The sequence below is a fragment of the Crystallibacter permensis genome (genome assembly GCF_025960875.1).
GTDB classification, from domain to species: domain Bacteria; phylum Actinomycetota; class Actinomycetes; order Actinomycetales; family Micrococcaceae; genus Crystallibacter; species Crystallibacter permensis.
Genome location: NZ_JAODLR010000012.1, coordinates 1 through 57,057, shown reverse-complemented (window position 1 = coordinate 57,057; position 57,057 = coordinate 1). Strand labels below are relative to the sequence as shown.

Genomic DNA, 57,057 nt, shown 5'->3' with positions numbered 1-57,057 from the left:
CCGCACGGGCCGGGCTGGAACCCCGTGTGATCGCCGGCGCGGTGACCGCGGGCGGCGCGCTGATGAACACTACCGACGTGGAGAACTTCCCGGGTTTTCCCGAGGGTATCCAGGGCCCGGAGCTGATGGAGAACCTGCAGCAGCAGGCGGCAAGGTTCGGTGCCACCATTGAGTACGACGACGTCTCTTCCGTCTCGCTCGAAGGCCACCTTAAAGAAGTGGTCACCACCGGCGAGAACGTCTACCAGGCACCGGCGGTCATCCTGGCTACCGGCTCCGCCTACAAGGAGCTGGGCCTGCCGGAGGAAAAGAAGTTCTCCGGCCACGGGGTTTCCTGGTGCGCCACCTGCGACGGGTTCTTCTTCCGCGAGCAGGACATCATCGTCGTCGGCGGCGGGGATTCGGCCATGGAGGAAGCGCTTTTCCTGACGCGGTTCGGGAAGTCCGTCACCGTCGTCGTTCGCCGGGATGCCTTGCGGGCGTCGAAGATCATGGCGCAGCGGGCGCGGGACAACGAGAAGATCCGCTTCGAGTGGAACAGCACCGTTTCCGCCATCCACGGCGACGGCAAGGTCTCCGGCGTGACGCTGACTGACACCATCACCGGGGCTACGCGCGAACTGTCCGCCACGGGGATTTTCGTGGCCATTGGGCACCTGCCGCGGACCGAACTGGTCAAGGGCCAGATCGATCTGGATGCGGAGGGCTACATTAAGGTGGACTCCCCCACCACCGTGACCAGCCAGCGGGGCGTTTTCGCTTGTGGCGACGCCGTGGACCACCGCTACCGGCAGGCCATCACCGCCGCGGGCACCGGCTGCTCGGCCGCGCTCGACGCCGAACGCTACCTAGCCGCGCTGGAAGATTCGGACAGCATCGCCACCGCCCTGGTGGAAGAGGAAACCCATGCCTGACGCTCACGTGTCGAGCTGACCAGGCCGGAAGGCAAGGCATTCAAGGTCAGCTGCGTTCCACGAGGGCGTCCACCTGCTCCAGCAGCGCTTCCAGCTCTGCTGCGGTAACCTTGGCGGGCTGGCCGGCCCCCGCGAAAAAGGTAGCGCTGTAATAGAGCCCGTCCCCCCATCAGCTTGATGGCCTGTGCGACCGGCCTGCTGCCGAGGGCCTTTTCCAGCGCATCCAGCCAGAGAGCCTCGATATGCGCAAAGGTCTGCGCCGCCGCGGGATGCCCCTGCTGCACCAGGCGCGCCACGGCAACAATGGCCCGGTCCAACGGCGAATCCATATACAAGGACGTGCGGACGTAATAGCGGGCCGCCCCCTCCGGCGCCTTGCCGATCTTCTCAGCATCTTCCGCCGTCAGGACCGCGAGCCGCGCGCAGAGCCCTTCCACCATGGCCTCCTTGGACGGGAAGTGGTAGAGCAGCCCGCCCTTGGACACCCCTGCCGCCGCCGCAACGGCGTCCATGGTGGCGGCCCGTTCGCCCTCCTTGATGAGGATGTCTTCAAAGCTGTCAAGGATCCGGTCTTTTGCACTGGCCATCCATCCATCCTAGCTTTCGATCGGCTTGCCGCTAAACCGTCCAGCCGGTACAGTAGATGCATCCCCGCAATTTTTCAGGAGGTGCACTATGCTCACCATCACCCAACGTGCCGGCCGCAAAGAATGGACCGCCCTGGCAGCGCTCATGCTGCCCGTGCTGCTGGTCGCCGTCGACAATACGGTGCTGAGCTTTGCCCTGCCTGCCATCTCGCTGGAGTTCAACACCAGCGGGACCACCCTGCTCTGGATTATCGACATCTATCCATTGGTGCTCGCGGGCCTGCTGGTTGCCATGGGGAGCCTGGGCGACCGGTTCGGCCGCAGGCGCATGCTGATCACGGGTGCCGTGGGTTTTGCCGTCTTTTCTGTGCTGGCGGCCTTCGCCCCCAGCGCCGAGGTGCTGGTGGCCGCGCGTGCCGGCTTGGGCGTCTTCGGTGCCATGCTGATGCCGGCCACGCTTTCCCTGATCCGCAACATCTTCACCGACCGCGGGCAGCGCCGCCTGGCCATCGCGGTCTGGGCCGCCGGCTTCTCCGCCGGTGCCGCGCTGGGCCCGATCCTGGGCGGACTGCTGCTGGAGCACTTCTGGTGGGGCTCCGTGTTCCTGCTGGCCGTACCGGTGTTGGTGCTGATGCTCGTCATGACCCCGCTCTTCGTGCCGGAGTCCAAGGATCCGGCACCGGGCGCCGTCGATATTTGGAGCATTTTCCTTTCCATCGCCACGATGCTGCCGGTGGTCTACGCCATCAAGAACCTCGCCAACGGCGGCAACCTCATGGCGACGCTGGCCATTGCCGCGCTTGGAGTGACCGCCGGTTGGCTGTTCACCCGGCGCCAGCTTCGCCGGCACCAGCCGATGCTGGACGTGCGGCTTTTCACGGTCCGGCCGTTCACCGGCGCGGTGCTGGTCAACCTGCTGGCGGTGTTCTCGCTGGTCGGCTTCCTGTACTTCGTGTCCCAGCACCTGCAGCTGATCCTTGGGCTGAGCCCTCTGGATGCCGGACTGGTGCTGCTGCCCGGCCTCGCGATCACCATCATTGCCGGCCTGCTGGTGGTGCCGCTGGTGCGCCGGGTCCGCCCGCACCTGGTGGTGTCCGTCGCACTGCTGCTCTCGGCGACGGCCTACTGGATGGTGGCCGCAGCCCCCGGCGCCTCGGCCGGAAACCTTATGCTGGCCTTCGCCGTACTCGGCGCGGGCGTGGGCGCTTCGGAAACACTCTCCAATGACCTGATCCTCTCCAGCGTCCCGGCGGCCAAGGCCGGTGCGGCGTCTGCGGTTTCCGAAACCGCCTACGAGGTGGGCTCGGTCTTCGGCACCGCGGTGCTCGGCAGCATCCTGGTGGCGGCCTACCGGCAGAACATCGACCTGCCCGCAAACCTCACCGCGGCGCAGCAGGCGATAGCCAGCGAGACCTTGGGCGGCGCCATCAACACTGCCGCCGAACTTCCCGGCGGAACCGCGGACTCACTACTGGAGTCGGCATTCCACGCCTTCGACAGCGGCGTCACGGTCACGGCCGGAATCGCGTCCGTGCTGATGGTTGCCGCGGCCTGGCTGGCCTTCCGCACCTTGCGCGACGCCCAGTCCTGATTCCTGGGCGGTGCAGCCCTGAGTTACGGGCCAAGCAGCCCGGGCTGCATTCCGCCCACGAGATCGTCCCTTACCTGCCCGACACCCGGGTGTATGGGACGATCTCGCGTTTAAGGGACGTTCTCGCCGTGACGGGACCGTAGCGAGGTATGCACTGAGGCCGCAGTAAGCGACCGATGGTGAGGCGTTGACCATACGCCCTTGATTCATACCCCCAAGGGGTATACCTTGGATATAGAAGTTCACCGGAAGGAACGCCATGAGCCAGACAGATCTTCCCGCGGCCGAGCCGTCGGTCCTTGAGGATGCCCTCGTAGCCGACGAGCACATCGGACACGCTTACACCACAGACAAAGCGGCCTACCTGCGCCGACTCAAGCGCATCGAAGGCCAGGTCCGGGGCATCGCCCGCATGGTGGACGAGGACAAGTACTGCATCGACATCCTCACCCAGGTATCCGCGGTCAACAAAGCCCTGCACGCCGTCAGCATCGGGCTGCTCGAGGACCACATCGCGCACTGCGTGGTCGGTGCCGCGAAGGATTCCGAAGCCGCCGGGGACCCGACCATCGTGCAGGACAAGGTCAAGGAAGCCTCGGACGCCATCGGCCGGCTGCTTCGCTAGCCCATCCAGATTCAACCCCAGCAGGAGGAACCATGAGCACCATCACCAAAGTCAGCATTGACGGCATGACCTGCGGCCACTGCATCGACGCAGTCACCGAAGAACTCAAGGCCATCAACGGCGTGCAGGGCGTCGCCATCGAGCTGAACAAGGGCGGCATTTCCACCGCCACCGTCAACTCCACCGGCGACCTGGATCCGGAACAGATCGGCGAGGCTGTAGCCGAAGCGGGTTATCTGGTCGTCGCAGCAGACGCGTAAGAGTACGACGGCGGGCGCCGCGTGATGCGAAGGGCCCGCCTCTGAGAATCGAAGGGGAAGAAGGCAATCATGGCCCAGAACACGGGTGCCCGGATTAAAAGCAGCAACCAGGCCGGCCCTGCCGGAATCAGCGGTACGGAAGTGGCTCCGACCCGGCTGGTCGAGCTGGAGATCGAAGGCATGACGTGCGCGTCCTGCGTCAACCGCGTGGAGCGCAAACTGGGCAAGCTCGAAGGTGTCCAAGCCAGCGTCAATCTCCCCCTCGAATCGGCTCAGGTCACTGTGCCCGAAAACGTGTCGGACCAGCAGCTGCTCGACACGGTCAAGGCCACCGGTTACCGCGCCCGCATCAAATCCTCGCCCCACCATGCCCCGCACCGAGAGGCGCCGGAGTCGGTTCCGCCGTCGATCCTGCGCTCAAACAATGACTCCGCTCGTTCCTCGCTGCGCCATAACTCGCGCCAGCCGGATTCGACGGACTCCACCGCTTTACATGACGAGCACGCCGGGCACGAAGACCACATGGCGCACGGCGGTACGGCCGCCCAGCTAAAGCCCCGGCTGTGGACTGCCGCCATTCTGACCGCCCCGATCTTCGCCATCTCGATGATCCCGGGCGCGCAGTTCCCGCACTGGGGGTGGGTTGTCTTCGCGCTGTCCATCCCTGTGGTGTTCTGGTCTGCCTGGCCCTTCCACCGCGCCGCGGCGATCAACGCACGGCATCTTGCCTCAACCATGGACACGCTGGTGTCGATCGGCGTCCTCGCGGCGTTCTTCTTCTCCGCGTGGCAACTGCTGATGGACCCGATGATGACTGAGCATGTCCACGGCAGCATGGCCGACCACGCGCTCTACTTCGAGACCGCCGCCGTCGTCACCACCTTCCTGCTGCTGGGGCGCTATCTCGAAGCCAACGCCAAGCAGAAGGCTGGCAACGCGCTCAAGTCCCTGCTGAATCTCGGGGCCAAGGAAGCCACGGTGCTGCGCGACGGCGCCGAGGTGAAGGTATCCGCGCAACAGCTGGTTCCCGGCGACCTCATCGTGGTCCGCCCCGGCGAGAAGATCGCCACCGACGGCTACGTGGTCGAGGGACATTCCGCCGTCGACACATCGCTGATCACGGGCGAATCTGTCCCGGTGGAAGTGGACGTGGATGACACGGTCACCGGCGCCACCATCAACACTTCCGGCCGCCTGCTGGTCCGGGCGACCCGCGTCGGCTCGGATACGACGCTGGCGCAGATGGGCCGGCTGGTCAGCCAGGCGCAGGCAGGCAAGGCGCCCATCGCCCGGCTGGCGGACCGCATCAGCTCGGTCTTCGTCCCCATCGTGCTGGCCATCGCCGTCGTTACTTTCATCCTGTGGCTGGTCCTCACCGGCGACCTGGAGTCCGCTTTCACCGCCGCGGTGACGGTCCTGGTCATCGCCTGCCCCTGCGCACTGGGGCTGGCCACGCCGACCGCGCTGCTCACCGGCACGGGCAGGGGCGCGCAGCTGGGCATCCTGATCAAGGGGCCGCAGATCCTTGAGGACACCCGGCACGTGGACACCATTCTGCTGGACAAGACGGGCACCGTGACCACCGGCAAGCAGGCTGTTTCCGGCGTCGTCGCCCTTGGCGCTCATTCCGAAGACGAGGTGCTGGCGCTGGCCGGCGCGGTCGAATCCGGCTCCGAACATCCGATCGCCCACGCGATCGTCGACGCTGCCAAGGAACGCCTCGCCTCGGCCGCTACCCGCACCGGCGGGACAGCCACGGGCCTGTCAGCCCAAGCCGGTTTGCCGGCACTGACGGATTTCCACAGTGCGGCCGGCGGCGGTGTACGCGGCCTCGTGACAAATAACGACGGCGGACGTCTTACCGTGGTGGCGGGCCGGACCGGCTGGCTGGAAGAGAACGGCATCAACCTGACGCCGCAGGACCGTGCTCTCCTGCTGGAACAGCAGGAGTCCGGCGCGACCGCCATCTGGGTGGCCGTGGACGGCGAACTTGCCGGCATCGTCAGTCTCAAGGACACCATCAAGGACAGCTCGGCCGCGGCGATTGCCCGCCTCAAGGAACTGGGCCTCCGCCCGATCCTGCTGACCGGAGACAACGGCGCAGTCGCCGCCCAGGTTGCGGCCGCCGTCGGAATTGCCGCCGAAGACGTCTTCGCCGATGTCCTCCCCGAGGGCAAGGTCGAGGCCGTGCAGAAACTGCAGGACGCCGGCAAGACCGTGGCGATGGTCGGCGACGGTGTGAATGATGCTGCCGCTTTGGCGCAGGCCGACCTCGGAATCGCCATGGGCGCCGGAACGGATGTCGCCATCGAGGCCGCGGACATCACGGTGATGGGCAGCGATCTGGGCCAGGTGGTGCAGTCCATCGAGCTGAGCCGCAAGACGCTGAGCACCATCAAGAGCAACCTGTTCTGGGCCTTCGCCTACAACACCCTCGGCATCCCGGTAGCGGCATTCGGATTGCTGAACCCGATGATCGCCGGCGCCGCCATGGCGGCGAGCTCCGTCCTGGTGGTGGCGAACTCCCTGCGGCTGCGGGCCTTCGCCCGGTAGGCCGTGCTACCCGCGGACCAGTTCCCGGCGCACGGTCTCGGGATCCGGGTTGGTGTAAACCCCGTCGCGCAGGATGACCGTGGGGACGGTTTCGTTGCCGTCGTTATGCTCGCGAACAAACGAGGCTGCTTCGGCATCGCGCCAGATATTGACCCACTGTGCCTTGCGCCGGGTCCGACCCAGCGAGGCCATCATCCGCATGCAGTAGACGCAGCCCGGACGCCAGAAGATCACCACTCCGGGCTCGCGCTCCTGGTCCTGCCGCAGCGCTGACCACGGTGATTGCCGGCCGCCGAAGAGCGGGCTGAGCAACCACGCGGCGGCCAGCAGGATAGCGGCAACGACGACCGCCTGCCCCCATTGGCCCCGGTTGCCATAAACGGCCAGCATCATTACGGCCACAGCGATCAGAGCAATAGCGCTGGACCAGTGGAGGAGCGACTTCACCGGCTACCCGGCTGCACCATAGCGGACGGCCGCGCGGGCCTTGGCCTTGGCTGCTTCTTCATCACGGTTCTTCGGCGGGGCGGTGGTCACGAGCGAATCGAGCAGATGCGCCGTGATGTGCGCGATTTCGTGCACCGCCTCGTTGAAGGCCTCTTCATTGGCCTTTGAGGGTTTGTTGGTGCCGCTGACTTTGCGGACGTACTGCAATGCGGCGGCCTCGACCTCGGCGCTCGTGGCTGACGGCTCGAAATTGTAGAGCTGGCGGATGTTGCGGCACATAGGAAGCTCCTTCGGTTCTGGTATGCCTCTTTCCAGTGTGCGCCAGAAGGCCGGTGGGATGTAAGAGGAAGGGCTCCCGCCGCCGTCGTAATCGGCAGCAGGAGCCCATCCCGTATCAAACTCTCCAGGAGAAATTAGCGGCTGTTGGTCAGCTCCCGCTCGGTTGCACCGCTCTGGGTGGCGGCGGGCTCGCCGAGGACCGGCTTGCCGAGCATGGAAATCACCACGGCGCCGAGCAGCATCGGAATGATGAACAGGAAGTACAGGTCGGTCGGCTGCCAACCGCCGTCCATCAGCGCACCGGCGATCATCGGGGAAGCGATGGCGCCGACGCGGCCCATGCCGATGACCAAGCCCAAGGCAGTTCCGCGGACCTCGGAGGTGTAGTAGGTCGGACTGATGGCGAGCATGCCGGCGATCGGGGCGTTGGAGCCGAAACCTACCAACGCGGCCGCCAGCAGCGCGCCGGCGAGCGATCCGGTGGACAGCGAGAAGGCGCCGAAGGTGAGGCCGCCGATGACGAAGAAGACGGCCAGGACCTTGCGCATCGGGAACCGGGACCCGAAGAATCCGAGGACGACGGCGCCAACGATGGCTCCCGTACTGAAGAGGACGCCGGCAGTGATGCCGTCCTGCTCGCTGAAGCCGCTGGCCGTCACCAGTTTGGGGGTCCAGGAGTTGGCGAAGTAGAAGCTGGCCATCAGGATGAAGTACGCCAGCGAGATGAGGATGGTGCGGCGGGCGTTGACGCCGGTGAGCACGTCGGCGAAACGGGACTTCTTTTTAGCTGGCGCCGGGGCCGGTGCGGGCAGTTCCGTGACCGCGGGCTGTTCGATCCGGGTCAGGACCTTATTGACGCGCTCCAGCGCATTGGCCGGCCGGCGGACCAGCAGATAGTCGACGGATTCCGGCACAGAGCGGAGGATCAGCGGAATCATGATGGCGGTAATAATCGCACCGAGCAGAAAGGCCGAGCGCCAGCCGAACTGCAGGATCAGCGCACCGGTGGCCATGCCGCCGAGGACGCCGCCGATCGGCTGGCCTATGCTGACGATCGCCAGCGAGGTGGAGCGCCGCTTGGCGTTGGTGAACTCGGATGCGAGAACGTTGGCGGTGGCCTGCAGCGTACCCACGGCCAGGCCGGTAATGAAGCGCAGCACCACCAGAAGTTCGTAGCTGGGCACGAAGGCCGAGGCGAGCATGCCCAAGGCGACAATCAGGGCGCCGAGGGCCAACGTCTTCTGGCGGCCGATGATGTCGGCGATGGTGGAGACGAAGATCGAGCCGATCGCCATGCCGACCAAGGCCGAGCTGAGAAGGATGCCGAGTTGCGAAGCGCTCAGGCCCCAGTATTCACTGACTGCGTTGGCGCTGAACGCCATGACGAGGACGTCGAAGCCGTCAATCATGTACAGCGCGGTGCAGATGACGATGACGCCGACCTGGGTGCGCTTCATGGGGGCCGCTTCGATGCGCGACTTGATATCCATTACCGGGCCTTACTGTTGCTGACTTGGGTCGTGAGCTCGACGGGAGAACGTTGGGCAAACGGTGTGGCGTTCGCGATGTGAACAGGTGTTCAAAATCACCACAGTCATTAACTATATGAGCTCCGCTACCCCGCTATGTGCCGCAAGCCATAGCTTGAGACACAACTCACAGCGCCTGCGCGCGCACCCTCAGCCGCGGTCCCCGCAGTTCATCCAGCCGGACCAGCACCACACCCAGCACGATCAGCGCACCACCGAGCAGCTGGATGGTCGCGGGCAATTCGCCGAGCAGCAGCCATGCCCACAGCACGGCAAAGAGCACCTCGGTCAGGGAGACGAAAGATGCCACCTTGGTGCCGAGCGCCCGTGCGGCCATGATGCCCGTGATGTAGGAGATCACGGTGGACAGCAGTATCAGTGCCGCCAGCGGCACCCACCAGCTCGTCCGCCAGCCGGCAAGGCTGACATCTGCTGTGCTGACGGCCATGGGCAGAATCCTGGCCGCGCCCAGCACCACCATGGAGGCCCCGCCCACCAGCAGTCCGCCCGCCGCCAGAACCAGCGGCGGCAGGGAGTCGTTATGCCGGGCGGTGATGAAGAAGTAGATGACCAGGCACACGGCGGCCGCCAGGCCCCAGAGGATACCGCCGAGATCCAGGCGCACCTCACCGAAAACATCCAGCACCAGCACCAGTCCTGCCACAGCCAGAACGGTGCCGGCCATCGTGGCGGCGCGGGGCCTGCGGCGGCTGGTCAGCCACAGCCAGAGCACTATCAGCACGGGCGCAAGGAACTCGAGCAGCAGCGCGACGCCAACGGAGAGAGTCGATACCGCGTTGAAATAGGCGAGCTGGCAGCCGGCCACGCCGATGAGCCCGAACAGCACGATGGTCTTCCAGTTCTGCCGGACCTGGCCCCAGCGGCCGTGCAGCACAATCAGCGCCGGGATTGTGAGCACCAGTGCGGCTCCGAGCATCCGGACCGCAACGGCGGCGCCGGGCGTCCAGCCCGCTTCCAGCAGTGATTTCGCAAACGACCCGGACAATCCGAACACCGCCGACGAGAACAACGCGATGCCAACCCCGGAAACGGCTGAGGATCTCATGACGCCGCTTGCAGGCTTGACTGACACAGTACTGCCGCCCATGGTGACCTCGATTGCGCTAATTGTCAGCCCTCCACCCCGGCCGAATGCGCAAAATCGGGGTATGTCAGGACCTAAAGATGGATATAGTAGTGACAGTATCGCCGAGCATATTCAGGAGTCAAGATGGTGTTTGCCCATGACGCGGAAAGATCGCTGATCGACGCGGCCAAGTTAATTAACACCGCCGAGTCCGAGGTGGACCAGCTGAACACCCTGGCGGACCTGGACGAGTTCGTGAAGGCGAACGAGTACTCCGGCTCGCGCAGCCACACGATGGGGGAACTGCGGGCGGTGCGCCACCTGCGCCCCCGGCTGCGCGCAGTCTGGACGGCGGAGGAGGACGAAGCCGTCCGCCTGGTCAACAACATCCTGCGCAACGGCCGCGCACTGCCCCAACTGGTCAAACACGACGGCTGGGATTACCACCTGCACGCCACGACGCCGGACGCGCCGCTGGATATACGGATGGCGGTTGACGCGGCCATGGCCTTGGTGGACGTGATCCGCGAGAAGGAACTGGACCGGCTGCAGGTCTGTGCCGCGGAAGACTGCAACGCCGTCCTGGTGGACCTCTCGCGCAACCGGTCCAAGCGCTTCTGCGATACCGGCAACTGTGCCAACCGCACCCATGTGGCCGCCTACCGCGCCCGCAAGGCAACGGCATAAATCCCGTCCGGATATTGCGGATCGCCAGATCATCAGTACGCTGAGGAATAGTCCGGCAACAGTGTCTGATGAACTGGAGGAACCCTCATGTTGAAGAAGGTCATTTTTGTAGCAGGCATCGGCGCGGGCTTCGTGCTCGGATCCCGGGCAGGCCGCGAAAGCTACGAGAAGATCAAGGTCCAGGCCCAGAAGCTGTGGAACGACCCCAAGGTCCAGCACAAGGTGTCCGAAGGAACCGAGTGGGCCAAGGAGAAGGCGCCGCAGGTGCAGGAAAAGGTAACCGGCAAGGCCAGAGAGGTTCTGCATAAGAACGACGGCGGATCCTCCACCACCTCGTCCGGAACCTCGGCTTCCGGTACCGCGAGCCACGCTCCCAGCGACCCGGACTCCACCGGAACCACCACCGGCATGATCCCGTAGGTTCCGCCTGTCTGGATCCCAGGGCCGGCCCGCTCCCGATTCCGGGGTCGGGCCGGCCCTTGCTTTCTGCGTTACATCCGCCCGTAGCGGGCACGGATGATCGCAAAAACCCCGTAGCACATCAGTCCGACGGCGATGGTGAGCAGGGCGACGATGCCGAAGGGCTGCTCGGGGAGTGCCTTCAGGCTGCCGTCCAGTCCGGTGGACTGCCGGGGCTGGTGCGTGACCGCGGCGATGATGATGAGCAGTCCGACCAGGAACAACGCAACGCCCTTCGCGATGTGCCCCACGACGCCGAGGCCGCGCAGGAGCCTGCCTCGTTTTGAGTCGCCGAAGTCCAGTTCGTCCTTGAACTGCCGGCGCAGCGCCTTGACTACAAAATAGATCCCGATGCCGATGACCGTGCCGCCCACGGCCACCAGGAAAGGCACGCCCAGCGGATGCTGGAGCATCGCGATGGTGAAGTCCTTGGTGGATTCGCCCGAGTCGGATTCGTCGCCGAACGCGAACCGCGCGAACATGAACGCGAACAGGGCATACGTCACGCTCAAGGAACCGGATGAGATGCCCTTGGAGATCTGCTCCTTGCGCGGCAGGTGCCTGGCGCGCAGGGACGCCTCGCTGAGTTGCCACAGTGCGAGCCCCAGGCAGCCGGCAAAGCAGGTCCACATGAGCAGCGGACCCAGCACCGGCCGCGACGCCAGGACCTCCACGGCGCCGGCGGGATCCGCTTCGCCATAACCGCCCAGGGCGATCCGTACGGCGATGGCCCCGATGAGAACGTGGATCAGGCCGAGGACGGCGAAGCCGACGCGCGCAAAAACATCCAGCGTCGTCGCGTTGGAGAGCTCTTCGGCGGCGTCCGCTGCGTTTGCCGCCGAAGAGCCAGAATCATTCCCGGCACCCATACCAGAGTCTTACCAGCAGCCGGTCCGCACCTCAACCACGGTGCCCGGCGGCGAACGGCTCCCCCGGATCCAGATCGATGACCGTGCGCAGCGGCCCGATCAGCGAGTCTTCCCAGGAACAGGTCAGCACCAGGCCGTCCGGCCCGTTCAAGGTTGTGCCGCCGGCTATCACCGGTCCGTTCTCGTAAAGGTAGGCGGCCACGTTGAAGGCCAGCTCCACTAGCATGTTGGGGTCCTTGTCCCGGAAGTGGATCTGCACATCGGGCAGGCCCAGCTGGTACATGCCCAGACTGTCCACCACCATGGCGCCCTCGTCATCGGTCACGAGGAAGAACCGCATGTTCACCGGCCCTGCCAGCGGATGTGCCGCCTCAAGTTCGCCCGGCTGCCGCCAGTGGGAGTTGTGCAGCCAGCGGACGGCCGCCGGGTTGGTCTCGCCAACCAGGAACTGGAGGACGTTGCGGAACGATTCCACCCGCGGCATCGGATCGAACGTGCTGGACAGGACTTCCGTCACCAGGACCCGGTGCGTGCAGCTGGGCACCACTTGGTCGACATCGGGCCAGGTCCAGCTTTGGTCGGTGGGCGTGGCTTCGAGCGCGTCCGCCGCGGGCAGCGGTTCGGAAGGTTCCGCCAGCCCGGTGCTGAGGCTGACCGTCTTGCCTCTGAGCTCAAACGCATGCTCGCGGTGCGGGAGCAGGATGACGCCCTCAGAGAAGGCCGCGCCGGGGAACCGTTCCTCCAGCTGTTCGCGCAACGCAGCCGAGGAGAGGCCGGGATCGCCCCGGTACCAGAGCTCGGCCACCAGCAGGGTCTTGCCCTCGGCGGTCTCGCCGGTCTGGGCAGGACGGGCCTGCGCCTGCTCGGCTTGCTGCGGTTCTACCTGTTCCGGAGTCGCTGGTTCCGCTGCAATCTGCGGTTCGTCCTGCCCAAAAGTCATGGCCCCAGCTTGTCAGCTTGGGGCCATGGAAAGCCAGCGGGTTGATCCGCCGGCGGAAGCGTCAGGCTGTCACACCTGCGGGCGGGGGCTGCCGCCGTCGTCGTTCTGGTCTTCATCACCCACGGTGTCGGGATCCGCCTGCGGCTCGCGGGGAGCACGCTTCTGCCCGCCCACAGTGCCGGCGCCGCCCGGAATCTTGGCCGAGCTGCGGTTGACGCCCGAGCCCTGGCTGAGGTGGTCCGGGTTGTCCTTGCCGGCCATGGTCAGCACGGCCACCACCAGCAGCGCGGCGATGAAAGCGATACCGGCCGCGGTAACGCCAAGGTCCCAGCGCAGCTGGTTTTCCGCGCCGCCGGTAGAGAAGATCATCGTGAAGAAACCGGCGATCACGCCGAGCACGGCGGAGAATATGAGCGGCCCCTTGACCGACATCCGCGGTTCGTTCGGCTCGCCCGAAGCGTTTTTGCCCACGATGAATTCCTCCTGGTTACTGCGAAAAGTCTCACCCCAGTCTACCGGCTGTAGAAGACGCCGGAATTTCGGTGTGGGCGCAGTCACGGTTGCGGGCCGTAGGTCAGCTGGCATCGGTCAACTGGCGGCGGCCTTCCGCGCATCGAAGCGGTAGGTCAGGGCGGCGATCCCCAGCACGACGGCGGTGATGATCGCCGCGCCGCCGAGGACGCCCAACAGCGCGTGCGCGCCGAGGTAGGTGAAGAACGGCAGGGCCGCGCCGAAGCCCACCGAGACGGCGCCGACGATCAGCCAGTCCTTGGACAGGACCGAGCCGTGCGCGCCGCGGTTCTGCCACCACAGCACCAGTTCCGCGCCGCCGCCGATGAGCAGGGCCGCGGTGGCGAGGATGGTGAAGGTGGACGGGGTCTGCAGGGCGAACGCGAGTGCCCCCGCGACCGCGAACGCACCGGCTTCGAGCTGGAGCAGGGTGCGGTACTCGTTGGCCTCGGGCTTCCGCGCGAGCAGCCACACGGCGGCACCGCTGAGCAGCAGGAACGCGCCGCCGGCGAGGGCCATGACCGTGTCCCCCGGCTCGGGCCAGAAGATGGTGAGGATGCCGAACGCGGCCGCGACAAGGGCCCGCATCAAAACGGGCTGCCAGTACGCGGCGGCCTGGACAGTGCTGTTAGTGCTCACCCCTCGAGTTTAGTGCGCTCCGGTGACCATCCATGCATCCGTGCGGACCCGCCAGCCGAGCGTCAGGCCGCGCGCCGCCATGTAGCCCAGCCCGAATGCCGCCCAGAGCCAGGCCAGTCCGGCGACGCCGCTGAGTTCGGACAACTGCACCCAGACCAGCAGCGGCGCATAGACCAAGAGATTTACGACGCCGGCAACAGCCAGATACTTCGCGTCACCGGCGCCGATCAGCACGCCGTCGAGCACAAAGACGAAACCGCAGACCGGCTGGCTGAGCGCCAGCAGCAGCACCCCGATGGCGAACGCATCCTGCACGGCGGCGTCCGAGGAGAAGATCCACCCCAAATGCGGCCCGGCGAGCGCCAGCAGCACCCCGGTGACGACACCGAAGCCCACGCCCCAGACGATCATCCGGCGGGTCAGCGAATGCGCCAGCGCCTTGTTGCCCGCCCCGAGTTCCTTGCCGATCAGCGCCTGTGCCGCGATCGCGATGGCGTCCAGCGCGAAGGCGAGGAAGGTGAAGACCGTCATGACCAACTGGTGCGCGGCCAGGCTCACCGGCCCCTGCGCCGTGGCCACGAAGACAGTGGCCAGAATCGCGATCCGCAGGCTCAAGGTACGCAGCATCAGCCACGAGCCCACGTGGGTGGTGGCCTTGACCCCGGTCCAGGTGGGCGCCAGGGGCACACCGTATTTCACGCTGCCGCGGTAGACGATGGCCAGATAAACGGCGGCCATCCCCCACTGCACAAGGCTGGTGCCCATCGCCGATCCCGCCACGGACAGATCCAGCCCGTAGACCAGCACGAAATTCAGCCCGATGTTTACCAGGAAACCGATGCCGGCCACCAGCAGCGGGGTCTTGGTGTCCTGCAGACCGCGCAGCACGCCGGTTGCCGCCAGCACGATCAGCATCGCGGTCAGCCCCGGCATGGACCAGCGCAGGTAATCCACCGCATAGCCGTGCACCTCGCCTGCCGCCCCCATCGCGGAGGCCAGCGCGGGAGCAGTGGCCCAGCCCGCGACGGAAAGCACCAGCCCGAGGAAGAAGGCGAGCCAGATGCCGTCCCGGCCGACGTCGAGCGCATCCGCATGCCGCCCGGCGCCGAGCAACCGGGCCACCGCGGGCGTGGTCGAGTAGGCCAGGAACACCATCAGGCCCACCACGGTCTGCACCACGGTGGCCGCGAGTCCGACGCCAGCCAGTTGGGCCACGCCGAGGTGGCCGACAATCGCAGAATCGGCCAGCAGGAACAGCGGCTCGGCGATCAGCGCGCCGAAGGCCGGCAGCGCGAGGGCGAGGATGGTACGGTTCAGGCCCTGCCCAGTGACGGGCGCGACGGGTTGTTTAGGACTCACGCCTCCCAGCTTAGGACTCCGCACCGACTATCCAGGCGTGAGGAAGCGGCACACCGGCCCGTTCGCCGTCGTTAGTGGCTGTTGCCGCCGGCTACCGGTATTGGCGGCCGGAATCGCGTGCTGACAGGATGTCGTCTGCCGAGACGTCCGCGGTGTCCAGCTCGACGCGGCTTTCAAGCCTGCGGACAAAATCCACAGGACGGGGACGGTCCGCTAGCTGGCGGAGTTCGGCTGCCAAGTATTCCTGCATGGTCCGGCCGGAGCGGGCAGCCTGCTCAGCCAGCCGCGCCCGGACTTCCTCCGGGACGTCACGGACAGTTATTGTCACAGCCATGCTGTCAGGATACGGCTGCCGGCGTTCCGGGGGAACCGGCGCTTATCGGAACCAGAGGTCGAACCCGGGGAGCTACCGGAACCGGCGGCCCTGGTCCCGCCGGTTCGCCCAGAGCGCCAGCCCGCCCAGCACCAGCGTCCACGCCACCAGGCAGAGAACCGAGCTGGCGTGCATGCCCTGGCCGGAGAGCACCTGGACCGCGATATCGCGCGCCGCCCGGGACGGCAGGAACAGCGAAAACGTGTTCAGCCAGTCGGGGAACATGATCGGCGGGAGCATCATCCCGCCGGCGAACGCCATCGGGAAGAACACCACCTGGGTCACCGCGATCGCCACCTTGGACGTGCAGAGGTAGCCGATGAACAGCCCGAGCGCCAGGAACGGCAGCCCGCAGAACAGCCAGACCACCACGGACAGCGGAATCCGGCTCCAGGACAGCTCGCCGTTGGTGAAGGCCTCCGGCGCCGAGGTCATCAGTCCGCCCAGGATCAGCACCGGAATCAGCGCGAAGAACGCGAACATCATCGCCGTCAACGCCCGCGCGATGGTCGACGGCACCGGACCCGCAGGCAGCGTGCGCAGGTAGCTGTTCCAGGGGTTGGCCCGCTCCTCGGCGATGCCGATGCCGTAGTTGAACAGGAACGAGCTCATCACGCCGAACAGAGCCAGTTGGGCGATCGCAGTCAGCGCGGTGATCGGGTTCGAGGTGACCATCTCCTGCGGAATCACGAAGAACAGCAGGGCCAGGGTCGGGAAGACTGTGGAGGAGATGACGGCCACGGGAATGCGCAGCTGTTCCAGCACCTGCGCCTTGGTGTGGGCCTTGAGCAGCGCCGCCTGCGTGGGCGGCGCTGGATTGCGATGGGCCAGGGTGGTCATGCCGAATCCTTTGCGGTCTCGGTGGCTGCTTCGGAGGAATGGCGGGTCAGCGCCAGGAAGGCTTCTTCCAGGCTGGCGGCGTGGACTTCCAGTCCCGTGAATTCGACGCCCTCGCGGACCAACTGCCGCACGGTCGCGTCTGCGTCCTGCGTCACCACGGTGGTGATGCCCTTGGCGCTGGTGGCGGCGCTGACCGCCTGTGGAAAGGATTCAAAGAACGACGCCGGCAGCTGGCTTTTGAACGAGACCTTGCTGATTGCCACATGGCTGCGGATCTCGTCCACGCTGCCGTCTGCGATCACGGTCCCGCGGTCGATCACTACCACGCGGCTCGCGAGCGCCTGGATCTCTTCGAGGTAGTGGCTGGTGATCAGCAGCGTCCCGCCGCCGCGGCGGTATTCTTCCAGCCGCTGCCACAAGGTTTCGCGGGCGTCCACGTCCAGGCCGGTGGTCGGTTCGTCCAGCACCACCAGGCGCGGCCGGCCCACCAGCGCCAGCGCCACCAGCAGCCGGCGCTGCTGGCCGCCGGAGAGCGCGCCGCACTGCTTCTCGGCCATCTTGCTCAGGCCGAAGTCGGCCAGCAACTCTGCGGTGGGAACCGGGTCCGGGTAGTGCGCCGCCACGAAGTCCACGGTCTCGCGCAGCTTCAGGGTCTGCGGGACGGAGGTGGCCTGCGGCGTGGTGCCCAGCTGCAGCCGCGCCTTCGGGTCCAGCGGGTTGCGGCCGAACAGTTCCACTCTGCCGGAGTCGGCCCGGCGGAGGCCGGCGAGCAGGCTGATCAGCGTCGACTTCCCAGCACCGTTGGGACCGAGCAGGCCCAGCGCTTCGCCGGCGTGAATGTCCAGATTGATGCCGCTCAGCGCCGTGGTGTTGCCGAAGCTCTTGGAGGCATTCGTGACGGAGGCGAGCACCGCCGTCGTACGCTGTTCGGTGGGGTTGGAAGCGGAGTTGGAAGTTGCTTCAGAAGTACGTTCAGCAACTAGTGCAGGGACTTTCATCGGTGCTCCTGGATGAGTGCGGATTTTGCCGTTCTTGCGGTGTTATTCGGGCGGAACTACAGCGCCTAGGGCAGGCCGGTGAGCAGTTCGCGCAGCGCCACCCGGTACTGCGCATAGGCGGCCTTGCCCTTGGCGGTGATGCCCACGTAAGTGGCGGGGGTGCGGCCCTCGATGGTCTTGGTGACCTCCACGTAGCCGGCGTCTTCGAGCTTGCGCAGGTGGGTGGAGAGGTTGCCGGCGGTCATGTCCAGCATCTTGCGCAGCTTGGTGAAGGCGATCTTGTCCCGCTCCCCCACCTCGTTCAGGATCGTGATGGCACGTAGCCGGGATTCGGCGTGGATCACCGGGTCCAGTTCGGCCACGGCTACACCTTCCCGCGGTTCCGCAGCCGCCGGCGCCGGCGGAATTCCGCCAGGGCTCCGGCGAAGAAGCCGAGCGGGCCGAGGATGAAGCAGACGGTCACGAAGTTTGCCGGACCGGCCAGAATCGCGATGATGTTCGCCACGAGGAACCAGATGCCCAGCCGGGCCTGGCTCTTGTCGTTGAACATCGCGCCGCCGACCATATACATCAGCCCGACAATCAGCAGCGCGATCCCGTTGATGATCATGCCGGTGAGCCAGAAATCGTCGACGGCGGCGCCGATCACCCCGGACAGCGTGCCCATCACCATGAAGCCCAGCGCCCACGCGCCGCCGTACATGGCGCCGACGAAGGACGAGTGTCCGCGGATGCCGCGCCGCTGCCGGGTCACGATGTAGACCGTGGTCGACAGCGCGACCATGATGCAGGCGGCAAAGACCGTCAGCGACGCCCCGGCGCTAAGCGGAAGCCAGCCGAACCTGGCGCCGTGCATCGCGCCGTAACCGAGCAGCCAGGCGAAACCCCAGATCAGGTAGACGCCGGCCTCGTTGCCCTGGAGCTCCTCCCGCGCTTTGGTTTCGGCGTCGTTGACCAGGCGCAGCGCGGCGTGCAGGTCCAGCGGGGCCTCTTCCGGTTCGCCGGGCTGGGCGCCGGTGCTGTTGGAATGCGGTGCCATGCTCGCTTGCCTTCCTTCGTGGTGGATCACACAAACCAGTTTGCGTTACAAACCGGTTTGCGTCAAGAGATTTGGGAACGGCGGTCAAATGCCCGCGGTCCTATTTCCTGAGGATCGTTCCAACAACGACGGCAGCGTCCAGCTCCGCGGAATAGGCGGCTTGGGCGGCAAAACTGTTGCCCTCGAAAATCCGCGCGGTCTCATTCAGTTGGCTCGGGCCGGTCTCGACCAACAGGTAGCCCCCGGGTGCCAGCCACTCATGCGCGGCATCGACTACGCGCCGCTGGATGTCCAGTCCGTCCGTCCCACCATCGAGCGCTGCCCGCGGTTCATGCAGACGGGCTTCCGGCGGCATCATCCCGATCGCTCCGGTAGGAACGTAGGGTGCGTTGGCCACGAGGACGTCAACCCGGCCGCGCAGGTCAATGGGCAGCGCAGCGTAGAGATCCCCTTCATGCACCTGGCCTGCCGTGCCGAGATTGCGGCGAGCGCAGCGCACCGCCGCAGGGTCGATATCCGCCGCGTACAGTTCCAGCCCGCTCACGGCGTCCGCCAGCGCCGCCGCAACGGCGCCCGAGCCGCAGCAAAGGTCGACCGCTACGGGTGAGCCGTCCACGAGGCGAGCCAGGTCGATGGCCTTGGAAGCCAGGAACTCCGTCCGTCGGCGGGGCACAAACACGCCGGGCTCCACAGCGATCCGCAGGCCGCAAAACTCCGCCCAGCCGAGAATCTGTTCCAGCGGCAGCCCGGCAACCCGCCGGCCCAGCATGTCCTCAAGCGCGGCCGGTGTCAGCGCGGCAGCGACCAGCAGCTGTGCCTCGTCCTCGGCAAAGACACAGCCCGCAGCGCGCAGCCTCTCCGCAACCAAGACCTGCGCGTGCGATGACAACTGAACTGGCATGGAACCAACTTTCCGTCACCCCGCAGTCTTCCCTACCCGCAGCCTCTGGTAAATAATCAACCTTGGATAGAACCCGAGCATGACCAACAAAGGAGTTCGATCATGGCAACGCGCCTCAACCCGTACCTCAGCTTCCGCGACAACGCCCGGCAGGCCATGGATTTTTACCACGCGGCCTTCGGTGGCGAACTGACCCGCAGCACCTTCGCCGAACTGCATGCCAGTGACGATCCAGCCGAAGGCGAGAAGATCATGCACTCCATGCTGGAGACCCCGAACGGCCTCACCCTCATGTGCGCGGACACCCCGAACGGCATGGCCTACAACCCCGGAGACAACATCTCGGTCTCCCTCAGCGGCGACGACGAAGCCGAACTGCGCGGCTACTGGGACAAACTGACCGAGGGCGCCAACATCGCTGAACCGCTGGAGAAGGCTCCCTGGGGCGATACCTTTGGCATGTTCACGGACAAATTCGGCATCAACTGGCTGGTCAACATCGCCGGCCAGCCCCAGCAGTAGGTCCGCTGCGCGAGCAGCCCTGCGCTCAGGTGATCCGGCCGTGCAGGGTGTTTCGACCACGAGAACGTCCCTTACCGTTTGTATTCGGCGTGCAAGGGACGTTCTCGTGCTTTAGGGACGTTCTCGCTGAGGGGCTAAATGCAGGAGTAGTCGTAGTCGAAGCCGCGCGAGACGAACTGCGTGACGGACACGTAACCGCCGGGCGTGAGCGGCGCAGAGGAGCAGTTGTTCTTGGCCCCGTTGGCTGTCCGTGCCCCGGCCAGCCAACTCGGGAGTCCGGCCAGGCTGCTGTCCGCACTGACCTGGCCAACGATCTGGCCCCACTGGAAGTTGGTCGAGTAAATGCCGACGTCGGCATCTATGCTCTCGAAGTAGTCGGTCATGCCCTCCAGAGAGGCCCTGTTGGCCTCCAGATCGGTCTCGGACCAGCTGTTCTCGGTTTCGACGTCGAGCCACCACAGATAATCCTCCGGGTTGCTGATGCCGCGGATGTTGGCGTCGTCGTAGGCCTTGGCCCAGCCGTACATGTAGGCGCAGGCCGCATCTTCGGCCCCGCTGCACTTACCGTAAGGATTATCTACGACGACGGAATCGGGATCATCGACGTCTTCCGGGTAGACGTTGCTGTCCGGCCACCAGGAACCCGCGTGCCCTGCGTTGGCAGTGTTGACGTAGAGCGCCACATCAGGCTGGCCGGTGGCGTCCGTCAGCGTCTCTTCCTCCGCCCAGGCCAATTGCTCGGACAGGCAGGGGTTGGTGTTGTTGGCCAAGCCGCCGGTCACCCCGATGATGGCGAACGCCGGGTTATCCGGAAGCGCCTTGCCGCATTGCGGCCAGGACACATCATTGCCGAGCAGGTCCGTGCTGCCACCGCTGTCGCCCTTGCCGCCGCCCTTGTTTGGGGCGGCATCTGCAGCCGGGGCGGCGCCAATGCCTACAGCTGACATAAGCAGGCACAGCATCAGCGCCGGCAGCCATCGTTTATATCGCCGGACACCGGTCTTCGAATCTTCGTTGATCATGACGAGCCTTTCCCTGCGTAAGCGGAGGAGAATCCGCTGGCGAAAAGCTTCCCCCAGCCAGAGGGAGCCGTCAAGATATTTCTTTAGAGCTCGCGGACCACCCGCGCCGGGTTACCCACGGCTACGACGTTTGCCGGCAGGTCCTTCGTGACAACCGCGCCCGCGCCGATCACAGTGTTTTCGCCAACCGTAACGCCCGGCAGAATGATCGCTCCGCCGCCGATCCACACGTTGTCCCCAATGGTGATGGGCTGCGCTGCTTCCAGTTTGTCGCGGCGCGGCTTCGGCTCCACCGGGTGCGTTGGCGTCAGCAGCTGGACGTTGGGACCGATCTGAACATCGTCGCCGATCGTAATCGCAGCGACATCCAGGGCCGTGAGGTTGTAGTTGATGAAGGTCCGCGCACCGATGCTGACGTAATGGCCGTAGTCCACGAACACGGGTGGCCGGACCTCGGAGCCCTCGCCGATCGCCCCCAGCAGGTCGCGCAGGATCTCCCCTGCCGCGCCGCGGTCGCTGGGCCAGACCCTGTTGTAACGGTCCGCGAGTTCGATCGCGCGGGTGCTGTCCGCGGCCAGCTCCGGGTCGTCGGCAATATAGAGGTCGCCTGCGAGCATCCGCTCGCGCATCGATCGCTCGTCACCGGCAAAATAGTCTTCCATCAGCTGCCCCTTTCGTTAGCGCCATGGCTCCACCGTAGCCGCGGCAGCGGAAGGCCGGGCACGAACACCCGGAAACCGTGAGGCACTGACATCCCGGTGTATCCGTGTCAGGATCAGTTATGCCCGATCGCCTGATGCTCCTTGACACTGCGTCACTGTACTTCCGCGCCTTCTACGGCATGCCCGACACGATCCAGCGGGCTGACGGCACGCCGGTTAACGCTGTGCGCGGCCTGCTGGACATGATCGCGTGGCTGACCATCGACTACAACGCCACGCATCTGATCGCATGTTGGGACGACGACTGGCGTCCGCAGTGGCGGGTCGACCTCCTCCCCACCTACAAAGCGCATCGGGTCGCAGAGGTGGTAGCGGACGCTCCCGACGTGGAGGTGGTGCCGCCCGGGCTCGAGGCGCAGATTCCGATGATCCGACGGGTGCTCGAGCTCGCCGGAATCGCCGTCGTCGGGGCGCCCGAACACGAGGCCGACGACGTCATCGGCACCTACGCCAGCCACGCCAACCTTCCAGTCGATGTGGTCACCGGCGACCGCGATCTCTTCCAGGTTGTCGACGACGCCCGCCAAGTGCGGGTGATCTACACCGCGCGCGGCATGAAGAACCTTGAAGTCCTGACAGACGCTGTGGTCGTCGGCAAATACCGTGTGCTGCCCGAGCAGTATGCCGACTACGCGCTCCTCCGCGGCGACGCCTCCGATGGACTCCCGGGGGTCGCCGGCATCGGTGAGAAGACTGCCGCGTCGCTGCTCGGAGAGCACGGCTCCCTCGACGGGCTGCTAGCGGCGGCGGACGCGGGAAGCGGAGTGTCCGCATCCGTACGGTCGAAGCTCACCGCGGCCGCAGACTACCTGAAGGTCGCACCCGCCGTCGTGAACGTCGTACGCGACCTCAAACTGCCGAGTCTCGAGGAAGCCGGCGCTCAGCTCCATCCCGTCGACGGCGATCCACGTGCCGAACTTGAGCGCCTGGCCACCGACTGGAATCTCGGCGGCTCCATGAAGCGGTTCCTCGCGGCCCTCGACCACCATCAGTGAGGAGCGGTTTCGCCGTCTGCCCTACACGCAACCAGGCAGGTTCTTGTGTAGTTCGGTTGCCGCCGGTCTTAGACGAGGTGCTGTCGTGTTCCGTTCAGTTCCGAAGCCGGCGCTGAAAAGAGTGCGGACACATGGTCCGCCAGCTCGCTCACGTCGGTGTATCCGGGGAACGCCCGGTGGGGCGCTTCGGTCCGCATCGTTTCATCGACCAAGGCCTTGACCACGAAGATGGCCGCTGCCGAGGACTGCTCCTTCGGCTCCGTCTTGTGGCCCGACTGGGCTCTGCGGAAGCCATCCGCCATGCCCAGAACCCAGGCTTCGGAAGCAGCTTTGATCGCGGAGTAGGCGGCCCCCGAGGCAGTCGGCTGGGAAGCGGCGACAGCCGAGACAATAGCCATTCGGCCGGAGGGTGACGCTTCCAGATCCGGGTAGAAGGTACGTGACGTGTTGCGCAGCGTGGTCAGGACGCTCGTGTGCAGGACGTCCCAGTCCTCATCCTTCTGTCCGGGAATACCGTCGCCGCCACGCCAGCCACCAACCAGATGGATCAGCCCGTCCACCGGTCCAAGGTCGGCACGTATGGAGTCCGCGAGATTGCCGACGGCGGATAGGTCGGCCAGGTTGCAGACATAGGGCGCTACTTCGTCGTGGGTTTCGGCCAGTGATTCGACGCCGACGGGGTCGAGATCGACCGCAGCGACGCGCGCGCCGATACCCACGAGGGCTTCAACGACTGCCCGGCCTGCCGCACTGGTGGAACCGGCGACGACGACGTTCAGCGGGTGCGCTGCTGAACGGGCGTTCATGCGGCTGCCCCGACATCTTCGCCGAGGTCCGAGGTTCCGGTGATCCCGGAAGTCGATTCGATAACCGGCCGGATTTTCTTTTCCAGCGCTTCGTAGAACATCGAGTAGGGAAACTCATCGTCCAGGACCAAGTCGGTGAGTCCGCGTGGGGGCCCGGCGAGCGGGAGCGCATCCGGTCCCTTCGCCCATGTGGAGGCAGGGTGAGGGGTGACCGTTGCGGAAATGAGTTCATAGGCGGCGAGCCAGTGCGCGGTCTTGGGACGGTCAATGGAGCGCCAGTACAACTCCTCGATTTCCTGTCCCAGCGCAACCACGACGTCAGCGACGTTGTCCCAGTCGATGGTCAGCTTTGAATCGGTCCAATGGAGCACACGGTGCTGGTGCATCCACGCAAACAACAGCTGGCCGCCGAGGCCGTCGTAGTTCCGTACGCGGGGCCCGGTCATCGCGAAGCGGAAGATCCTGTCGAAGATGACGGCGTACTGGACGAGCTTGGCATACTTGCGCGCTTCCGGGGACGACTCCTTGTCCTTTTCGATTTTGACCGATTCTCGGAAGGCGGTGAGATCGCAGCGCAGTTCTTCAAGCGTGTACAGGAAGAAGGGCATCCGCTGCTTGATCATGAAGGGATCAAAGGGAAGGTCTCCGCGCATGTGGGTCCTGTCATGAATCAGATCCCACATGACAAACGTCGACTGCGTAAGCTGCTGATCCTCCAGAAGAGCGGCAGCATCTTCGGGCAGGTCCAGCCGGGTGGTCGTGGCGGCGGCACGCAGAACGCGCCTAAAACGTGCGGCTTCCCTGTCCGCGAAAATTGCTCCCCAATTGAACTGGGGGGTCTCCCGTACCGCGACGGATTCCGGGAACAGTACCGCAGAATTCGTATCGTAGCCAGGTGTGAAGTCGATGAACCGGACGGGCAGGAAGAGCGGGTTTGAGTAGTCCCCGGCTTCGAGTTCAGCAATGAAGTCGGGCCAGATGACCTCGATCAGCACAGCTTCCACGAACCTGTTGGTGCTGCCGTTCTGGGTATACATCGGAAAGACGACGAGGTGGCGGAGACCATCGGCACGGTGGAGTTGCGGTTGGAAGGCCTGCAGAGCCTCCAGAAAGTCAGGGACTGCAAATTCTGATACTTCCCACGCTGTGAAGGCTTTCTGAAGACAGTCAAGATACTCCGCGTCGTGAGGGAAAAGGGGCGCGAGGTCGGCGACGGATTCGCGGATTATGGTCGCCAGCTTGGAGGCGGTGGCAAGATCTCCGGGCTCCGGCACGGAACCGTCTCGAGCTTGAATGAGCTGAAGCTCCGTGGCGGCGTTCTTCAAGGCCGTCCAAGCCGGATGGGACTGCATCTGATTATCCGAGAGCGTCTCTGGGGTGCGCTGGGTAGCCGTAGGCATAAATAGTCAGTCCTTTCGAACAGAAGCAGGTGAAGCACAACGATATGGAGCCTAGACCAGACATAGAGAGACTTATGTCAAAACAGGTGGAGCATTAGCAGTTTGATTGCTCGAGCTGTGGCTGAGGCTTGGAACACACAGGGGTTCGTGTTCTCGGATTCACTTTCCCCAGTCGACGTCCTTCAGGTTTGCATCGTGGGCTTCCTCGGTTTGTTCCCCGGTCGCCACGGGTCCCGTCACGCCCCCACCGCCATATGGCGGTCAAGGAAAGGCTGGCCGATCAGACCGCATACACCGGCCGCTGTGCAGCAGTGAACTCGGCCGCGGTGGTACGTAGCCGGAGGGGCAGCTTCTCGATCTGGCGCGCACCCGGCAAGATGCCTGCAATCAGTGCCTTACGGACGTTTCCCACCGCCACCGGGCCAGCGGGCCAAGCGTCGAAATAGGACCATCGACGAAGCGTAATGCCGTGTCCGACCGGCAGATCCCTGCCTGAAGTTCCGTACGGATTGCTTAGCGGCCGCCCCAAACGGCTGGGATAGGCGGGAACCCCTTATCCCAGAGATGCAACCCGGAGCCGTCAGCCGGCACCAGGCAAGACTCTCAGGCAACTGCTGCGCCTGCCGCAGGCGGAACTCACTTGGCGCAAGCGTGCGTTCTAGCAGATCACCAAGAGCCACTTACCTGTTTACCCGTGTAAATTAGTAAGTCTTATGCTGCTCACACATATTTGATGCGCAACGGTAAGACTTCACCGGCCCTGCTGTGCAACATCCGCTAGGCAAAAGAACTCTTTCCTTTTGCGTGTTAGCTTGATCACTCTTCTTCCCGGCCAGGCCCGCCGGAAGATCCAATCCAACGCAGCTACTTTCCCGGAGGCAACATGGGACTCAGCTCCCCCTCGCTTACAGATGATCGGATGGTCGCGCCCGGCCACCCCGCCGATCTGCCCCAATCGACGGAAACGCACCACCTAATGATGATCGCTGCGGGTGGCGTTATCGGCTCAGGATTATTCCGCAGCTCGGGATACATCATGGCGGACAGCCAGATCGCATTGATGCCCCTTGGTGGTATTGCATGACGCTCATGAAGGGAACTTCCGCAGAAATCGAACCAAATGCGATGGCGCAACCTGGATCCTCTACGGCGACAGGGGCAGACCACACCTCCAACGACACGGCCAACGAACTCAAGCGCGGGTTAAGCAGCCGTCACCTGCAGATGATCGCCATAGGCGGTGCGATCGGTACAGGGCTGTTCGTGGCCTCGGGCGGCACTATTTCCCAGGCGGGCCCGGGTGGCGCGCTAGCCGCCTACGCGCTGGTCGGGCTGATGGTGTTCCTGCTTATGCAGTCGCTGGGTGAAATGTCCGCCAAGATTCCGGTGGCTGGCTCCTTCCAAACCTTTGCCACCCGGTTTGTCTCCCCCTCCTTCGGGTTCGCGATCGGCTGGAACTACTGGTTCAACTGGGCCATCACGGTAGCCGCCGAGCTGGTCGCGGCCGGAATCATCATGGACTTCTGGTTCCCGGGTATCCCCGGCTGGGTATGGGCCGGGATCTTCCTGCTGGTACTGACCGGGCTCAACGCCCTCTCGGCCAAGTCCTTCGGTGAGTCGGAGTTCTGGCTCTCCCTGATCAAGGTCTCGGCAGTGGTGCTCTTCCTGATCGCCGGCGTGCTGATGATCTTCGGCATCCTCGGGGACAACTCCCCTGGCCTCAGCAATTGGGAAAACCGCGATGAAGTGTTCCACGGCGGTTGGGTCTCGATCATCTCGGTGTTCATGATTGCCGGGTTCTCCTTCCAAGGCACCGAGCTAGTGGGTGTGGCCGCAGGCGAAGCCAAGAACCCGCGCCGCGAAGTGCCTAAGGCCATCCGCACGGTCTTCTGGCGCATCATGCTCTTCTACATCGGTGCCATCTTCATCATCGGCTGCCTGATCCCGTTCACAGACCCGAGCCTGCTGGCCTCCGGCGAGGCCGATGTTGCAGTATCCCCGTTCACTCTGGTCTTCTCACGCGCCGGGATCGCGTTCGCAGCCGCCCTGATGAACGCGGTGATCCTGACCGCCATCCTCTCAGCGGGCAACTCCGGACTCTATGCATCCACCCGCATGCTTTACGCCATGGCCCATGATGGCATGGCCCCGAAAATCTTCGGCCGCACCAATACGCGCGGCGTGCCGATCCCGGCGCTGCTGGCCACCGCGGCCGTGGGACTCTTCGGCTTCGTATCCGCGATCGTCGGCCAGGGCTCGGCCTACTCCTGGCTGCTGAACATGTCGGGCCTGTGCGGCTTCATCGTCTGGGCGGGGATCGCAATCTCCCACTACCGCTTCAGGCGAGGCTTCCTGGCACAGGGCAACAAGGTCAGCGACCTGCCGTACAAGGCCTCCCTGTTCCCGATCGGCCCACTGCTGGCCTTCGCCCTGCTGATTCTAGTGATCGCGGGACAGAACTACGAGGCTGTGCTTGCCGGACGGGGCCCGGAAGTGCTCTCCTCGTACATTGGGTTGCCGGTCTTCATCGTCCTATGGCTGGCCCACCGCTTCATCACCAAGTCCAAGCTGGTGCCGCTGCACGAAATGGATCTCTCGGCACCGGAAGACCTCGAGGGTGAACCTGCCGGCGGCACCCGGTGACCCCGCTGCTGCCGCGTACCACGACGAGTCACAGCATCACGCAGGTTTCCCCGGCCCTGGACAAATGCCAACTAGATGAGTAAGTCCTAATAACGCTCAAGGATGAAACAGACCCCCGGCAGCTGGCCGGGGGTCTGTTAATCACTGGTGGAGGATGTTAGACCCTTGGTGTGAAAGCGTTCTCCGGGGCGCTGGCGTAGGCAACCGAGAGCCGACGATACGACCGCGTGAGCAAGGCCGCGAGCCCCAGCACGATCGATGCGATCCCGGACACCAGGAACACCAGCGCAATCCCGCGGGCGTCCCCCTCCCCCAGCAACCACCCCCAGGACTGCCTCCCGGGCTGTGAATTCATGTAGGGAATGATCCAGAACTCAGCCAACGGCGCGATCATGAACGCGGTGATCGGGGCGGCCGCCGCCTCAAACGTCATGGCGAACCCAAAGACCCTCCCCTGGGTCGCATACGGAACCACCTTCTGGATCACGGTCTGCTCCGCGGCCTCGACCGCCGGGATGATCATCATGAAGATCCAGATGCCTACCGCGTAGAGCCACCACCACTCGCGGATCGTGAACGTCGCGCCGAGTACGCCTGTGCAGGCTACCAGGATCAGCATGGTTCGGATCGGGTTCTTGCCCAGCCCGAACTTGGCCACCAGCCCGCCGCCGATCAGGAAACCGGTCGCCGTCACTCCCAGCACCACACCCCAGATCTCCACGGGGAAGATCGTCAGGCCGTACGGGTCCATGAGCGCCATGAACACCCCGCCCGTCAGGTTGTTGAATGTGGTGAACAGGATCAGCGCGAACAAACCCTGCGTCGCTCGGACCGCCGCGATGCCCGCGCGCAGCTCGGCGAAACTCTCGCGCTCCTGAGCACGCACGATCCTGGGTTCGGGAATCCTGAGGATAAGCAAGTGCACCAGCACCGCGCCACAGGCCACCAGCGCAATGATGATCGTCCCACCCATGCCCAGCATCCCGATCGCTAATCCGCTGAAGACGGAGGTGATCATGAACGCGAGCCCCTGCACGGTTCCGACCAGACCGTTGGCATTGGCCCGGCGCTCGGTCGGCACCAATAGCGTCACGGTGGTGGACAGGGCGATGTTGCGCAGCTGTTCAACCACCGCGCCGATGAGCACCACAAGGGCAAAGAGCCAGAACCAGATCCCGGTCAGGCTCAACAACGCGTCCTCCGGAATCAGCAGGAACATCAGTCCCGCCAGCCCAAAGCAGGCCACTGTGAACAGCGTCGAGCCCACCATCACCGCGTGCTTGCGGTAGCGATCCACCAGCACGCCGAAGAACAGGCCGAAGAACGCGACGAGCAGCATGTAGGCACCGCCGATGAGACCGGTGGCCAGCACGGAACGGGTTTCCAGGTACACCCAGAAGGTCAAAGCGAACCAGAGAAAGCTGGTGATCACGTTGGCAAGGGCCGTATTGACCAGCACATGCATAAACGTGCGGTGCCCCACTTCCGGTGGCGTCGCATTGGTAACGGCTTGCCTGTCCGCCGTTTCAAGGTCCGCGGAGGAGGGATCTTCCTGCGGCATGTTCCAAGCGTAGAACCGATGTAAGGCCGTTGAAAGAGCGACGACGGATATCCGTGGACCCTTGAGCCACCGCTCGACCCCGTTGTCCCACTGACGATGTGTTTAGCGAAGGTCGAGTCGCATGAGTACGCGGGGGAACCCGTTCAGGACCGAGTCGGTGTCGGCTGCTTTGGTGAACCCAGCTCGTTCGAAGAGCTTGCGTGTTCCCACGTATGCCATGGTGAGGTCCACCTTCTTGCCATCGTTGTCGACGGGATACCCCTCGATCGCAGGCGCCACATACTCACGTGCAAATTCGACGGCGCCCCTGAGCAGATGATGTGAGATGCCCTTGCCGCGATGCCCCGGCCGCACCCGGATGCACCACACCGACCACACATCGACGTCGTCCACCTGCGGAATCTTCCGGTTGCGGGCGAAACTGGTGTCCGCTCTCGGATGCACGGCGGCCCAGCCGACCACCTCGTCGCCGTCGTAAGCGAGCACCCCAGGCGGTGGATCCTGTCGACACAGACGCTCCACAAGCTGCCCCCGCTCTTGTCCTCGCAGCGCCAGATTGTCCTTGGACGGAATCCGATAGCTCAGGCACCAGCACACGTTCGCATCCGGCCGCTTAGGCCCGAGCACCGCCTTCACGTCGTCGAACGTCGTAGCCGCGCGCACCTCGATCGCCATACATACACGTTGGCACCACCGCCGGATCCTGACAATGGCCGTTGCAGGGCCGAGAATCGTGGCGTTTCTATCGGGTGCAGCCGGGGCGGCCCTGACTGGGTCACGGCGTGGTGATTGCCGCTGCTATTGCTTTCCCCAGCTCTTCGGTCGTGGAATTGCCGCCCATGTCGGGCGTGAGGACCTGGGCTCCGCCGGCCAGCACCGTTTCAATGGCCGTGGTGATGGAGGCTCCGGCTTCGGGTTCTCCGAGGTGGTCCAGCATCATGGCGGCGGCCCATATCTGGCCGATGGGATTGGCAATGCCTTTGCCTGCGATGTCGGGAGCGGATCCGTGGACGGGTTCGAAGAGGCTGGGGTAGTTCCGTTCCGGGTTGATGTTTGCGCTGGGTGCGATTCCGATGGTTCCGGTGCAGGCCGGTCCCAGATCGGAGAGGATGTCTCCGAAGAGGTTGCTGGCGACGACGACGTCGAACCAGTCCGGGTGCATGACGAAGTGCGCGGTCAGTATGTCGATGTGGTACTTGTCCACATCGACCTGGGGGTAGTCGGTGGCCATGGCTTCGACTCGTTCGTCCCAGTAGGGCATGGTGATGGAGATGCCGTTGCTCTTCGTGGCCGAGGTCAGATGCCGTTTTGGACGGCTCTGGGCGAGTTCGAAGGCGTATTTGAGTATGCGGTCGACACCGGTGCGGGTCATCACGGTTTCCTGCATCACGGTCTCGCGGTCGGTTCCTTCGAACAGCCTTCCGCCGATGCTGGAGTATTCGCCTTCGGTGTTTTCCCGTACGACGTAGAAGTCGACGTCGCCGGGCTCCCGGCCAGTGAGGGGGCTGAGCACCCCCGGCAGGAGTTTGACAGGTCGCAGGCTGACGTACTGGTCGAAGTGGCGGCGGAATTTCAGCAGGCTGCCCCAGAGCGAGATATGGTCGGGGACGACCTCGGGCCATCCGACGGCGCCGAAGAAGATGGCGTCGAAATGCTTCAGCTGGTCATACCAGCCGTCAGGGAGCATTTTGCCGTGGCGGGTGTAGTACGCCGCCGAGGCGAAGTCGAACTGCTCGTATTTGAGGTTGAGGTCGAAGGCTGAGGCTGCCGTGTCGAGGACACGCAGTCCTTCGGGCACGACTTCCGTGGCGATGCCGTCGCCTGGAATGACTGCGATGCTGTGGGTGTTGGACATCAGGTTCCGTTCGGTTTAGCGGTCGACCGGGTGTCCCGGTTCGCGGTTCGCGAGGACGTCAATGACGGCGTGGGCTGCTGCCATGCCCGCCCGGGTGCGTGCTTCGGCTGTCTGGCCTGCCAAGTGCGAGGTAATGATCAGGTTGTCCAGGTGCCGCAAAGGGCTGTCCTTGGGCAGGGGTTCGTTCTCAAGCACGTCGAGGGCAGCGCCGGCTATGGTGCCAGCGCGCAGAGCGTCGGCCAGGGCGTCCTCGTCCACGAGCGAGCCGCGGGCAGTATTGATCAGTACAGCGGAAGGTTTCATCCTCTGCAGCCGAGGGGCGTCGATGAGCTTTTGGCTGGTTTTGTCGGCCCGTGTATGCAGCGACAGGTAGTCAGCGCCCGCGATTACGGTGTCGAGATCAGCGAAGCGGACCGGTGTGTCCTCGGCGTCTGGGTGGGAGGTATGGACCATGACGGTCATGCCGAGGGCGAGGCCTAGTCTTGCTGTTGCACGGCCGCTGGGACCGTAGCCAACGATTCCCAAGGTTGATCTGTGCAGTTCGTGGCCGGCGTCGCGGGGCCATTGGCCCCGTCGCACTGCGTTTGTGACATCGGCGAGGCGGCGAGCCGCCATGATGATCAGGCCGACCGTCAGCTCGGCGACGGAGTGGTGGTTTGTCCCCGGAGCGTTGCAGACGCGGATGCCGAGGGCGGCGGCGGCAGGAACGTCAATGGAGTCGTAACCGACCCCGCTGCGGGCCAGGACCTTCAGACCGTGCGCTTCGGCGAGCATGTCGGCACTCACGGATTCGCTGGCTAGGATGGCACCGTCGATGCCGTTGAACAGAGTCTTCCGTTCCGCAGGCTCCCGCGCTCCGGTGTAGGGCGAGTAGACGGGTTCGTGCCCGTGCCGGCGCAAGAGTCTATCGACGTCATCGCCAGGGACAAGATAATCGGTCGTTATCAGGATTCGTCCCATGATCAGTGCTCTCCATCTATTGTGTTCGGTGTATAAGTCATTCTCACTGCGGTTTCATCGGCGGGGGAAGCTCGAGCGCGAGCATCTCAGCGGTCGGATTGTCGGCCTTATCCGACTGGTTCAACGCAGGCCTTACATTCGGTCCTGCTCCGTCTGCAACGGGCGGATCTGATCGTCCGTCTCGTCCACGCTCCGCGGACCTCGGCACCTAGGTAGGGCGCCGAGGTCGTGGGTGACCGGCTTTTACCACTCACGGGCGCAGCCATCGCATGGGGCTGACCATGTCCAGGGACGGAATGTTTTGGTCACTGGAAAGCCGGGGGTATTGACATGAGATCAATTCCCCACAGGTAGGGCAGTACAAAGAGCACCGCTGCCACGATGAGGAAAAGTGCGGCGATGTTCAGCCAGAATCCGGCTTTGACCATTTCCATGATCGTCACCTTCCCGGTTCCGAACAAGATGGCGTTCGGGGGTGTACCCACCGGAAGCATGAAAGCGCAGTTCGCGGCCATGGCGCAGGGCACCATCAAGGCGAGGGGGTGGACACCCAAAGCGATCGCGAAAGCTGCCATGACCGGGAGGATCATGGTCGCGGTCGCTGCGTTCGAGGTGATCTCGGTCAGGAACAGCACGAGCGCGGTGGCCAGGACGATGACGAGGATGACATTGACCGCGTCAAGGACACGCAGCTGCTCTCCGATCCATCCAGTCAGACCGGTGTCTACGAAACCCGCCGCAATGGCCAGGCCTCCGCCAAACAACAGGAGGATCCCCCACGGAATCTTCTTCGAGTCCTCCCACTGCATAATTCTTTTCTCGTCGGCACGGCGAGTTGGCAACGCGAACAAAACCACGGTCGCCATGATCGCAATTACTCCGTCGCTGATGCCTGGGAGGACATCTTCCCAGATAAAGGACCGGGTAACCCACATGAAGGCGACGCCCAGGAAAACCATAAGCACGGCCTTCTCCTCATGGGACATTCCTCCGAGGGCTTTCTTCTCACTTCGGATGAGTTCAGCACCGCCGGGAAGGTGCTTGAGCCGCACCTTGAACGAGACGTGCGTCAGGTAGAACCAGGTGAAGGAGAGAAGGATGACGACGATGGGAACCCCGAACATCATCCATCGGCCGAAGGAGATGGTCTCACCGAAGAGCTCCCCGACGGTCGCGGCGAGAATCGCCAGAGGCGGTGTGCCTATGAGGGTGCCGAGACCGCCGATAGTCGCCGCGTAGGCGATTCCGAAGACGACGGACTTCTCGAATTTCGGCAGTTCTGCTTCATGCTCCCCACCTCGCAGCGATTGGGCAGCCTGATACACCACGGCGAGGCCGACGGGAATCATCATCATCGTGGCCGCTGTATTGGAGACCCACATCGACAGGAAGGCTGTAGCGACCATGAATCCGAGGACGATGCGCCGCGGACTCGTCCCGATCGCCGAGACGATCGAGAGTGCGATGCGCTGGTGGAGATTCCATTTCTCCATCGCGATCGCCAGCGAGAAGCCTCCGATGAACAAGAAAATGATGTCGTTGCCGTACGAGGAGACGACGATATCGCCCTCCAGCGCGCCGGTCAGCGGCATGAGCACGACGGGAAGCAAGGATGTCACCGGGATCGGTATCGCCTCCGTGATCCACCAGGTGGCGACCCACAGGGTAATGGCGAAGACTGCCTGCCCTTCCGGAGAGAGTCCCTCCGGGTTAAAGAACAGCATTGCCGCCACGAACAGTGTCGGGCCGAGGATCAGGCCTGTGATGCGGGCGGGGGTGTAGCCAGGTCCGGGGTTTCTGGAGCCCTCCGGTAATCCGGGGCCCTTCTGCGCAACCCGGACCGTCGTAGAGCCGGACTCCTTGTCCTGGTCGGTGGTCGTCGGGTTTCGCCCCGAGGACTGCCTGATTCTCGATAACGTCAGGAGACTCTTTGTCTCTCGGTGCGATGTCCACAGATTTCCCCAAAGGGAATGCAGGGCAGATGTTGCCATGGCAGTACTTTCTTGGGTTGTTTGCTCAGCACGGTCGACTGCAGAAACTCGGTGTGGATGTCATTTACGGGTCGACATCGGGCGGAAACCACCAGGGGGTCTACGGACACTCTGCAGGAGGAATAAAGCCGACAATCTCGGTGGTGGGACTTGAGCCCCTTGGCGGCCGCCATTCAGAGGACGCTTCCTTGCGCCATTCCGGGGGTCGCGTGATGGTGTGGAGATCGGCAGTTCCCGCACCCGCGATCGAAGCGGGACCTGCCGGTCTCCAGGGATCAGTTATGCAACGCGAGCAGGGCCTTGTAGAACTCGGCCTTGCCTTCCAGACCAATACCGGGCAGATCGCCGGGGGCGACGCGGCTGTTGGTGATGACTGCATCGTCGGTGAAGCCGCCCGTGGGCTGGAACTCCCCCGGGTAGGATTCGTTGCCGCCGAGCTTAAGTGCAGCGGCGATGTGCAGCGAGAACTGGTGCCCGCCGTGCGGGATGCAGCGCCGGGAGGACCAGCCGTGCTGGGCGAGCATGTCCAGGACCCGACGGTACTCCGTCAGCCCGTAGCTCAAGGCAGGGTCAACCTGGATGAAATCGCGGTCCGGACGCATGCCGCCGTGGCGGATCAGGTTCCGGGCGTCCTGCAGCGAGAACAGGTTCTCGCCGGTCGCAATCGGGTTCCTGTAGTGCTCCGAAAGGGTGGCGTTGAGGGCGTAGTCCAGCGGGTCGCCGACTTCCTCGTACCAAAACAGTCCGTATTGATCGATCGCCTTGCCATATTCGATGGCCGTCTGCAGATCGAACTTGCCGTTGACGTCCACCATCAGGCGGGATCCGTCGCCGCCGAGCACGTCAAGTACGGCTTCGATGCGTGTGAGGTCGTCGGCCAGGTCCGTTCCGCCGATCTTCATTTTGACGACCTCGTAGCCCGCGTCGAGGAAGCCAAGCATTTCGGCCTGCAGATCTGCCAGGGTCTTGCCCGGTGCGTAATAGCCTCCGGCGGCGTACACAAAGACGTCCTTGTCGGGATTGCCGTCACCATAGTGATCGGAAATCCAGCGGTACAGCGGAACGCCGGCGATCTTGGCTGCCAGATCGTGCAGGGCCATGTCCACGACGCCGACGGCGACAGAACGCTCCCCGTGGCCGCCGGGCTTTTCATTGCGCATCATAATGTCCCACGCCTTCTCGGGCGAAAGTCCGCCATCCTCATCCAGTAGATCCTCGGAAGGGGTATCCAGCAGCCGCGGCAGCATCCGCTCGTTCATGATGGCCGTTGCGTTGTACCGGCCGTTGGAGTTGAACCCGTAGCCGACCAGGGGTTTGCCGTCGACGAACACGTCGCTGACCAGCGCCAGGATTGTGCAGTCCATTTTGCTGAAATCGATGTAGGCGTTGCGCATAGTCGAGCTGATCGGGATGGTGCCGGCGTGGGCGGAAACAATCTTCATGGTCCTCTTTCCTCTGTTCTTACATCTTATAAGCGTCTTATAAGATATTTGGAGACTATACTGTGAGTGATACGGAGCACAACCCCTCCGGATGAAGAAATTTGGAAAGGGCTGCGATGAACACGACGAACGTTTTCTCAAGTAAGGGCGCGATGGCCTACAGCGAACTGCGCCGCCGGGTCCTGTCCGGGGAACTCGCTCCCGGGTCGCGATTGTCGCAGTACGACCTCGCGGACGAGATGAATATGAGCATCACCCCCCTTCGCGAGGCCGTGAGGCAGCTGGCCAGCGAAGGCTGGGTGGAAATGGACACGCACCGGGATGTCCGGGTTTCACCGATGAGCGCGTCCGAAGCCCGCCAGCTCCTGGAGGTCCGCTTATCACTCGAGCCGTCGGCCACCGAACTTGCGGCCAGGCGCCGCACAGACAGGGAAATCATAGTGATGAAGGCGGCAGCCGATGAGCTATTGCCTGTCACCCGCACCTGGGGCGAGGAAGCCATCACGGCGCACCGATCGTTCCACCGTGCCATTTATGCAGCCTCGCACAACGACGTGATGATCCGACTCCTAGATGACTTGTGGGACAAGTCCGATCGGTACCGACGGATCGGACTTGAACTTCCGGCCGGGGATGAACCACGCACCATCGATCTGAATCAGCACCACAAGATCCTGGAGCTGGTAATAGCCGGTGAAGCCGCTGCCGCGGCCGAACTTGCACGCGCCCATATCCTCCACAGCCTCACGGCCTCTGTCACCGGTGCTCTGGAAGCCCGCGAGGAAGGCTTTTACCCCTCCGGCATGGAACGTCTGGCATAGAGTCCAGGAGTGGCCGGGGCCGGCATTTCGGCATCGATGCGAAGCGGCGGGAAGGAAAGCCCGAACAAGGTTTCAGTCACAGGAGTCAGTACAAGAAGATCGGCAGCCAGTCGCGGTTGTGCGCGTGCACCAGTGCGAGGAACAGGACGAAGTCGAAGATCAAGTGCACTGACACTACATAAGTTAACGACTTCGTCAGCTTGAACGTGTATCCCTGCAGCAGCGCGAACGGGAACGTCAGCAGCGGGCCCCAGGCTTGGTAGCCGATCTCCCACAGGAAAGACGAGAAGATCACGGCTTGAAGGATGTTGGCGAGCCAGTCCGGGAAATGCCGCCGCAGCAGCGTAAACGCGGTGCAGATAAAGAACAGCTCGTCCCAGATACCAACAGCGTTCACTCCGAGAAAGAGCCGCCAGAAGATGGTGGGGTCGGATGCGTCCGGCCAGTTCTGGTAGACGCCGGTGCTGATCAAGTACACCGGCAGAATGAAGTAGCCGAGCGCAACAACACCGATCAGGTACAGCTTCGCGGTCAGCGGCCATTTACGGCCTGTGTTCACCGGAAACTTGATGACCCGCTCACGGTAAACAAACCGCGACACCAGCCACGGCACCAGCACGGCCAAGGTGAGCGCACCGCCCATCAGCGCCATATGCCCGATGCTCAAATCAGCGTTCAGCGGGACCAGGCTGATAATAACCATCCCCGCAGCGACGAGCGCAAGATGCCTCAGGAACTCACGGTCGACCAGCGCGGCCGCGACCAGGCTGATGCCGAGCAGACTGTAACCAACAGGGTTATTCTCGACGCCGAAAAGCAGCACGCCGGACACCGAGAGCAGCACTGCTGGCACCAACTTCCAACTGAGCGCGGTGCGGGGCGGTTCGGTCGAGATTGATGTCACCTCACAAGCATGTCAGCGTCGTCCGCGTCGCGAAACCGGTTACGCGGGTTTTGCCAAGGGTTACTAAGTATGCTTACGTTTAGTGAAACCTACTAGGAGGCAACATGATTGGTTTTATCATCGCTGGGCTCGTCATCGGGGCACTTGCCCGTCTTGTCAAACCCGGGAAGCAGAATCTGGGCCTGGTGGCCACGCTGCTGCTGGGCCTGGTTGGGTCAGTTATTGGTGGCCTGATCGCGAATCTGTTGGGCACCGGCGACATCTTCGAGTTGAACGTCCTCGGATTCGTCGTTGCCGTGATCGCAGCGGTACTCCTGATCGGTGTGGCCGAGGGCATTGCCGGACGCCGCAGCGTCCGCCGCTAAAGCGAACTCAGGATTTGATATTGATGGCCAGTGGCCGGGTGCGATACGGGCACCCGGCCACTGGCATTGTCTTGCCGGAGACACCGACGGACGGGTTTTTCGACGTCGTTATTAGCTACACGGTGTCTGCGGCCGCGGCGAACTGGGACATGTAGAGCCGGTAGTACGCGCCCTGGGCTTCAAGCAGTTCCGCATGGTTGCCCTGCTCCACGATCTGCCCGTCTTCCATCACCAGGATGATGTCGGCATCGCGAATCGTGGAGAGCCGGTGCGCGATCACAAAGCTGGTCCGGTCAGTGCGCAGGGCGGCCATGGCGTGCTGGACCAGCAGCTCGGTCCGGGTGTCCACGGAACTCGTGGCCTCGTCCAAAATGAGCAGCGACGGGTGCGCCAGGAACGCGCGGGCAATGGTGATCAGCTGCTTCTCGCCCGCGCTGACGTTGTTGCCCTCTTCGTCGATCACGGTGTCGTAGCCGTCCGGCAGTGCCCGCACAAAGCGGTCCACATAGGTGGCCTTGGCCGCCTCGAGCACCTGCTCCTCGGTGGCGTCGAGGTTGCCGTAGCGGATGTTCTCCGCAATGGTGCCGCCGAAGAGCCAGGCGTCCTGCAGCACCATGCCCACCTTGGAGCGCAGCTCGGCCCGGCTGAGCTGGTTGATGTCCACATTGTCCAGGGTGATCCGGCCGGAGTTCAACTCGTAGAAGCGCATCACCAGGTTCACCAGCGTGGTCTTGCCGGCGCCGGTGGGCCCGACAATCGCCACGGTCTCGCCCGGCTTCGCCGCGAAGGACAGATCCTCGATCAGCGGCTTGTCCGGGGTGTAGCTGAAGCTGACGTGCTCGAATTCCACATGGCCGTCCGTCTTGGCCGGTAGCGATTTGGTGGCCGTGTCCGGGTCCTGCTCTTCGGCGTCGAGGAGTTCGAACACCCGCTCGGCGGAGGCCACGCCGGACTGCAGCATGTTGGCCATGCCGGCCATCTGGCTCAGCGGCTGGTTGAACTCGCGCGAGTACTGGATGAACGCCGTCGCCTCGCCCAGGGTCATGGAACCGGAGGCCACGCGCAGCCCGCCTACTACCGCGATCCCCACATAGGACAGGTAGGAGATGAACTGCATGACGGGCATGATCATGCCGGAGACAAACTGCGCGCCGAACGAGGCCTGGTAGAGTTCCTCGTTCTTCTCGTCGAACTGCGCCAGCGATTCCTTCTCCCGGCCGAAAACGCGGACCAGGTCATGGCCGCTGAAGGACTCCTCGATATGCCCGTTCAGCTGCCCGGTGTTCTTCCACTGCGCGGCAAAGAGCTTCTGGCTGCGTGCGCCGATCAGACCAGCGCCCACGGCGGAAAGCGGCAGCGCGATCAGGGCGATCACGGCCAGCTGCCAGGAGACGATGAACATCATGACCGTGATGCCGATCAGGCTCAGCGCGGACATGATCAACTGCGCGAAGGCCTGCTGCAGCGCCTGCTGGACGTTGTCGACGTCGTTAGTCACCCGGGAGAGCAGGTCGCCGCGCTGGCGGGTATCGAAGTAGTTCAACGGCAGCCGGTTCAGCTTGTCTTCCACGTCGCGGCGCAGGTTGTAGACCACGCGCATGACCACCTTGTTCAGCACGTAGCCCTGCAGCCACATGAAGAGCGAGGACACCACGTACATGCCCAGCACCATCGCGATCAGCCGGCCCAGCAACTCGAAATCGATGCCGGCGCCGGGCGTGATTTCCATCCCGGACAGTAGGTCCGCGAACTGGTCCTGGCCTTGCGCGCGCAGCCCCGCGATCACCTGTTCCTGGGTGGCGCCGGCGGGCAGGTTGCTGCCGATGGCGCCGTTGAAAATCACGTCCATCGCGTTGCCGAGGACCCGCGGGGCAATGACATTAAGTACGACGGCGATGATCACCATGGCGAGCACCACGGCGATTGCTGCCTTTTCCGGTTTAAGCAGCCCGAAGAGCCGCTTGGCCGACGGCCAGAATTGCTTGGCCTTCTTCGCGGGCGTGCCGCCGAACATGTCGCCGTCAGCCTCGGTGGGCTGGAACTCCTCCTCGAGGACCTGTGCCTCGGCGTCCGCGGCCGCGCCGGGAGTCGGCGCTACCACGGGGTCGATGGTGGGCCCGTCGATGGGGCGGTCTATGGCGGGGCCGTCGCTGGTGGGCGGGCCGTCGAAGGTACGCGAGCCGGTCCTGTGGCCGTCAGCTGTGCGGCCGTCGTCCTGCCGGATGCCATTATCCAGGTCCTTGTCCGTGTCCTTATCCGTGCTCATGCCACCTCCTCCGCCTGGGTCTGCGATTCAACAATCTCCTGGTAGGTGGGAGAGGTTTCCAGCAACTCCTCGTGGGTGCCGCGGGCCACGATCTGCCCATGGTCCATCACCAGGATCTGGTCCGCGTCCGTGATGGTGGTGACGCGCTGGGCCACGATGATCACCGTGGCGTCCTTGGTCTTGGCCTTCAGCGCCGCCCGCAACCGCGCATCGGTGGCCACATCCAGCGCCGAGAACGAGTCGTCGAACAGGTACACCTTGGGCTTGGCCACCAGCGCCCGCGCGATGCACAGCCGCTGGCGCTGCCCGCCGGACACATTGGTGCCGCCCTGCGAAACCGGCGAGTTCAAGCCGTGCTCCTTGGCCAGCACGAAATCCGCGCCCTGGGCTACGGTGAGGGCTTCCCAGAGGTCGTCGTCGTGCGCTTGGGGGTTGCCGAACCGCAGGTTGTGCGCGATGGTACCGGAGAACAGGTACGGCCGCTGCGGCACCAGCGCCACACGGTCCGTGATGTCCGGGCGCGCCATGCTGGTGATGGGAATGCCGTCGAGCAGGACCTCGCCGCTGCCGACGTCGAAAAGCCTGGGCAGCATGGAAATCAGTGTGCTCTTGCCGGAGCCGGTACTGCCCACAATGGCGGTGGTCTGCCCGGGCCGGGCGGTGAAGCTGACATCGTGAAGCACCGGGGCTTCGGCGCCCGGATAGGCGAAGGAGACGTTCCGGAACTCCACCACGCCGGCCTTGTCCGCCGGCTGCAGCGGCTGCTCGGGCTCGTGGATGGAGGGCTTGACGCCCAGCACCTCGCCGATCCGCTCGGCACAAACCGAAGCGCGCGGAATCATCATGGCCATGAACGTGCCCATCATGACCGCCACCAGGATCTGCAGCAGGTACTGCAGGAACGCGGTCAGCGCGCCCACCTGCATCTCCCCCGCGTCCACCCGCAGCCCGCCGAACCACAGCACGGCCGCCGTGGCCAGGTGCAGGATCATCCCGATCGCCGGGAACATCAACACAAACAGCGAGCCCACGGCCAGGGACACGTCCGTCAACTCCCTGTTGGCCTTGCCGAACCGTTTGGCCTCGAACGGCTCGCGGACAAAGGCCCGCACCACGCGGATGCCGGTGATCTGCTCGCGCAGCACCCCGTTAATGTTGTCGATCTTGGTCTGCATGGACCGGAACAGCGGCATCAGGCGCCAGACCAGGAAACCGACGACGACGAACAGCGCCGGTACGGATACCCACACCAACCAGGAGAGCGCAAGGTCCTCGCGCAGCGCCATGATGATGCCGCCGATGCACATAATGGGAGCAGCCACCATGAAGTTCAGGCCCATCAGCACCAGCATCTGGACCTGCTGCACATCATTGGTGCCGCGGGTGATCAGGCTGGGCGCGCCGAACTCGTTGACCTCCTGGGCCGAGAAGCCGGATACCTTGTGGAAGACGCCCTTGCGCACGTCCCGGCCGACGGCCATGGCCGCCTTGGAACCGAACCAGACCGCGGCGATCGCCGTCGTTACTTGGATGAGGCTGACCCCGAGCATGACCATGCCGATGTTCCAGATGTATTCGGTATCGCCCCGGGCCACACCCTGGTCGATAATCTGGGCGTTCAGGCTGGGCAGGTAGAGGGCCGCGATGGTCGCTGCGAGCTGCAGGATGACCACCGCCAGGACCAGTGACAGGTAGGGCCGTATGTAGTGACGGACCAGTTTGATCAGCATGAAGCCGGTTCCTCGGGATTGTGAGTGACAGAGCCAGGGTGCGGGAGTGCCGCGGTGTGGACGCCGGTTGCCGGACGGCGCCGCAAGCAAAGGCCGCACCCTAGCGTATGCCTGCGATCGGGCAGTGTCTATCAGTCGAAAGGAGGATCTTGGGCGGGCGCTGAGGCTCAGTCAGTTAGACGGATTCGGTCATCTCCTCCGGGACGGCGATGACGTCCACCAGCGCACCGGAGCGCATGACGGTGACCGGGAAGGGCACGCCAATGGCGTCCGAGAACAGCAGCTTCTGCAGGCTTTCGGCGCTTGACACCGGCCTGCGGCCGGCGCTGACCACGAGGTCGCCCTGCTTCAGGCCGGCCTTGGCTGCCGGGGAACCGGGAATGACCTCGACGACGCGCAGCGCGTGGCGCTGCCCGTTGCGCAGTTTGACGGTTGCCGGCAGCTGCACCGGGGTGCTGACCAGTCCAAGGTAAGCGCGGCGGACCCGCCCATCGGTCAGCAGCGCGGAGATGATGCGGCGGGTGGTGGCGTTGATCGGGATGGCCAGTCCGAGACCGGCCCCGGCCACCGCCGTGCTGATGCCAACCACGTACCCGCGGCTGTCGGCGAGCGCGCCGCCGGAGCTGCCCGGGTTCAGGGCCGCGTCCGTCTGGATGACGTCTTCAATCACCCGCCTGCTGCCGCCGGTCCAGGCAGGCATCGAGCGGCCGAGACCACTCACCACACCGGCGCTAACGGAGCCGCTCAAGCCCAGCGGGTTGCCAACCGCGATGACCAGTTGCCCGACCCGCAGCGATTCCGCTTCGCCGAGCCTGGCCGGTGCCGGTGTGGCGGACAGGCCGCGGAGGACGGCCAGGTCGGACAACGGGTCGGCACCGATGATGTCAATGTCCGTGGCGCTTCCGTCCGCAAAGACCGCCCGCCCTTCGTTGGCGCCGGCGACCACATGGGCGTTGGTCAGCAGATAGCCGTCTTCGGTGAACACCACGGCCGAACCGGCCCCCACTCGGACAGGCCCGTTGCGGCCATGGCGCGCCATCTCGATGGCAGCCACGTGCGGAGTGACGGATTCCGCCACGCGGATGACGGTCCGTGAGTAGGCATCAAGCGGGTCTTCGGCGCCGGGTGCTGGGCCGGCTCCGGCTGTTGCATTCACAGCGCACTTCCTCGAACAGTTGGTGATCTATTAAAACCACCTTGCGCCCGTGGTTGATCCAGCCGGCGCTACGCCTTCGGTGAACGCTTCCCGCCGCCGTCCTCCTACACCGCGGTAATGGTTACCGTCTTGGTGGCCCGGACCTGCCCTGGCACCCAGGACAGGAACTTGATGTGCATGAGGTACTTGCCGGGTGCGGGCGGACGGAGCAGGAAGTCGTATTTTTCCGCCGCTCCCGAAGCTATCTTGCTGGTGCGGAGCGGATACTTGCTGGACCAGACCGGCGTGGACGGGCCGTTGGGATCGGCGGTGTTGCGGAAGGGACGCCCGTCATGGGCAATCAGGTCGGCCATCGCCACGGGTTTGCCCTTCATGTCGGTAAATTCCGTCAAGGTGGGGAAATAGTCCACGTTGACCATGCGGACCAATGTCGGCGCGAGTCCGCTTTGTTTCGTATTCGCCTTCATGCTGGAGAAGGCCCAGACCCGGCGGCCGCCCGGCCTTTTGGGGATGACTCCGCCCAAGGTATAAAAATGCTTCGCCTTGAACCGGTTCAGGCCGGCGTCCTCGCCGGAGAGGCCTGCCGCGTGGTTCTTCTCGTGCCAGCTCGGGTCCAGGGAATACGGCAGCAGCACAGTTTCAGTGGCGATGTCGTACTCCGGGCCGTCGACGAACGCTCGCCTGGTGCCCGGCCGCGGCGGCTTCACCCGGTCGATTGCCGGGTCGACGATGACGATGCCGAACATGCCCATCTCGACGTGCAGTGGTGTATTGACGTGGCAATGGTAGAAATACGTACCCGACCCTCCGCGGTTCGGATTCCCTGGTTCGCCGATGTCCGGCCTCAGTTGATAGGTGTAGTGGCCGGTGACTTCATAGGAGGTGTGGCCCACGCCGTCGTTGCGGGGATCGGGTTCAAGTCCGTGCCAGTGGATGGTGTGCACGCGCTTGCTCGGCTCAATGGTTCCGTGGAAGATGTCGCCTTCCGTGAACCGCGCCAGCGGGCCGGGCAGTCCCCGGTCCTTGCTGTTGGTCGCAAAGCTCCATACCTCGTGCTCGGAACCGTCGGGGAATTCGAGCTCACGGCTGAAGAAGTCGAACGTCATCGAAACGTCGGGCTGCTGACGGAACAGGGTTTCCGGGCTGCCCTCGTGGGGCTGGTCGGAAGCGAAGTCCACCTGGCTCTCGTATTTATGGTGGGCCTCGGCTTCCTGCTCTCCGGCCAGCACCCAGTCTGCGACCAGACCGCCAGGGTAGAGACCGCCGGCCGCCGTCTGTGAAGGCTCCGCATGGCAATGCATGGGGTACCGCCAGTCTTCCTCACGGGCTTCCCAAACGGCGTCGACACAGTCCGGCGGGCGCACCATCGGCAGGATCGCTTCTTTACGTTCAAGCGGCGAAAGCGCAACAGTGTCCTCCCATTGCTGGAGGCTCACGTGGCCGTCCGCCATCACCGTCCCCTTCTCACGCGGGAAGTCCCGCCCGTTCTCCCGGACGGTCCAGACATGATTGCCGTGGTAGTGCAACTGGTGGCCCACGATGCCGGCGTTGACCATCCGGATCAGCTGTCCGGTCCGGACCGTTCCCGCGGCCGGCGACTGGCTAAAGTTCCGCACATCCGTCAAGCGCGGAAACCCGGAGGGAAGGCTGTCCTCCTCCCGCTCTTCATTTAGTTCAGGATCGTCGGAGACGGCCAGTGATCGGAAGCCGGCCTCGTCATTCAGATTGAAGTAGCGCGGGGCAACGTCCGTTCCGATGCTGTCGAGCTTGCCGCCCCGCGAGGCAAGACTGGCCCACTCCGGCACCACGTTATGGCACATCCACAGCCACTGACGCTCGAACTCCGGGCCGTTCGGACCAAGATGCCAGGCCCGGGCAGGGTCGATAACTACCAGTGCCCCGTAGAGTCCCAGCGTGCGTTCAACAGCCCCGTTGGTGGGATCTGTGTAGAGGTACGTTCCCGGTGCCGGGGCCTTCAGATTCAGGGTCGCGGTCGCGCCGGCGGGAATGGATCCGGTGGTAACGTCCCCCCGGTTCTCTCCCGCTCCATGGATGGCCAGTTCGTGGGGCTGCGAAAGACGGTTGTGGATGCGCAGCCGGATGGTGCTTCCCACCTCCGCGATAATGGTCCGCTCCGGAAAATAGCTGGCCCAGTACGCGCGTTTCGGCAGGTAGTAGTATTCTTCCTGCGGATCCGGACGCTCCGGAGCGGGCCTGCCATGGGGCGGCAGCGGCCGCTTCAGCGGGTAGGTACGGCTCTCGACTACCTGGCCCGACTGCGTAAAGATCCGCGGAGCGATCCTCAGGCTCGGGTTCGGATCCGAAGGGGCCGTCTGTCGGTCTCCAAACCCGCGGTGGTAGACCAGCGCGCCGTCGACCATGGGCACAAAGCCCTCATTGATGTAGAGATCCAGCACGCCGGCCGACCCGGTGGAACCGGTCCTGACGTTGGTGGCGGGCGCCGTTCCGGGCCGCAAAAGATTGAATAGACCGTTCCCCATGACTAAAGCCTCTCGATGCACGTACTAATCCCCACAAGAAGTACTGCACTCAGTACGTCATCCCCATCTTGGAAAACCCTTGGTCCGGCGGATACTTCGCCTCGAAACCACGCAAGGCGAGCACCGCCGTCGTACCTGCGAGCAGGGCGAGAACGGCGGCAAAGATCGCGACGCCGGACCAGCCGAACTGCACGAAAAAAAGGCCGCCGGCCCAGCCGAGCAGACTCGAGCCGGCGTAGTAGAACAGGTTGTAGAGCCCCGAGGCCTGGGACTGGCCCACGGTAGCCAGCCGCGGCGTCCAGCCCGACGCGACGGAGTGCGCGCCGAAGAACCCCGCGGTAAAGACCACAAGTCCCACCAGGATGACCGGCAGCGAATCGGCCAGCGTGATCGCCAGTCCCGCGATGATCACCGGGATGCTGGCGAGCAGCACGCGCAGCCGCCCGAACCGCACGGTCAGCCCGCCTGCCAAACGCGAGGACGCTGTGCCGGCCAGATACGCCAGGAAGAGCAGGCTGGTCAGCGACGTCGGCAGGTTGAACGGCGGCGCCTCGAGCCGGAAGCCGAGGTAGTTGTAGACCGCGACGAAGCCGCCCATCAGCAGGAAACCCTGCGCGTAAAGTGCCAGCAGCCGGGGTGAGCGCAGGTTGATGAGGATGCGCTCGGCCAGCTTCGGCCCCTGGCCGCGGACCACCGGCCGGAACCCGCGCGGCGCCGGGGCCAGCCGGACAAAGAGGACCGCGGCGACACCGGAGAGCGCGCTCACCGCGAGCACGCCCGCGCGCCAATCGGTAAACTCCGCCACCGGGCCGGCCACGAGCCGCCCGGCGAGGCCGCCGATGGTCGTCCCGGCAACGTAAGTCCCCGCGGCCACCGCAGCGTGCAGCCGCTGCACCTCCTCGTTCAGGTACACCAGCGCGACGGCGGGAATCCCGCCCAACGCCGCACCCTCCAGGAAGCGCAGCGCCAGCATCGAAGGAAAAGTCGGGGCGAGCGGCAGCAGCAAACCAAGTACGACGGCGGCACTGATCGCCCAGGTCATCGTGCGTTTCCGGCCGGCCCGGTCGGCGATCGCGGACCACGGGATGACCGCGAGTGCGAGGCCGATGGTGGCGGCGGAAACGCTCAGGGCCGCGTCGGCCGCCGACACCTGGAAGTCGCGGGCGATACCGGGGAGCACGGCCTGCACCGAGTAGAGCTGCGCGAAGGTGGCCAGTCCGCCGAAGAGCAGCGCGATCAGCATGTGCCGGTAGGCCCTGCTGCCTTTCGGGTGCCCCGGCCAGGGCTGCTGGTCCGCCGTCGTCACGCTTTAGATGCTAGGCCGATAGGCTGCGCCGTCGTTAAACGGGGCCGGCGCGTGAAGCCGGTAGGCTGGTCCGGGCCGCATGGGCCGTTGGAACTTCACAGGGGGAAGCAGTGCGTAACGCCAGGCGTGGAACGGTCATGATGCTGGCGGCCGCGGCCCTGCTGGCCGGCTGCAGCGACAACTCCCCGGAACCCGCACCAACACCAACGGCGACTCCCACCTGCCCCGCAGTGGACCCGTCCCCGGTGCAGGCCGAACCGATCGGCCAAGGCTCCGCGGCACAGGTGGCCGCCAATGTGCTGGCAAGTTACACGGCCTGGGCCAATGCCGGCACCGAGCTGGCCGCCTCCCCGCCATGGAGCGGCGCGGCCCTGCCCGCGACCTGCGCGGAAGACCTAGCCCAGCTCCACCGCGACGCCTATGCCGGCACGCTCTTCGTCACCCGGTCGGATGTGGCGTGGGAAGCGTATTACGACGAGCAGCGCGACCTGAACGAAGGGAACATCGCGCTGGCCATGGAAGCGGGCCACCCCACCAACGGCGAATACGAGCTGATGACCATGAAGGAACATTCCAGCACCGACGCCGGTACCTTCCTGAAGTTCGACGCCGCGTACATTCCTCCGCGCGGGGAAGGATTTCCGCCCGTCTCGGCCGAGACGGTCAAGCCCCAGGAATGGTACGTGGCCTTGGTGCCGTGGGATGGGTTCATGATCATCGACTACATCGAACTCAAGGACTCCGCCGACAACTGACCCTGTGCCGCACTACCGGTCGAGGCGGAGGTCCTGGATGGTCGCGGCCACACGGGCACGCTGCTCCTCGTTCAGCCCTTGGATCGGCAAGGGCAGACTCCCCTTCGGCACGAGTCCCAGCTGTTCCGCGATGGCTGCGACAACCCGGATGCTCCCGCCGAACTCGGCGAACAACTGCCACAACGGTGCAAGCCGTTCAGAGTCGGCGAGTGCGTCGGAGACCCGTCCTTCCAGGGCAGCGCGGGTAATCCGCAGCGCCGGCGCGGGCAAGGTGCCGGCGATGACCGAGTACCAGGTGTCGCACCTGGCGGCCAGTCCGGCAGCGGCCTTGGCGTCGCCGGATACCCCGATGGTCACGTGTGCCGGGACGGCTGCGCGGATTTCCTGGATCCGCGCCTGTGCCTGCTCCGGATCGTCCGGAACACCGGGGATTTTGATGGACGCGATACCGGGCAGTTCCGCGATGCGTCCGTAGAGCTCGGTCGTGAAGGTGAAATGGGTGGTGCCCGGATTGTCATAGACGATGACGGGCAGCGATGAATTGACGGCGACCGTCTGGAACAGTTCGAACACATCGTCATCGGTCAGGGGCTGGTACGACATCGGCGCGAGCAGAAGGCCGGAGGCTCCTGCCTGCTCGGCCTTCTCAGCGTTCGCGAGGACATGCGAGGTCCGCAGCGCCCCGATGCCGATGAACACCGGTGTTCCATCGGCGTGCTCAACAGCCAAGCGGGCTACGCGGCTTCGCTCCTCACCGCTGAGGTAGGCGTATGACCCGGTGGACCCGAGCGTGGTGATCGAATCTACCTTCGCCTCAGCGAGCCGTTCGATGAGACCGCTGAAAGCAGCCTCATCCACGGCATCATCCGACAGAGGGGTCAGGGGGAAGGCACTCAAGCCTGCGAACATCGTTGTCTCTCCTGTTGGTCGAGGGTCCTGTACGTTTCATCCCTGCGCGACTCGGGGAAGGTGCAGTTTATCCTGCGGTGCTGCGCCGTTTCCGCTTAGGCTAATTAAGGCGGGTACTTAAATATAGAAGGAGGACCGGATGCGGATCGCGGTGATGCAGGCTGCCGGCGAGGTGCTGGACGTCGCGGGAAATCTTGCTCTGGTGTCTCGTGCCGCCGCCGAGGCGAAGGCAGCCGGAGCCGATGTCTTGGTTACCCCTGAACTGTTCATCTGCGGCTACGCACCTTTGGCCATTCAGTCCTCCCTGGGTCCCGAGTTGTCCCGCGCCATCGACGACGGCGCCGCCCGGATCGCACGCGAACACCGGGTCGGGCTGGTCTACAGTGCACCGGCACCAGCCGAGAACGACGGCTGGCACATTACCGCTGCGTTGCTGGACCGCGCAGGGAATGAGCTCCTCCGGTACGCCAAGGTGCATTTGTTCGATCGGGAAGAACAGCAAGTTTTCGTGCCCGGCGAAGATGCGCCGTCGGCCGTGGACTTTGAGGGCACCCAGGTGGGCCTGCTGATCTGCTACGACGTCGAGTTCCCCGAGCCCGTCCGGGCCTTGGCCGATGCCGGCGCGGACGTGGCGCTGGTGCCGACGGCACTCGGTTCCGGCTTCCAGGACGTGCCCGGAGTCCTGTTGCGGGCCCGGGCACTGGAAAGCCAACTGGCCATCGCCTACGCCAACCACACGGGGGCGTTGCCCGCGGACGCCGGCCAGGAGTTGTTGCTTGGCGGCCTCAGCGTGATCGTTGGCCCCGATGGCGCACTGCTCGCCCAGGCAGGAACCGACACGGTGTTCGAAGTTCTGTGGGCAGACATCACGGCCGACGACGTCGCCGCGGCCCGCCGCCACGTGCCCTACCTCCGTGACCGCCGCCCCGCGCTATATCGTGCCTGGCAGCAGCCGCAGCACTAGCATTGTTGCCGTTGGTTCTTATGCCTCTTCGGATCCAGATCTGAACGGTTGCGGCCACGCTCGTCCCGGAGCGGACGAGGTTCTCAGGTGATGGTTCGGTTCCTCAGGTAGTGGGTCCGGCCGCGTCCGCCATCACGCCGGGCTTTTCGTGTTCGGGGGTAGGGCGGGGGTTAAGCATGGCAAGTGCCAGTACTCCTGCGGTGACCAGTAGACCGGCCGCGGCTGTTAGGGCGGTGCTATAGCCGGCGGTGAGGGCGGCGCTTGTGGCGGCATCTGCGTACTCCTGCCGGGCGGAAACGGTGGCGGCGATTCCGGCCAGCAGGGCCAGGCCGAGCGCGACGCCGATCTGCTGGGCTGAGTTGAGCAGTGCCGAGGCAATGCCGGCCTTGCCGGGGTCGACACGGTAGACGGCCGCCTGGGTGAGCGCGATGACGCCGAGGCCGAATCCGAGCGCGAGGACGAACATAGCCGGTGCCAGATGCAGCCAGTAGCCGGAGGCCACCTCGATGGCGGAGAACCAGAGTGCAGCCAGGGCGCTGAGGAGCGCCCCTGCTCCGGCGACGTAGCGCGGAGCGATCCGCAGCAGCAGTTTCGGGGCGGCACCGGCGCCGAGCACGAGCCCGGCAGCGAACGGCAACCAGGCCGCACCGGTTTGGAGTGGGCTGAACTGCTGGACCTGCTGGAGGTAGAGGGTGATGACGTAGAAGGAGCCCATGGGGCCGATGGCCAGCAGCAGCATGGACGCATAGGCGCCGGCGCGGTTGCGGTCCCGGAACAGGCTCAGCGGGACCAGTGGGTGGCGGCTGCGGGCCTGCGTGAGAGTGAAGACGACGAGCAGGACGACGGCGGCGCCGAGCAGGAGCAGCGCGGTCGGGTCGGTGATTCCGGCCTCGCCGAACCGGGTGATGGAGTACACGAGCGAGACCATGCCGCCGGTGCCGAGCACCCCGCCGATAATGCCGAGCCGCCCCTGGTGGCGGTTGGCGGCGACGAGGGTACGGCTGCCCAGGAGCACGAGCAGGCCGATGGGAATGTTGATGAAGAACACCCACCGCCAGCCGAGGGTGTCCGTCAGGACGCCGCCGAGCAGCAGTCCGATGACGATGCCAAGGGCGGACATCGCCGCGTAGAGGGACAAGGCAGTGTCGCGCGTCTTGCGGTCCGCGAACGTCGTGGCGATCAGCGCCAGGGCGTTGGGCGCGATCATCGCTGCCCCCGCGCCCTGTGCGGCGCGGGCGATAATGAGCATCTCCGTGTTCTGCCCGAGGCCTCCGGCCAGTGAGGCCAGAACGAAGACCGCGATGCCCAGCTGCAGGGTGCGGCGCCGGCCCCATAAGTCACCGGTCCGGCCGCCCAGCAGCAGAAGGGCGCCGAACGCGAGGATGTAGGCGTTGACGATCCAGGGCAGATGCACGGCATCCACGCCCAGCTCCCGTTGAATGCTCGGCAGCGCGATGTTCACGATCGAGTCATCGAGCACCAGCATCAGCTGGGCCGTCGCGATCACCAGCAGGGGCATCACGCCAGCCTGCCGCCTATTCCTTATTGCCACACTTCTCCTTCATCAGCTACCGGGAAGTTTGCCTTATTCATCCGGGCTGTCCCCCGCCCGTGGAGCCCTCCGCCCCTCGGAGACATGGAACTGCTGCCTGAGCGAGCACTCCAGACTCCACTTTGTGAAGCTCCCCCGGGCGGCCCGTTTTCACATTGGTACGGGCTGACGGAAGTGTTCACGAAGGAAGCGGAATTACTCGGCTTCAGCGATGCTCTTCATCGCCTTCCACCCGTGCGTAACGCCGCCGCCGGCACGCAGAGCGGCCGCCACCATTACCGCTTCAGCGACATCGGCCTTGGACGCGCCGGCCTTGACCGCACGCTTGGCGTGATCCTCAATGCAGAAATGGCACTGCGTGGTTACAGCGACCCCGACCGCGATCAGCTCGCGGGTCGCCGGGTCAAGGTTGCCGGTGTTCTTGTTGAACACCGCCTTATCGAATCCGAAGAACGCCTCAACCATCTCCGGCACAGCGTCCTTGATATCGGACATGTATTTTGCTTCCTCGCTGTGCGAATGCATCCAGCCGCCCTTTCTCGTAACCGTTACTTGCCCAGCCATCCAGAAGGAGGACCAGTCATCAACCATACCCTACCCCCCTATGGTATCTAGATGCGAGCTCGCCCTTGAAAGACTGCAGGCGCTGAATTGAAGATCGAAATGCACACCTGTCCGCCAACTCCAGCCCAGCGGATCGCCGCACCATACCAATTCCGACGAGGGAGGCGGACACGAATCGTCCGTTTATAGAAACTCGTAGGTGAGTGCAGTCGTCGTGGTCCCGGGACCGGTTCTCAACGGGACAGCAGCAGAGCCTCCCCCTGACCCCCACCGCCGCCCGGCCTGTTCCGCGCCGCATGAGTTCGTGCACGGCGCAGACGACCACCCGCGCTCCCGAAGCACCAATGGGGTGGCCAAGGGCGATCGCTCCCCCGTTGACATTCACCCGTTCCTGCCGAGGCCCAGCTGTGCCGCCGAGTGCAAGGCGACGGAGGCGAAGGCCTCGTTGATCTCCACGAAATCCAGCTCAGCCAGCCGCCTTGAGCGCTTTGACTATGGCGCTGGCCGGTTTATCCGGCAGCGAGGTGTCAGGGGACCGGCGGTCTGCGCCGATCCTCGATCTGCTCCGCAATGGGGAACGGCCGCCGGAGAACTGGTGGCGCATCTCGGACTTAGCCAGCCTGGCGTCTCTAAGCACCTGAAGGTGCTACGCGAGGCAGGGCTTGTCGTGGTGCGCGCAGCGGACAAGCAACGTCTTTATGCATTGCGTGCGGGCCCCCTCGCAGAGGTCGACCAGTGGCTGGAGCCCTACCGACTGCTCTGGTCCAGTTGCCTCGACAACCTTGAACGACACCTAAAGGAGAACCCATGCCCAACGGAACCCTCGAAACGATCAACGGTCGACTCGCCCTGCGCTTTGAACGAGCCCTCCCCCACCCGGTCGAGCGTGCGTGGCGGGCAGCCAGCGGCAGAACTTGAGTGCTGGTTCCCAGCGGTCGCCCAATGGACACCGGCCGTCGGGGAGAAGCTTGAGGCATACGGCATGACCGGCGAGGTCATCGAAGTCGATCCGCCCCGCATCCTGAAATGGCTCTTCAACGGTGATGAATACAGCCTTGAACTGGCCCCGGACGAGGAAGGCTGCCGCTTGGTCTTTACCCACGCCTTCGACGAGGGCACCCCGACAGCGCAGGATGGGAGAGCCACCTCTCGCGTCTTGATGCCCACCTCGCCGGCGGGTACCTGTCCGAGGAGGCGGCGCAGGAGTCATGGGAGAAGTTCACGAACGCTACGCCCAGCGCTTCCGAGTTGACCCGGACCCCGGACGGCGCTTCTGGTCCCAACTGCGCGCCAACCAATGATTCACCGCGTACATATCGGGGGCTGAAGACGGGAGACTTTCACCGCCGATAACAGAGCGAGTCAATTAGGCGGGGAGGCGGCGGCAAATCGAATTCCCGGGACGGTGTTCCTCTAACTCTCATTACGCGTTATTTCCTATGCCGCTAGACAGCGAAATTAGGTTAGCCTACACTCACCTGTGGCCATTCGGCTATTCGCTATCGTCTCCAAACGTTTTTGTAGACGCTGAACTTTAGGTGGTTTTGTGCGCGCTCTGCTCCCGTTATCGGCATCCATGGGCTTCGTGGCCCTTCTTGCACTGTCAGGTTGCGGATTCAGTGGTGGGGCAGGAGGAGCCGAATCTTCTGCCAGCGGTGACCAGCGAATTGTCGTGGATAATTTCCGTGCTCCTGTGGCCGGTTGGGCTTTGGAGAGCGATTCCGCCTACATTCTGTCCCTGTCCGGATGCCTCGAGACCCTTACCAGGTACGACGAGAAACAGGGAAAGGTCGTGCCCTCGCTGGCCACCGAATGGAAGCAGGTCGCTCCCACCGAGTGGGACTTCACGATCCGTGAAGGGGTGCAGTTCCAGGACGGTTCCGAGCTGACCGCGGAAACCGTGGTTGCATCGCTGAATCATGTCCTTGAAGCGGAGGTTCCGGCTCGGGCTTTCAGCCCGACGGTAGTCAGCGGTATTAAGTCGATCGACGATAGTACGGTCAGGATCACCACTCCGAGCGAGAGTCCGCTGGTCCCGTACCGGCTAGCCAGTGTCAACACGGGTGTCCTGTCGCCGGCCGCATTCGAAGACGATGCTGTCGATCCCTTCGGTCACTGCACTGGGCCGTTCACTCCCGTCTCTGAAAAGCCGAAGCAGTCCCTGACACTGGAGCGGAATGAGAACTACTGGGGCGGGCAGGTTCAACTTGCCGGCGCCGAGGTTCGGTTCATCACGGATGGGGCGACCCGTGCGGCTCAGGTTCAGACAGGTGAAGCCGATGTTTCCCTCTCCGTTCCGGTTTCAAGTCTGTCCACGCTGGAGGCAGATTCCGGCGTGAAGGTCCTCAAGGCGGATTCGCCGCGGACGGCAACGCTGTACATGAACAACGGCAGGGCCCCGTTCGACGACGTCGACTTCCGCAAGGCCATCCGCTCGGCACTTGATCTGGATGCACTCGCCGGCAGCGTGTACGAAGGGGCTGCTATTGCCTCCAGCGGGCCGTTTGCCCCGTCGGAGCCCTGGGCGACAAAAAATATTGAGCCTCAAGGGCAGGATCTGAAGGCGGCCAAGGAACTGCTCACTGCCGTCGGATATACCGTAGAGCGGCCGCTGGAAATCATCGCTATCGTGGAACGTGCGGAGTTCGCGGACGTCGCGACGGTAATCCAGGCGAACCTGAAGAGTGTCGGCGTCCCGGTTACCATCCAGACCAAGGAATACGCCGCGGTGGAACCGGATCTGCTGGCAGGTAACTACGACATGGTGCTGAGCCAGCGTAACCGCCTGATCGACATCGCCGACCCGATCGGCTTCCTCACGGCCGACTACACCTGCGAAGGTAGTTACAACCTGAGCCATTTCTGTGACGAGGACTACGACAAGCTCATCGCGCAGGCGGCCGAGACCGCTGACACCGAGGACCGCTACCGGCTGTACTCCGAAGCAGGGCAGATCCTTCAGGAGCAGGCCGTCAACATCTGGCTCGTGAACGAACAGGCCGTTGACGCGGTCCGTACGGATCTGCAGTCCTACATCCAGGACCCGCTCTCACGCTACGTGCTCCGGGCGGAAACGACGAAGCCCGCATCATGAGGATGAGCGGCACGGCGGGGATCCAGCAGGAACAAGGTCCCGAATGATGATGTTCCTCGCCCGGAGAACAGCCACCTTGGGCATCACGGTTCTTCTGGCGTCTTTCGTGGTCTTCCTCATTCCCTATGTGACACCCGGGGACGCGGTGCGGAAGATCATCCGCACCCGTGTGGCCGGAGACGTGATCGATGACTCCGCAGTCCAGGCTCTGACGGTCGAGCTGGGTCTTCAGGATCCCCTATGGGTGCAGTATCTGCGGTGGCTGGGCCGGCTGGGCAGCGGAGACATGGGCCTGTCCTACACTAGCCGCACACCTGTGATCGACCAGGTCCTGCCTGCCTTCTGGATCACGCTGAGCCTGGTCGTCGTAACCCTGGGCGTGGCTGCCGCAATCGCTGTCGTGTTGGGAATCGCCGCTGCCTTGCAGGAGGGCCGCACGGCCGACAGGCTCATCACCACTGTCACCCAGGCCTTCATCGCGCTGCCGGAATACTGGCTGGCGCCGATGCTCGTGCTCGTCTTCGCACTGAAACTTTCGCTGCTGCCCTCCGCTGGCTGGGAGGGCCCTGCCTCCGTCATTCTGCCCGTTGCCGTGCTCGCCCTGCGTCCTACAAGCTATTTCACCTCAGCGGTGCGCGAAGGGATGCTGGACGCGTTGGGGGCGGAGCACGTCACCGCTGCCCGAAGCCGCGGACTCAGCTACTCCCAGGCAGTGTGGAAGCATGTGATACCCAACAGCCTGCTGCCCCTGACCACCATGGTGGCCGTGTGGTTCGCCGGTCTGCTGGGGGGATCAGTCATCGTGGAGGTCATCTTTGCCATCCCGGGGATGGGACGCTTGTTATACGATGCCGTGCTCAACAGCGACATTCCCCTGGCGCAGGGCGGCGTCGTCATCGTCGTCGGACTCGCCGTCGTACTCACGACAACAGCCGACCTGATCCACCGACTCCTCAATCCCCGCCTCAGGATGCACCATGCGTAAACGGCACGCACTCATCATGGCAGCAACAATAATTCTGGCCCTCGTCGTGCTGTCAGTGGCGCTGTCCCCGTGGATTAGCCCCTACCCGCCCGCGGAACAGGACCTGGCAGCCAGGCTGGCCCCGCCCAGTTCAGCCCATTGGTTGGGCACGGACCACCTCGGCCGGGACACCTTCAGCCGACTGCTCGACGGCGGACGGTTCTCGCTGACCATCGCAGCTCTGGCAACAATACTGACCGGCGTCGTCGGCACAGCGATCGGCGTCATCAGTGCCCGCCGCCGAGGCTGGCTCGATGAGTTCTTCACCCGTACCAACGACGTCCTCCTGGCACTGCCGGAAATGGTGATCGCTTTGTTTCTGGTCGCCGCGCTGGGGACCGGTTATCCGTCCCTCCTGCTGGCGCTGACCGTGACTGGCTGGACGCCTTTCGCCCGGCTGGCACGCGCGCTTGCCTACGACGTCTCCGCACGCGGATTCACTGAGGCTGCCCGCGTGCTCGGATGCTCCCCCTCGTTCATCATTCTTCGCCACATCCTGCCCCATCTCGCCGCTCCCCTGCTCGGGCAGGCAACGCTCCGGTTCGGACAGCTGCTGATCAACGTCGGTGCTCTTTCCTACCTCGGTCTGGGGGTGCAGCCGCCGCAGTCGGACTGGGGGTCCATGCTGGCCGCTGCACAGCCGTACGCGCTTAGATCGCCGCTGACGATCCTCGCACCCGGGCTGGTGATCTTCATCGTCGCGCTCTGCGTTACCCTCATCGGCCAGCGGCTGTCGCACATGACCAGCAGCCGACTCTTACTGACCACAACCTCTTCACAGGCGGCACCGAATGCTTGAAGGCCTGATCATCGAACAGCTGCACCTCAACCATCAGGCGCCCCTGGCTGAACGGAATGCCGCAGGCAGGTATCTGGACGGCATTGTGTCCCGGCCGGTCCTTTCCGGCATCGACCTCTCCGTGGCCCCGGGTGAATTCGTGGCCCTGGTCGGCCCTTCAGGGAGCGGCAAGACGATGACCGCAATGTCCGTCCTGAGACTGCTGCCCCCGCAGGTGCGCATCGATTCAGGGGCGATCCGGTTGAACGGGCTGGATCTGGCACAATCCCGCGAGGCTGACCTGAACCGCATCCGCGGCGGCCGGATCGGCATGCTCTACCAGCAGCCCAAACGGATGTTCAACCCGCGACGGACCATCGGCAACCACCTGGCGGAACCGCTGAAGCTCCATCAAGGGCTCCGGGGACGGAACGCCAAAGCACGGGCGAAGGATCTGCTGGCTGAAGCGGGCTTGGAAGATCCTGCCTCTTGCGCGTTGGCATATCCGCATCAACTGTCCGGAGGCATGGCCCAAAGAGCCATGATGGCCCTCGCCCTGGCCGGGCGGCCGGAGTTGTTGTTGGCAGACGAGCCGACGTCTGCCCTGGACAAAGTGCTCGAACGGCAAATCCTGCAACTGATCGATCGAGAGCGGCATGAACGCGGACTGGGTGTTCTCTACATCACCCACAACCTCGCCACCGTCGCCGCATTCGCCGATCGGGTGGTGGTAATGGACGCCGGACGCATCCGAGAGTCGGGACGGGCGAGAGCTGTTCTAACGGATCCGAAAACAGCCTGCACGAAGAACCTCCTTGACGCGGCAACCCTCATGCCCCCTCCCCGATCCGTGCCGGTGGCCCCTAGCCCGAAGTTACGTCTGTCTGAGACGCCGGAATCCCCGTGTTTGCGGGGATTCCGGCGTTATTCGTAGGTGGTTTTCTGGCTACTTGGCCCAGGTGG

53 protein-coding genes and 1 pseudogene (1 of these 54 only partly in view) are annotated in these 57,057 nt (G+C 64.4%); 18 read left to right on the top strand and 36 right to left on the bottom strand.

All coding sequences use genetic code 11. The features are described 5' to 3' along the window. Positions 1-914: the 3' portion of a thioredoxin-disulfide reductase gene (trxB, locus tag B0G38_RS14300; protein WP_413542071.1), read on the top strand. It extends 61 nt beyond the left edge of the window; the window shows 914 of its 975 coding nt (coding positions 62-975); its start codon lies beyond the left edge, outside the window; it ends in the stop codon at positions 912-914. Here the strand turns inward: trxB and B0G38_RS23240 are convergent. Then, positions 845-1,501, bottom strand: a complete 657-nt coding sequence (locus B0G38_RS23240; protein ID WP_319801252.1) for a TetR/AcrR family transcriptional regulator — start codon at positions 1,499-1,501, stop codon at positions 845-847. The genes trxB and B0G38_RS23240 overlap by 70 nt on opposite strands. Before the next feature lie 88 nt (positions 1,502-1,589). Here B0G38_RS23240 and B0G38_RS14290 point away from each other — a divergent pair, with 88 nt between their 5' ends. The 4 genes from B0G38_RS14290 (at position 1,590) to B0G38_RS14275 (ending at position 6,530) form a co-directional block, all read left to right on the top strand. Beyond that, positions 1,590-3,092 (top strand): MFS transporter, encoded by a 1,503-nt coding sequence (locus tag B0G38_RS14290; protein WP_264670025.1) that lies wholly within the window; start codon positions 1,590-1,592, stop codon positions 3,090-3,092. A 259-nt stretch (positions 3,093-3,351) separates the two neighbouring features. Continuing rightward, positions 3,352-3,717: a metal-sensitive transcriptional regulator gene (locus B0G38_RS14285; protein ID WP_264670024.1), complete on the top strand. Its 366-nt coding sequence runs from the start codon at positions 3,352-3,354 to the stop codon at positions 3,715-3,717. A gap of 32 nt (positions 3,718-3,749) precedes the next feature. Further along, positions 3,750-3,977 carry a heavy-metal-associated domain-containing protein gene (locus tag B0G38_RS14280; protein ID WP_264670023.1) on the top strand — a complete coding sequence of 76 codons (228 nt, stop codon included), beginning with the start codon at positions 3,750-3,752 and terminating at the stop codon, positions 3,975-3,977. Positions 3,978-4,157: 180 nt separating this feature from the next. After that, positions 4,158-6,530: a heavy metal translocating P-type ATPase gene (locus B0G38_RS14275; protein WP_413542074.1), complete on the top strand. Its 2,373-nt coding sequence runs from the start codon at positions 4,158-4,160 to the stop codon at positions 6,528-6,530. Between the two features lie 6 nt (positions 6,531-6,536). Here B0G38_RS14275 and B0G38_RS14270 read toward each other — a convergent pair whose 3' ends face one another. The 4 genes from B0G38_RS14270 to B0G38_RS14255 all read right to left on the bottom strand — a co-directional run bounded on the left by B0G38_RS14270 (position 6,537) and on the right by B0G38_RS14255 (position 9,851). Next, positions 6,537-6,977 carry a glutaredoxin domain-containing protein gene (locus B0G38_RS14270; protein ID WP_264670021.1) on the bottom strand — a complete coding sequence of 147 codons (441 nt, stop codon included), beginning with the start codon at positions 6,975-6,977 and terminating at the stop codon, positions 6,537-6,539. Positions 6,978-6,980: 3 nt separating this feature from the next. Next, the gene (locus B0G38_RS14265) at positions 6,981-7,256 is read right to left on the bottom strand and encodes a DUF2277 domain-containing protein (RefSeq protein ID WP_264670020.1); all 276 of its coding nucleotides are present in this window, start codon (positions 7,254-7,256) and stop codon (positions 6,981-6,983) included. Between the two features lie 134 nt (positions 7,257-7,390). Continuing rightward, positions 7,391-8,746 carry an MFS transporter gene (locus B0G38_RS14260; protein WP_264670019.1) on the bottom strand — a complete coding sequence of 452 codons (1,356 nt, stop codon included), beginning with the start codon at positions 8,744-8,746 and terminating at the stop codon, positions 7,391-7,393. Positions 8,747-8,912: 166 nt separating this feature from the next. Continuing rightward, on the bottom strand, positions 8,913-9,851 hold the full coding sequence (locus tag B0G38_RS14255) for an EamA family transporter (protein ID WP_264670018.1): 939 nt from the start codon (positions 9,849-9,851) through the stop codon (positions 8,913-8,915). A gap of 165 nt (positions 9,852-10,016) precedes the next feature. Between B0G38_RS14255 and B0G38_RS14250 the strand changes: the two genes are divergently transcribed. Both B0G38_RS14250 and B0G38_RS14245 read left to right on the top strand, forming a co-directional pair. Then, positions 10,017-10,559: a CGNR zinc finger domain-containing protein gene (locus B0G38_RS14250; RefSeq protein WP_169996978.1), complete on the top strand. Its 543-nt coding sequence runs from the start codon at positions 10,017-10,019 to the stop codon at positions 10,557-10,559. Positions 10,560-10,646: 87 nt separating this feature from the next. Then, a complete protein-coding gene (locus B0G38_RS14245) occupies positions 10,647-10,979 on the top strand; it encodes a YtxH domain-containing protein (RefSeq protein WP_264670017.1) in 333 nt (110 codons plus the stop codon). 71 nt (positions 10,980-11,050) lie between these two features. Here B0G38_RS14245 and B0G38_RS14240 read toward each other — a convergent pair whose 3' ends face one another. The 11 genes from B0G38_RS14240 to B0G38_RS14190 form a co-directional block, all read right to left on the bottom strand. Then, positions 11,051-11,887 (bottom strand): DUF1206 domain-containing protein, encoded by an 837-nt coding sequence (locus B0G38_RS14240; protein ID WP_264670016.1) that lies wholly within the window; start codon positions 11,885-11,887, stop codon positions 11,051-11,053. 31 nt (positions 11,888-11,918) lie between these two features. Continuing rightward, positions 11,919-12,827: a DUF4261 domain-containing protein gene (locus B0G38_RS14235; protein WP_264670015.1), complete on the bottom strand. Its 909-nt coding sequence runs from the start codon at positions 12,825-12,827 to the stop codon at positions 11,919-11,921. Positions 12,828-12,896: 69 nt separating this feature from the next. Then, a complete protein-coding gene (locus B0G38_RS14230) occupies positions 12,897-13,298 on the bottom strand; it encodes a hypothetical protein (protein ID WP_264670014.1) in 402 nt (133 codons plus the stop codon). Between the two features lie 117 nt (positions 13,299-13,415). After that, positions 13,416-13,976, bottom strand: coding sequence for a hypothetical protein (locus B0G38_RS14225; RefSeq protein WP_264670013.1), 561 nt, complete (start codon positions 13,974-13,976; stop codon positions 13,416-13,418). Positions 13,977-13,985: 9 nt separating this feature from the next. Then, positions 13,986-15,335, bottom strand: coding sequence for an MATE family efflux transporter (locus B0G38_RS14220; RefSeq protein ID WP_264670012.1), 1,350 nt, complete (start codon positions 15,333-15,335; stop codon positions 13,986-13,988). A 91-nt stretch (positions 15,336-15,426) separates the two neighbouring features. Continuing rightward, positions 15,427-15,663, bottom strand: coding sequence for a FitA-like ribbon-helix-helix domain-containing protein (locus B0G38_RS14215; RefSeq protein WP_264670011.1), 237 nt, complete (start codon positions 15,661-15,663; stop codon positions 15,427-15,429). A gap of 78 nt (positions 15,664-15,741) precedes the next feature. Further along, positions 15,742-16,548, bottom strand: a complete 807-nt coding sequence (locus tag B0G38_RS14210) for an ABC transporter permease (RefSeq protein WP_264670010.1) — start codon at positions 16,546-16,548, stop codon at positions 15,742-15,744. After that, entirely contained in the window at positions 16,545-17,546 is a 1,002-nt protein-coding gene (locus tag B0G38_RS14205) for an ABC transporter ATP-binding protein (protein ID WP_264670009.1), read from the bottom strand. The genes B0G38_RS14210 and B0G38_RS14205 overlap by 4 nt, the downstream gene beginning before the upstream one ends. Before the next feature lie 65 nt (positions 17,547-17,611). Beyond that, positions 17,612-17,908: a transcriptional regulator gene (locus tag B0G38_RS14200; protein WP_074700571.1), complete on the bottom strand. Its 297-nt coding sequence runs from the start codon at positions 17,906-17,908 to the stop codon at positions 17,612-17,614. Positions 17,909-17,910: 2 nt separating this feature from the next. Next, positions 17,911-18,585, bottom strand: a complete 675-nt coding sequence (locus B0G38_RS14195) for a hypothetical protein (protein ID WP_264670008.1) — start codon at positions 18,583-18,585, stop codon at positions 17,911-17,913. Positions 18,586-18,685: 100 nt separating this feature from the next. After that, a complete protein-coding gene (locus B0G38_RS14190; RefSeq protein WP_264670007.1) occupies positions 18,686-19,486 on the bottom strand; it encodes a putative protein N(5)-glutamine methyltransferase in 801 nt (266 codons plus the stop codon). A gap of 102 nt (positions 19,487-19,588) precedes the next feature. On the opposite strand from B0G38_RS14190, the gene B0G38_RS14185 reads away from it, so the two are divergent. Further along, positions 19,589-20,008, top strand: coding sequence for a VOC family protein (locus B0G38_RS14185; protein WP_074700568.1), 420 nt, complete (start codon positions 19,589-19,591; stop codon positions 20,006-20,008). 134 nt (positions 20,009-20,142) lie between these two features. Here B0G38_RS14185 and B0G38_RS14180 read toward each other — a convergent pair whose 3' ends face one another. Then, on the bottom strand, positions 20,143-21,030 hold the full coding sequence (locus tag B0G38_RS14180; protein WP_264670006.1) for a glycoside hydrolase family 25 domain-containing protein: 888 nt from the start codon (positions 21,028-21,030) through the stop codon (positions 20,143-20,145). Between the two features lie 83 nt (positions 21,031-21,113). Further along, positions 21,114-21,695 (bottom strand): sugar O-acetyltransferase, encoded by a 582-nt coding sequence (locus B0G38_RS14175; protein WP_264670093.1) that lies wholly within the window; start codon positions 21,693-21,695, stop codon positions 21,114-21,116. Between the two features lie 116 nt (positions 21,696-21,811). On the opposite strand from B0G38_RS14175, the gene B0G38_RS14170 reads away from it, so the two are divergent. Next, positions 21,812-22,747 (top strand): 5'-3' exonuclease, encoded by a 936-nt coding sequence (locus B0G38_RS14170; RefSeq protein WP_264670005.1) that lies wholly within the window; start codon positions 21,812-21,814, stop codon positions 22,745-22,747. Positions 22,748-22,815: 68 nt separating this feature from the next. On the opposite strand, the gene B0G38_RS14165 is transcribed toward B0G38_RS14170, so the two are convergent. Next, positions 22,816-23,553 (bottom strand): SDR family oxidoreductase, encoded by a 738-nt coding sequence (locus B0G38_RS14165; RefSeq protein WP_264670004.1) that lies wholly within the window; start codon positions 23,551-23,553, stop codon positions 22,816-22,818. Next, entirely contained in the window at positions 23,550-24,905 is a 1,356-nt protein-coding gene (locus B0G38_RS14160) for a DUF6421 family protein (RefSeq protein WP_264670092.1), read from the bottom strand. The genes B0G38_RS14165 and B0G38_RS14160 overlap by 4 nt, the downstream gene beginning before the upstream one ends. A gap of 1,128 nt (positions 24,906-26,033) precedes the next feature. Between B0G38_RS14160 and B0G38_RS14155 the strand changes: the two genes are divergently transcribed. Next, entirely contained in the window at positions 26,034-27,596 is a 1,563-nt protein-coding gene (locus B0G38_RS14155) for an amino acid permease (protein ID WP_264670003.1), read from the top strand. Between the two features lie 157 nt (positions 27,597-27,753). On the opposite strand, the gene B0G38_RS14150 is transcribed toward B0G38_RS14155, so the two are convergent. From B0G38_RS14150 to B0G38_RS14125, 6 genes are all read right to left on the bottom strand, one after another. After that, entirely contained in the window at positions 27,754-29,157 is a 1,404-nt protein-coding gene (locus B0G38_RS14150) for an MFS transporter (protein WP_264670002.1), read from the bottom strand. A gap of 102 nt (positions 29,158-29,259) precedes the next feature. Then, positions 29,260-29,832, bottom strand: coding sequence for a GNAT family N-acetyltransferase (locus tag B0G38_RS14145; protein WP_264670001.1), 573 nt, complete (start codon positions 29,830-29,832; stop codon positions 29,260-29,262). 100 nt (positions 29,833-29,932) lie between these two features. Next, a complete protein-coding gene (locus B0G38_RS14140) occupies positions 29,933-31,012 on the bottom strand; it encodes a tartrate dehydrogenase (protein ID WP_264670000.1) in 1,080 nt (359 codons plus the stop codon). A gap of 15 nt (positions 31,013-31,027) precedes the next feature. Further along, on the bottom strand, positions 31,028-31,972 hold the full coding sequence (locus B0G38_RS14135; RefSeq protein ID WP_264669999.1) for a phosphoglycerate dehydrogenase: 945 nt from the start codon (positions 31,970-31,972) through the stop codon (positions 31,028-31,030). A gap of 305 nt (positions 31,973-32,277) precedes the next feature. Continuing rightward, positions 32,278-33,963: an SLC13 family permease gene (locus B0G38_RS14130; RefSeq protein WP_264669998.1), complete on the bottom strand. Its 1,686-nt coding sequence runs from the start codon at positions 33,961-33,963 to the stop codon at positions 32,278-32,280. 275 nt (positions 33,964-34,238) lie between these two features. After that, positions 34,239-35,405 (bottom strand): mandelate racemase/muconate lactonizing enzyme family protein, encoded by a 1,167-nt coding sequence (locus B0G38_RS14125; RefSeq protein WP_264669997.1) that lies wholly within the window; start codon positions 35,403-35,405, stop codon positions 34,239-34,241. Positions 35,406-35,521: 116 nt separating this feature from the next. Between B0G38_RS14125 and B0G38_RS14120 the strand changes: the two genes are divergently transcribed. Next, on the top strand, positions 35,522-36,226 hold the full coding sequence (locus tag B0G38_RS14120) for a GntR family transcriptional regulator (protein WP_264669996.1): 705 nt from the start codon (positions 35,522-35,524) through the stop codon (positions 36,224-36,226). An 85-nt stretch (positions 36,227-36,311) separates the two neighbouring features. Here B0G38_RS14120 and B0G38_RS14115 read toward each other — a convergent pair whose 3' ends face one another. Next, a complete protein-coding gene (locus B0G38_RS14115; protein ID WP_264669995.1) occupies positions 36,312-37,082 on the bottom strand; it encodes a CPBP family intramembrane glutamic endopeptidase in 771 nt (256 codons plus the stop codon). Positions 37,083-37,234: 152 nt separating this feature from the next. On the opposite strand from B0G38_RS14115, the gene B0G38_RS14110 reads away from it, so the two are divergent. After that, on the top strand, positions 37,235-37,495 hold the full coding sequence (locus B0G38_RS14110) for a GlsB/YeaQ/YmgE family stress response membrane protein (RefSeq protein ID WP_264669994.1): 261 nt from the start codon (positions 37,235-37,237) through the stop codon (positions 37,493-37,495). Between the two features lie 115 nt (positions 37,496-37,610). Here B0G38_RS14110 and B0G38_RS14105 read toward each other — a convergent pair whose 3' ends face one another. The 5 genes from B0G38_RS14105 to B0G38_RS14085 form a co-directional block, all read right to left on the bottom strand. Then, positions 37,611-39,509 carry an ABC transporter ATP-binding protein gene (locus tag B0G38_RS14105; RefSeq protein WP_264670091.1) on the bottom strand — a complete coding sequence of 633 codons (1,899 nt, stop codon included), beginning with the start codon at positions 39,507-39,509 and terminating at the stop codon, positions 37,611-37,613. 248 nt (positions 39,510-39,757) lie between these two features. Beyond that, entirely contained in the window at positions 39,758-41,491 is a 1,734-nt protein-coding gene (locus B0G38_RS14100; RefSeq protein ID WP_264669993.1) for an ABC transporter ATP-binding protein, read from the bottom strand. A gap of 175 nt (positions 41,492-41,666) precedes the next feature. After that, complete coding sequence (locus B0G38_RS14095; protein WP_264669992.1) at positions 41,667-42,647, bottom strand: S1C family serine protease; 981 nt, start codon at positions 42,645-42,647, stop codon at positions 41,667-41,669. A 104-nt stretch (positions 42,648-42,751) separates the two neighbouring features. Then, positions 42,752-45,148: a multicopper oxidase domain-containing protein gene (locus B0G38_RS14090; protein WP_264669991.1), complete on the bottom strand. Its 2,397-nt coding sequence runs from the start codon at positions 45,146-45,148 to the stop codon at positions 42,752-42,754. A 49-nt stretch (positions 45,149-45,197) separates the two neighbouring features. Further along, positions 45,198-46,391, bottom strand: a complete 1,194-nt coding sequence (locus tag B0G38_RS14085) for an MFS transporter (RefSeq protein ID WP_264670090.1) — start codon at positions 46,389-46,391, stop codon at positions 45,198-45,200. Between the two features lie 173 nt (positions 46,392-46,564). On the opposite strand from B0G38_RS14085, the gene B0G38_RS14080 reads away from it, so the two are divergent. Further along, the gene (locus B0G38_RS14080; protein WP_264669990.1) at positions 46,565-47,209 is read left to right on the top strand and encodes a hypothetical protein; all 645 of its coding nucleotides are present in this window, start codon (positions 46,565-46,567) and stop codon (positions 47,207-47,209) included. Positions 47,210-47,221: 12 nt separating this feature from the next. Here B0G38_RS14080 and B0G38_RS14075 read toward each other — a convergent pair whose 3' ends face one another. Then, on the bottom strand, positions 47,222-48,118 hold the full coding sequence (locus B0G38_RS14075; protein ID WP_264669989.1) for a dihydrodipicolinate synthase family protein: 897 nt from the start codon (positions 48,116-48,118) through the stop codon (positions 47,222-47,224). A gap of 139 nt (positions 48,119-48,257) precedes the next feature. On the opposite strand from B0G38_RS14075, the gene B0G38_RS14070 reads away from it, so the two are divergent. Further along, entirely contained in the window at positions 48,258-49,082 is an 825-nt protein-coding gene (locus tag B0G38_RS14070; protein ID WP_264669988.1) for a nitrilase-related carbon-nitrogen hydrolase, read from the top strand. A 103-nt stretch (positions 49,083-49,185) separates the two neighbouring features. Here the strand turns inward: B0G38_RS14070 and B0G38_RS14065 are convergent, their stop codons facing one another. From B0G38_RS14065 to B0G38_RS14055, 3 genes and pseudogenes are all read right to left on the bottom strand, one after another. Further along, the gene (locus B0G38_RS14065) at positions 49,186-50,634 is read right to left on the bottom strand and encodes an MFS transporter (RefSeq protein WP_264669987.1); all 1,449 of its coding nucleotides are present in this window, start codon (positions 50,632-50,634) and stop codon (positions 49,186-49,188) included. 195 nt (positions 50,635-50,829) lie between these two features. Beyond that, positions 50,830-51,225, bottom strand: a complete 396-nt coding sequence (locus B0G38_RS14060) for a carboxymuconolactone decarboxylase family protein (RefSeq protein ID WP_264669986.1) — start codon at positions 51,223-51,225, stop codon at positions 50,830-50,832. A gap of 206 nt (positions 51,226-51,431) precedes the next feature. Beyond that, positions 51,432-51,730 (bottom strand): annotated as a pseudogene (locus B0G38_RS14055) (acetyl-CoA C-acyltransferase); the annotation flags it as partial. 1,044 nt (positions 51,731-52,774) lie between these two features. Between B0G38_RS14055 and B0G38_RS14045 the strand changes: the two are divergent. The 4 genes from B0G38_RS14045 to B0G38_RS14030 are packed head-to-tail and all read left to right on the top strand — an operon-like array spanning position 52,775 to position 57,028. Beyond that, the gene (locus B0G38_RS14045; RefSeq protein ID WP_264670089.1) at positions 52,775-54,292 is read left to right on the top strand and encodes an ABC transporter substrate-binding protein; all 1,518 of its coding nucleotides are present in this window, start codon (positions 52,775-52,777) and stop codon (positions 54,290-54,292) included. A gap of 43 nt (positions 54,293-54,335) precedes the next feature. Then, positions 54,336-55,277, top strand: coding sequence for an ABC transporter permease (locus B0G38_RS14040; RefSeq protein ID WP_264669985.1), 942 nt, complete (start codon positions 54,336-54,338; stop codon positions 55,275-55,277). After that, positions 55,270-56,115, top strand: a complete 846-nt coding sequence (locus B0G38_RS14035) for an ABC transporter permease (protein ID WP_264669984.1) — start codon at positions 55,270-55,272, stop codon at positions 56,113-56,115. Before B0G38_RS14040 ends, B0G38_RS14035 begins: the two co-directional genes overlap by 8 nt. Next, the gene (locus B0G38_RS14030; RefSeq protein ID WP_264669983.1) at positions 56,108-57,028 is read left to right on the top strand and encodes an ATP-binding cassette domain-containing protein; all 921 of its coding nucleotides are present in this window, start codon (positions 56,108-56,110) and stop codon (positions 57,026-57,028) included. Before B0G38_RS14035 ends, B0G38_RS14030 begins: the two co-directional genes overlap by 8 nt. The last annotated feature ends 29 nt before the right edge of the window (positions 57,029-57,057 follow it).

Bases quoted from the DNA above. Each gene is read 5' to 3' on its own strand.
- B0G38_RS23240 (WP_319801252.1), bottom strand. From the start codon at position 1,501: ATGGCCAGTGCAAAAGACCGGATCCTTGACAGCTTTGAAGACATCCTC.
- B0G38_RS14290 (WP_264670025.1), top strand. From the start codon at position 1,590: ATGCTCACCATCACCCAACGTGCCGGCCGCAAAGAATGGACCGCCCTG.
- B0G38_RS14285 (WP_264670024.1), top strand. From the start codon at position 3,352: ATGAGCCAGACAGATCTTCCCGCGGCCGAGCCGTCGGTCCTTGAGGAT.
- B0G38_RS14280 (WP_264670023.1), top strand. From the start codon at position 3,750: ATGAGCACCATCACCAAAGTCAGCATTGACGGCATGACCTGCGGCCAC.
- B0G38_RS14275 (WP_413542074.1), top strand. From the start codon at position 4,158: ATGACGTGCGCGTCCTGCGTCAACCGCGTGGAGCGCAAACTGGGCAAG.
- B0G38_RS14265 (WP_264670020.1), bottom strand. From the start codon at position 7,256: ATGTGCCGCAACATCCGCCAGCTCTACAATTTCGAGCCGTCAGCCACG.
- B0G38_RS14260 (WP_264670019.1), bottom strand. From the start codon at position 8,746: ATGGATATCAAGTCGCGCATCGAAGCGGCCCCCATGAAGCGCACCCAG.
- B0G38_RS14255 (WP_264670018.1), bottom strand. From the start codon at position 9,851: ATGAGATCCTCAGCCGTTTCCGGGGTTGGCATCGCGTTGTTCTCGTCG.
- B0G38_RS14250 (WP_169996978.1), top strand. From the start codon at position 10,017: ATGGTGTTTGCCCATGACGCGGAAAGATCGCTGATCGACGCGGCCAAG.
- B0G38_RS14245 (WP_264670017.1), top strand. From the start codon at position 10,647: ATGTTGAAGAAGGTCATTTTTGTAGCAGGCATCGGCGCGGGCTTCGTG.
- B0G38_RS14240 (WP_264670016.1), bottom strand. From the start codon at position 11,887: ATGGGTGCCGGGAATGATTCTGGCTCTTCGGCGGCAAACGCAGCGGAC.
- B0G38_RS14235 (WP_264670015.1), bottom strand. From the start codon at position 12,827: ATGACTTTTGGGCAGGACGAACCGCAGATTGCAGCGGAACCAGCGACT.
- B0G38_RS14210 (WP_264670010.1), bottom strand. From the start codon at position 16,548: ATGACCACCCTGGCCCATCGCAATCCAGCGCCGCCCACGCAGGCGGCG.
- B0G38_RS14205 (WP_264670009.1), bottom strand. From the start codon at position 17,546: ATGAAAGTCCCTGCACTAGTTGCTGAACGTACTTCTGAAGCAACTTCC.
- B0G38_RS14195 (WP_264670008.1), bottom strand. From the start codon at position 18,585: ATGGCACCGCATTCCAACAGCACCGGCGCCCAGCCCGGCGAACCGGAA.
- B0G38_RS14190 (WP_264670007.1), bottom strand. From the start codon at position 19,486: ATGCCAGTTCAGTTGTCATCGCACGCGCAGGTCTTGGTTGCGGAGAGG.
- B0G38_RS14185 (WP_074700568.1), top strand. From the start codon at position 19,589: ATGGCAACGCGCCTCAACCCGTACCTCAGCTTCCGCGACAACGCCCGG.
- B0G38_RS14180 (WP_264670006.1), bottom strand. From the start codon at position 21,030: ATGATCAACGAAGATTCGAAGACCGGTGTCCGGCGATATAAACGATGG.
- B0G38_RS14170 (WP_264670005.1), top strand. From the start codon at position 21,812: ATGCCCGATCGCCTGATGCTCCTTGACACTGCGTCACTGTACTTCCGC.
- B0G38_RS14165 (WP_264670004.1), bottom strand. From the start codon at position 23,553: ATGAACGCCCGTTCAGCAGCGCACCCGCTGAACGTCGTCGTCGCCGGT.
- B0G38_RS14160 (WP_264670092.1), bottom strand. From the start codon at position 24,905: ATGCAGTCCCATCCGGCTTGGACGGCCTTGAAGAACGCCGCCACGGAG.
- B0G38_RS14155 (WP_264670003.1), top strand. From the start codon at position 26,034: ATGACGCTCATGAAGGGAACTTCCGCAGAAATCGAACCAAATGCGATG.
- B0G38_RS14150 (WP_264670002.1), bottom strand. From the start codon at position 29,157: ATGCCGCAGGAAGATCCCTCCTCCGCGGACCTTGAAACGGCGGACAGG.
- B0G38_RS14145 (WP_264670001.1), bottom strand. From the start codon at position 29,832: ATGGCGATCGAGGTGCGCGCGGCTACGACGTTCGACGACGTGAAGGCG.
- B0G38_RS14140 (WP_264670000.1), bottom strand. From the start codon at position 31,012: ATGTCCAACACCCACAGCATCGCAGTCATTCCAGGCGACGGCATCGCC.
- B0G38_RS14135 (WP_264669999.1), bottom strand. From the start codon at position 31,972: ATGGGACGAATCCTGATAACGACCGATTATCTTGTCCCTGGCGATGAC.
- B0G38_RS14130 (WP_264669998.1), bottom strand. From the start codon at position 33,963: ATGGCAACATCTGCCCTGCATTCCCTTTGGGGAAATCTGTGGACATCG.
- B0G38_RS14125 (WP_264669997.1), bottom strand. From the start codon at position 35,405: ATGAAGATTGTTTCCGCCCACGCCGGCACCATCCCGATCAGCTCGACT.
- B0G38_RS14120 (WP_264669996.1), top strand. From the start codon at position 35,522: ATGAACACGACGAACGTTTTCTCAAGTAAGGGCGCGATGGCCTACAGC.
- B0G38_RS14110 (WP_264669994.1), top strand. From the start codon at position 37,235: ATGATTGGTTTTATCATCGCTGGGCTCGTCATCGGGGCACTTGCCCGT.
- B0G38_RS14105 (WP_264670091.1), bottom strand. From the start codon at position 39,509: ATGTTCGGCGGCACGCCCGCGAAGAAGGCCAAGCAATTCTGGCCGTCG.
- B0G38_RS14100 (WP_264669993.1), bottom strand. From the start codon at position 41,491: ATGCTGATCAAACTGGTCCGTCACTACATACGGCCCTACCTGTCACTG.
- B0G38_RS14090 (WP_264669991.1), bottom strand. From the start codon at position 45,148: ATGGGGAACGGTCTATTCAATCTTTTGCGGCCCGGAACGGCGCCCGCC.
- B0G38_RS14085 (WP_264670090.1), bottom strand. From the start codon at position 46,391: ATGCTGATCGCGCTGCTCTTCGGCGGACTGGCCACCTTCGCGCAGCTC.
- B0G38_RS14075 (WP_264669989.1), bottom strand. From the start codon at position 48,118: ATGTTCGCAGGCTTGAGTGCCTTCCCCCTGACCCCTCTGTCGGATGAT.
- B0G38_RS14070 (WP_264669988.1), top strand. From the start codon at position 48,258: ATGCGGATCGCGGTGATGCAGGCTGCCGGCGAGGTGCTGGACGTCGCG.
- B0G38_RS14060 (WP_264669986.1), bottom strand. From the start codon at position 51,225: ATGGTTGATGACTGGTCCTCCTTCTGGATGGCTGGGCAAGTAACGGTT.
- B0G38_RS14045 (WP_264670089.1), top strand. From the start codon at position 52,775: ATGGGCTTCGTGGCCCTTCTTGCACTGTCAGGTTGCGGATTCAGTGGT.
- B0G38_RS14040 (WP_264669985.1), top strand. From the start codon at position 54,336: ATGATGATGTTCCTCGCCCGGAGAACAGCCACCTTGGGCATCACGGTT.
- B0G38_RS14035 (WP_264669984.1), top strand. From the start codon at position 55,270: ATGCGTAAACGGCACGCACTCATCATGGCAGCAACAATAATTCTGGCC.
- B0G38_RS14030 (WP_264669983.1), top strand. From the start codon at position 56,108: ATGCTTGAAGGCCTGATCATCGAACAGCTGCACCTCAACCATCAGGCG.